At 67.8% G+C, this 43,179-nt stretch carries 36 protein-coding genes, 1 tRNA gene and 2 pseudogenes (1 of these 39 cut by a window edge); 18 read left to right on the forward strand and 21 right to left on the reverse strand.

The window, feature by feature from the left end; all coding sequences use genetic code 11:
* Both AC1RRR_RS24630 and AC1RRR_RS24635 read right to left on the reverse strand, forming a co-directional pair.
* A protein-coding gene (locus tag AC1RRR_RS24630; RefSeq protein WP_492817075.1) for an ABC-F family ATP-binding cassette domain-containing protein crosses the window boundary here: on the reverse strand, positions 1-637 show its start. 944 nt of this gene lie to the left of the window's left edge; 637 of the gene's 1,581 nt are visible here — the first part of the coding sequence; its start codon is at positions 635-637; its stop codon lies beyond the left edge, outside the window.
* Positions 594-707: a hypothetical protein gene (locus AC1RRR_RS24635; RefSeq protein ID WP_454714702.1), complete on the reverse strand. Its 114-nt coding sequence runs from the start codon at positions 705-707 to the stop codon at positions 594-596. The genes AC1RRR_RS24630 and AC1RRR_RS24635 overlap by 44 nt, the downstream gene beginning before the upstream one ends.
* 120 nt (positions 708-827) lie before the next feature.
* Here AC1RRR_RS24635 and AC1RRR_RS24640 point away from each other — a divergent pair, with 120 nt between their 5' ends.
* Positions 828-1,292: a DUF1203 domain-containing protein gene (locus AC1RRR_RS24640; RefSeq protein ID WP_492817077.1), complete on the forward strand. Its 465-nt coding sequence runs from the start codon at positions 828-830 to the stop codon at positions 1,290-1,292.
* 10 nt (positions 1,293-1,302) lie between these two features.
* Here the strand turns inward: AC1RRR_RS24640 and AC1RRR_RS24645 are convergent, their stop codons facing one another.
* The gene (locus AC1RRR_RS24645) at positions 1,303-1,467 is read right to left on the reverse strand and encodes a hypothetical protein (RefSeq protein ID WP_492817079.1); all 165 of its coding nucleotides are present in this window, start codon (positions 1,465-1,467) and stop codon (positions 1,303-1,305) included.
* A 177-nt stretch (positions 1,468-1,644) separates the two neighbouring features.
* Between AC1RRR_RS24645 and AC1RRR_RS24650 the strand changes: the two genes are divergently transcribed.
* Positions 1,645-2,322, forward strand: a complete 678-nt coding sequence (locus tag AC1RRR_RS24650) for a DUF1223 domain-containing protein (protein WP_492817081.1) — start codon at positions 1,645-1,647, stop codon at positions 2,320-2,322.
* On the opposite strand, the gene AC1RRR_RS24655 is transcribed toward AC1RRR_RS24650, so the two are convergent.
* Positions 2,319-2,975 carry a hypothetical protein gene (locus AC1RRR_RS24655; RefSeq protein WP_492817083.1) on the reverse strand — a complete coding sequence of 219 codons (657 nt, stop codon included), beginning with the start codon at positions 2,973-2,975 and terminating at the stop codon, positions 2,319-2,321. The two genes, AC1RRR_RS24650 and AC1RRR_RS24655, sit on opposite strands and share 4 nt — an antisense overlap.
* 232 nt (positions 2,976-3,207) lie before the next feature.
* Here AC1RRR_RS24655 and uvrA point away from each other — a divergent pair, with 232 nt between their 5' ends.
* Positions 3,208-6,117 (forward strand): excinuclease ABC subunit UvrA, encoded by a 2,910-nt coding sequence (gene uvrA, locus AC1RRR_RS24660; protein WP_492817085.1) that lies wholly within the window; start codon positions 3,208-3,210, stop codon positions 6,115-6,117.
* Positions 6,118-6,156: 39 nt separating this feature from the next.
* On the opposite strand, the gene AC1RRR_RS24665 is transcribed toward uvrA, so the two are convergent.
* On the reverse strand, positions 6,157-7,074 hold the full coding sequence (locus AC1RRR_RS24665) for a hypothetical protein (protein ID WP_492817087.1): 918 nt from the start codon (positions 7,072-7,074) through the stop codon (positions 6,157-6,159).
* A gap of 163 nt (positions 7,075-7,237) precedes the next feature.
* Between AC1RRR_RS24665 and AC1RRR_RS24670 the strand changes: the two genes are divergently transcribed.
* On the forward strand, positions 7,238-7,852 hold the full coding sequence (locus AC1RRR_RS24670; protein ID WP_492817089.1) for a glutathione S-transferase family protein: 615 nt from the start codon (positions 7,238-7,240) through the stop codon (positions 7,850-7,852).
* A 94-nt stretch (positions 7,853-7,946) separates the two neighbouring features.
* On the opposite strand, the gene AC1RRR_RS24675 is transcribed toward AC1RRR_RS24670, so the two are convergent.
* The 3 genes from AC1RRR_RS24675 to AC1RRR_RS24685 all read right to left on the reverse strand — a co-directional run bounded on the left by AC1RRR_RS24675 (position 7,947) and on the right by AC1RRR_RS24685 (position 10,648).
* Complete coding sequence (locus tag AC1RRR_RS24675) at positions 7,947-8,834, reverse strand: hypothetical protein (protein WP_492817091.1); 888 nt, start codon at positions 8,832-8,834, stop codon at positions 7,947-7,949.
* Positions 8,835-9,593, reverse strand: coding sequence for a hypothetical protein (locus AC1RRR_RS24680; RefSeq protein WP_492817093.1), 759 nt, complete (start codon positions 9,591-9,593; stop codon positions 8,835-8,837).
* Positions 9,594-9,700: 107 nt separating this feature from the next.
* Positions 9,701-10,648 carry a hypothetical protein gene (locus AC1RRR_RS24685; RefSeq protein ID WP_492817095.1) on the reverse strand — a complete coding sequence of 316 codons (948 nt, stop codon included), beginning with the start codon at positions 10,646-10,648 and terminating at the stop codon, positions 9,701-9,703.
* Between the two features lie 110 nt (positions 10,649-10,758).
* Here AC1RRR_RS24685 and trmFO point away from each other — a divergent pair, with 110 nt between their 5' ends.
* The gene (gene trmFO, locus AC1RRR_RS24690) at positions 10,759-12,159 is read left to right on the forward strand and encodes a methylenetetrahydrofolate--tRNA-(uracil(54)-C(5))-methyltransferase (FADH(2)-oxidizing) TrmFO (RefSeq protein WP_492817097.1); all 1,401 of its coding nucleotides are present in this window, start codon (positions 10,759-10,761) and stop codon (positions 12,157-12,159) included.
* Between the two features lie 32 nt (positions 12,160-12,191).
* Here trmFO and AC1RRR_RS24695 read toward each other — a convergent pair.
* A pseudogene (locus tag AC1RRR_RS24695) lies at positions 12,192-12,281 on the reverse strand (hypothetical protein); the annotation flags it as partial.
* 320 nt (positions 12,282-12,601) lie between these two features.
* On the opposite strand from AC1RRR_RS24695, the gene AC1RRR_RS24700 reads away from it, so the two are divergent.
* The 8 genes from AC1RRR_RS24700 to AC1RRR_RS24735 all read left to right on the forward strand — a co-directional run bounded on the left by AC1RRR_RS24700 (position 12,602) and on the right by AC1RRR_RS24735 (position 23,116).
* Positions 12,602-15,991: a TonB-dependent receptor gene (locus AC1RRR_RS24700; RefSeq protein ID WP_492817099.1), complete on the forward strand. Its 3,390-nt coding sequence runs from the start codon at positions 12,602-12,604 to the stop codon at positions 15,989-15,991.
* Positions 15,992-16,104: 113 nt separating this feature from the next.
* Positions 16,105-17,178 carry a mechanosensitive ion channel family protein gene (locus tag AC1RRR_RS24705; RefSeq protein ID WP_492817101.1) on the forward strand — a complete coding sequence of 358 codons (1,074 nt, stop codon included), beginning with the start codon at positions 16,105-16,107 and terminating at the stop codon, positions 17,176-17,178.
* Positions 17,179-17,328: 150 nt separating this feature from the next.
* Positions 17,329-18,609 carry an allantoate amidohydrolase gene (locus AC1RRR_RS24710; protein WP_492817103.1) on the forward strand — a complete coding sequence of 427 codons (1,281 nt, stop codon included), beginning with the start codon at positions 17,329-17,331 and terminating at the stop codon, positions 18,607-18,609.
* Positions 18,606-19,826, forward strand: a complete 1,221-nt coding sequence (locus tag AC1RRR_RS24715) for a pyridoxal-phosphate-dependent aminotransferase family protein (protein WP_492817105.1) — start codon at positions 18,606-18,608, stop codon at positions 19,824-19,826. Before AC1RRR_RS24710 ends, AC1RRR_RS24715 begins: the two co-directional genes overlap by 4 nt.
* Positions 19,823-20,734 (forward strand): allantoinase PuuE, encoded by a 912-nt coding sequence (gene puuE / locus AC1RRR_RS24720; RefSeq protein WP_492817107.1) that lies wholly within the window; start codon positions 19,823-19,825, stop codon positions 20,732-20,734. Before AC1RRR_RS24715 ends, puuE begins: the two co-directional genes overlap by 4 nt.
* Positions 20,731-21,255, forward strand: a complete 525-nt coding sequence (gene uraD / locus AC1RRR_RS24725) for a 2-oxo-4-hydroxy-4-carboxy-5-ureidoimidazoline decarboxylase (protein WP_492817109.1) — start codon at positions 20,731-20,733, stop codon at positions 21,253-21,255. Before puuE ends, uraD begins: the two co-directional genes overlap by 4 nt.
* Positions 21,255-22,442, forward strand: coding sequence for a urate hydroxylase PuuD (locus tag AC1RRR_RS24730; protein ID WP_492817111.1), 1,188 nt, complete (start codon positions 21,255-21,257; stop codon positions 22,440-22,442). The genes uraD and AC1RRR_RS24730 overlap by 1 nt, the downstream gene beginning before the upstream one ends.
* Entirely contained in the window at positions 22,439-23,116 is a 678-nt protein-coding gene (locus AC1RRR_RS24735; protein ID WP_492817113.1) for a TetR/AcrR family transcriptional regulator, read from the forward strand. The genes AC1RRR_RS24730 and AC1RRR_RS24735 overlap by 4 nt, the downstream gene beginning before the upstream one ends.
* Here the strand turns inward: AC1RRR_RS24735 and AC1RRR_RS24740 are convergent.
* The 4 genes from AC1RRR_RS24740 to AC1RRR_RS24755 form a co-directional block, all read right to left on the reverse strand.
* A complete protein-coding gene (locus AC1RRR_RS24740) occupies positions 23,113-23,829 on the reverse strand; it encodes a YceI family protein (protein ID WP_492817115.1) in 717 nt (238 codons plus the stop codon). The two genes, AC1RRR_RS24735 and AC1RRR_RS24740, sit on opposite strands and share 4 nt — an antisense overlap.
* Positions 23,830-23,941: 112 nt before the next feature.
* A complete protein-coding gene (locus AC1RRR_RS24745) occupies positions 23,942-27,397 on the reverse strand; it encodes a calcium-binding protein (RefSeq protein WP_492817117.1) in 3,456 nt (1,151 codons plus the stop codon).
* Positions 27,398-27,649: 252 nt separating this feature from the next.
* A complete protein-coding gene (locus tag AC1RRR_RS24750; protein WP_492817119.1) occupies positions 27,650-28,582 on the reverse strand; it encodes a calcium-binding protein in 933 nt (310 codons plus the stop codon).
* 127 nt (positions 28,583-28,709) lie between these two features.
* Positions 28,710-29,654 (reverse strand): acetamidase/formamidase family protein, encoded by a 945-nt coding sequence (locus AC1RRR_RS24755; RefSeq protein ID WP_492817121.1) that lies wholly within the window; start codon positions 29,652-29,654, stop codon positions 28,710-28,712.
* A 223-nt stretch (positions 29,655-29,877) separates the two neighbouring features.
* Between AC1RRR_RS24755 and AC1RRR_RS24760 the strand changes: the two genes are divergently transcribed.
* Genes AC1RRR_RS24760 through AC1RRR_RS24775 form a run of 4 tightly spaced genes read left to right on the forward strand, consistent with a single transcriptional unit; the run spans position 29,878 to position 32,863 of the window.
* Positions 29,878-30,096 (forward strand): hypothetical protein, encoded by a 219-nt coding sequence (locus AC1RRR_RS24760; protein ID WP_492817123.1) that lies wholly within the window; start codon positions 29,878-29,880, stop codon positions 30,094-30,096.
* Positions 30,093-31,475 (forward strand): AtzE family amidohydrolase, encoded by a 1,383-nt coding sequence (locus AC1RRR_RS24765; RefSeq protein ID WP_492817125.1) that lies wholly within the window; start codon positions 30,093-30,095, stop codon positions 31,473-31,475. Before AC1RRR_RS24760 ends, AC1RRR_RS24765 begins: the two co-directional genes overlap by 4 nt.
* Entirely contained in the window at positions 31,472-31,888 is a 417-nt protein-coding gene (gene hpxZ, locus AC1RRR_RS24770; RefSeq protein WP_492817127.1) for an oxalurate catabolism protein HpxZ, read from the forward strand. The genes AC1RRR_RS24765 and hpxZ overlap by 4 nt, the downstream gene beginning before the upstream one ends.
* 9 nt (positions 31,889-31,897) lie before the next feature.
* Positions 31,898-32,863 carry a nucleoside hydrolase gene (locus AC1RRR_RS24775; RefSeq protein ID WP_492817129.1) on the forward strand — a complete coding sequence of 322 codons (966 nt, stop codon included), beginning with the start codon at positions 31,898-31,900 and terminating at the stop codon, positions 32,861-32,863.
* A gap of 126 nt (positions 32,864-32,989) precedes the next feature.
* Here the strand turns inward: AC1RRR_RS24775 and guaD are convergent, their stop codons facing one another.
* From guaD to uraH, 5 genes are read right to left on the reverse strand one after another with little or no spacing between them, the layout of a single operon-like run.
* Entirely contained in the window at positions 32,990-34,297 is a 1,308-nt protein-coding gene (guaD, locus tag AC1RRR_RS24780) for a guanine deaminase (RefSeq protein ID WP_492817131.1), read from the reverse strand.
* On the reverse strand, positions 34,284-35,297 hold the full coding sequence (xdhC, locus tag AC1RRR_RS24785; protein ID WP_492817133.1) for a xanthine dehydrogenase accessory protein XdhC: 1,014 nt from the start codon (positions 35,295-35,297) through the stop codon (positions 34,284-34,286). Before xdhC ends, guaD begins: the two co-directional genes overlap by 14 nt.
* Complete coding sequence (xdhB, locus tag AC1RRR_RS24790) at positions 35,290-37,626, reverse strand: xanthine dehydrogenase molybdopterin binding subunit (RefSeq protein WP_492817135.1); 2,337 nt, start codon at positions 37,624-37,626, stop codon at positions 35,290-35,292. The genes xdhC and xdhB overlap by 8 nt, the downstream gene beginning before the upstream one ends.
* Positions 37,619-39,055 (reverse strand): xanthine dehydrogenase small subunit, encoded by a 1,437-nt coding sequence (gene xdhA / locus AC1RRR_RS24795; RefSeq protein WP_492817137.1) that lies wholly within the window; start codon positions 39,053-39,055, stop codon positions 37,619-37,621. The genes xdhB and xdhA overlap by 8 nt, the downstream gene beginning before the upstream one ends.
* A complete protein-coding gene (uraH, locus tag AC1RRR_RS24800) occupies positions 39,055-39,402 on the reverse strand; it encodes a hydroxyisourate hydrolase (protein ID WP_492817139.1) in 348 nt (115 codons plus the stop codon). The genes xdhA and uraH overlap by 1 nt, the downstream gene beginning before the upstream one ends.
* Positions 39,403-39,738: 336 nt before the next feature.
* On the opposite strand from uraH, the gene AC1RRR_RS24805 reads away from it, so the two are divergent.
* On the forward strand, positions 39,739-42,027 hold the full coding sequence (locus tag AC1RRR_RS24805) for an NADP-dependent malic enzyme (RefSeq protein WP_492817141.1): 2,289 nt from the start codon (positions 39,739-39,741) through the stop codon (positions 42,025-42,027).
* A 270-nt stretch (positions 42,028-42,297) separates the two neighbouring features.
* Here the strand turns inward: AC1RRR_RS24805 and AC1RRR_RS24810 are convergent, their stop codons facing one another.
* The 3 genes and pseudogenes from AC1RRR_RS24810 to AC1RRR_RS24820 form a co-directional block, all read right to left on the reverse strand.
* Entirely contained in the window at positions 42,298-42,492 is a 195-nt protein-coding gene (locus tag AC1RRR_RS24810) for a cold-shock protein (protein WP_233206781.1), read from the reverse strand.
* A gap of 147 nt (positions 42,493-42,639) precedes the next feature.
* Positions 42,640-42,843 (reverse strand): annotated as a pseudogene (locus tag AC1RRR_RS24815) (cold-shock protein); the annotation flags it as partial.
* Between the two features lie 259 nt (positions 42,844-43,102).
* Positions 43,103-43,179 (reverse strand) — tRNA-Met (locus tag AC1RRR_RS24820).

Raw genomic sequence — 43,179 nt, forward strand, 5'->3', positions numbered from 1 at the left:
GCGCGCCCAGGGACGACAGCTCGACGATCCGGTCCATGCCGCGCAGCAAGGACCGGTCGTGGCTGACCACCACCGCCCCGCCCTTCCAGCGGGCCAGCACCTTGGCGACGATCCCGCGCGCCTCGGCGTCCAGGTTGTTGGTCGGCTCGTCCAGCAGCAGCACGTCGGGCCGCGCGATCAGCAGCCGCGCCAGCCCCGCCCGCGTCGCCTGCCCGCCCGACAGCGCCGCCGCCGGTCGCTCGACGTCGAGGCCCGAGAGGCCCACGTCGGCCAACGCCTGGTCCAGCCGCGCCGGCAGCTCCCAGTCGGCCTCGGAGAGGTCGGTCTCGTCGCCCTCCCCGCGCTCGATACGCGACAGGCGATCCCAGTCGGGGCCGACGCCCAACAGGTCAACCAGCCGCGCCTCGCCGGAGACATCTGGCGTCTGGTCCAGCGTCGCGACCACGCCCGTCCGCGCGACGGTCCCGGCCAGCGGTGGACGCGCGCCCGCAATCAGCGCCAGCAAGGTCGACTTGCCCGCGCCGTTGCGCCCGACGAGGCCGATACGCTCGGCCCCGATGGACAGGTTCAGATTTTCGAAAAGCAGCCGGCCATCAGGCGTGGCGGCGGAAACGGCATCCAGAGTGACGAAGGACATGCGAACCCACGGTCAGGGAAACGGGAAGGACGAAGCGGTCTTCCGTCTTGCTGATCATGGTTGCCTCCATCGGTTGGGAGCGCGGCTTCTACGCCCGTGAACGCGGTTCGGCAAGCAGAGCCGGACCGCAAGGATCGGGTGTCGCGTCCAGGCGGTCAGCGCGAGAACCACCTCAACAGAGGAGTTCCCCATGGCCTACGCCGTCACCAGCCTGCCCGCCGAACCGTTCGCCCCGCTCTTCGCGATGGACGAGGCGACCCTGGCCGCCCACGGCGCCCGCCGCGTGATCGCCGACGTGGCGCGGGGGTTTCCCTGCCGCGTCAGCCTGGACGACGCCGAGCCGGGCGAGACCCTGATCCTGGTCAATTACGAGCACCAGCCGGCCCCGACGCCGTTCCGCGCCAGCCACGCCATCTTCGTGCGCGAGCATGTCGAACCGGTCGCGACGATCAACGAAATGCCGCCCGCCCTGCGCCGCCGCCTGCTGGCGCTGCGAGCCTTCGACGCCGACGGCATGATGCTGGCCGCCGACATCGTCGAGGGCGCTCAGGCCGACAGCCTGATCGCGAAACTGTTCGAGGATGAGAAGATCGCCTACCTGCACGCCCACTACGCCAAGTGGGGCTGCTACGCGGCGAGAATAGATCGCGCCTAGGCCAGAACCCTTAGGTCGGCGCCATGTTGCGCAGGACCCAGACCAGCGAGCCGATGCCGCCGCAGAACACCATCATGTCGATGACGATCGAACGCGGCTTGGGTCCCTTCAGGGCGTCAAACGCGTCCTGCTTGGCTTCCTGCTTGCCGCTTTCGGCGGCGGCCTTCTTGGCCATGGCTCGGTCCTTCTGACGTCGAGCCCCCGCCCGACCGTGGCGGTTTAATCATGCGTGGACTGAAGAACCCGCTTCCAAACAGGGTTTAGGGAATCCGAACAGCCAAGGTCGGTCCGCCTGTAACCTTGGCCTCGGCCGTTTCGTATTCACCTCCAGTACTCATTCCGGAGGTTTCCCATGAAGCCCTTGCTGGCCGCCCTCGCCCTGCTGTCCGCCACGCCAGCAGCAGCCGTGGATCGCCCCGTCGTCATCGAGCTGTTCCAGAGCCAGGGCTGCTGGTCCTGCCCGCCGGCCAACGCCAATCTCAACGCCATCGCCGGTCGCCCGGACGTCCTGGCCCTGAGCTTCGGCGTCACCTACTGGGACCAGCTGGGCTGGAAGGACACCTTCGCCACCAAGGCCTATACCGACCGGCAGCGCGCCTATGCCAAGGCGCTGGACGTCCAGCTGGGTACGCCCGAGATGGTGATCGAGGGCCGCGACAGCGTGGTCGGCGCCGACGCCCGCGAGGTGGACGCCGCCCTGCGCCGCGCCCGTCCCGCCAGCGAGACCCGCATCGCCAGCGCTTCGGGCCGCATCCAGATCGCCGCCGGCCGCGCGCCCGCTCGTCCCGCCGACGTCTGGCTGGTGCGCTACGATCCGCGTGTCCAGCAGGTGTCGATCCGGCGCGGCGAGAACGGCGGCAAGACCCTGCCCCACCGCGACATCGTCCGCCAGCTGACCCGCCTGGGCGGCTGGAGCGGCGCGTCGGTCAGCTTCGCCGCGACGCCCTCGGCCGATCCGGCCTATCGCACGGCGGTGCTGGTCCAGGCCCCGAACGGCGGTCCGATCCTGGCGGCGGCGCGACTGGACTAGAAGCAGCCGCGCTCGCGGAGGCTGGGCGGCGGGCTGCCGGTCGCGACATTGCGCTCGGCGAAGCCCGGCGTGCGGCCCCGGCGGTAGTCGCGGCAGCGCTGCCGGCGTTGCTCGTCGTAACGCGGCGGCGGCTTCGGCTCCGGGACCTCCCACTTCCGCTCGTCGATCGGGCCGATGAAGGTGGGCGACGGGCGCTTTTCGGGCCGCTTGCCCCAGGCGTCGTAGCAGGCCTCCTTCTCCTCGGGCGTCATGTGTTCGCTGGTCTGGCCGAGACAGGCGCGCTTGGCCCGGCCCGTGCCCAAGCCGCCCTCGAGCAGCCGCCAGCGGTCGACGATCCTGGGGTCGACCTTCCACTCGTGATCCAAGGGCGGCGCAGGCGGCGCTTCGGGCGCGGCGACGGCCGACGGCGCCTCGCCTTCCGGGGCGGAGGGTTGAGCTTGCGTCGTCGGCGCCGCCGATCGCGCTCCAGCCGCCGCCGGGCGCCGAGGCGATGCCCGCTTCTCCGGCCTCTCCAGGTCCAGGACGATCACCCGCGGCTCTTCCAGCAGCGGCGGCGGTTCCTCGATCAGCACCAGCGCGCCCAGGATCAGGCCGTTGACCAGCACCCCGCCCGCCGTGGCGAGCCATCGCCTGGTCCACACGCCCCGCCGCATCCCCCGCCACCTCTAGTTAAGCTGGGGACGGACGACGCGCGCCAATGGCGCCGCTTTCGAGGCGCTCGCATGGCCCTGCGGCGCCATCGCTGCTGACAGTGGCTGTCAGCAGAAACGGCCCCTCGCGTGCGCGACATTTGTTCACACCTTGTTCTTGTGTTAATTCGCGCGTCGAGCCCTACATATAGCCGCTGCGCTGCGACCAATGTCGCGGCCCAACGTTCCGGAAAACATGGCTGAGCAACTGAACTTCATCCGCGTTCGCGGCGCCCGTGAGCACAATCTGAAGAACGTCAGCGTCGACATCCCACGCGGCGAGCTGGTCGTGCTGACCGGCCTGTCGGGATCGGGCAAGTCGTCCCTGGCCTTCGACACGATCTATGCCGAGGGCCAGCGCCGCTACGTGGAAAGCCTGTCGGCCTATGCCCGTCAGTTCCTGGAACTGATGAGCAAGCCCGACGTCGACCTGATCGAAGGCCTGTCGCCCGCGATCTCGATCGAGCAGAAGACCACGTCGCGCAACCCGCGCTCGACTGTCGGCACGGTGACCGAGATCCACGACTACATGCGCCTGCTGTGGGCGCGCGTCGGGGTGCCGTACTCGCCCGCCACCGGCCTGCCGATCGAAAGCCAGACCATCAGCCAGATGGTCGACAAGATCACCGCCCTCCCCGAAGGCACGCGTCTCTACCTGCTGGCCCCCGTCGTGCGCGACCGCAAGGGCGAGTACCGCAAGGAGATCGCCGAGTGGCAGAAGGCCGGCTTCCAGCGGCTGAAGATCGACGGCGAATACTATCCGATCGAGGACGCCCCGGCGCTCGACAAGAAGTTCAAGCACGACATCGACGTGGTCGTGGACCGCGTGGTGACCAAGCCCGACATGGAGCAGCGCCTGGCCGACTCCATCGAACAGGCCCTGCGCCTGGCCGATGGCCTGGCGGTCGCTGAATTCGCGAACATCGAGGAAGGCGAGAAGGAGCCGAAGCGCATCCTGTTCTCGGAACGCTTCGCCTGCCCGGTCAGCGGCTTCACCATCGCCGAGATCGAGCCGCGCCTGTTCTCGTTCAACAATCCGGCGGGCGCCTGCCCGGTCTGCGACGGCCTGGGCGCCAAGCTGGCCTTCGACGCCGACCTGGTGATCCCCGACAAGGACAAGAGCCTGCACAAGGGCGCCGTCGCCCCGTGGGCCAAGGGTCCCTCGCCGCTCTACACCCAGACCCTGCAGGCTCTGGCGCGCCACTACGGCTTCTCGATGGACGAGCCCTGGTACAAGCTGTCGGCCGACGCGCGTGACGTGGTGCTGCAAGGTTCCAAGGGAACCAAGATCAAGTTCACCTACGACGACAATGCGCGGAAGTACGAGGTCGAGAAGCCCTTCGAAGGCGTGCTGCCGAACCTGGAGCGCCGCTGGCGCGAGACGGACAGCTCGTGGGTGCGTGAAGAGCTGGGCCGCTACCAGTCCGACACCCCGTGCGAGACCTGCCACGGCAAGCGCCTGAAGCCGGAAGCCCTGGCCGTCAAGATCGACGCCATGGACATCGCCGAGGTCTCGATGCTGGCCATTCGTCCGGCCCGCGACTGGTTCGCCAGCCTGGAAGGCAAGCTCTCCGACAAGAAGATGGAGATCGCCCGGCGGATCCTGAAGGAGATCAATGATCGCCTGCGGTTCCTGGTCGATGTCGGCCTCGACTACCTGAACCTGTCGCGCGGCTCGGGCACCCTGTCGGGCGGCGAGAGCCAGCGCATCCGCCTGGCCAGCCAGATCGGCAGCGGCCTGACCGGCGTGCTGTACGTGCTGGACGAGCCGTCGATCGGCCTGCACCAGCGCGACAACACCCGCCTGCTGACCTCGCTGCAGGGCCTGCGGGACCTGGGCAATTCGGTGCTGGTGGTCGAGCACGACGAGGAGGCCATCCTCACCGCCGACTACGTGATCGACATGGGTCCGGCCGCCGGCGTCCATGGCGGCGAGATCGTCGCCGAGGGCAAGCCGGCCGATATCATGGCCAACCCCAAGAGCGTCACCGGCATGTACCTGACCGGCGCGCGCGAGATCGAGGTGCCCGAACAGCGCCGTCCGATCAGCAAGAAGAAGATGCTGCGGGTCATCGGCGCCACCGGCAACAACCTCAAGAACGTCACGGCCGAGATCCCGGTCGGAACCTTCACCTGCATCACCGGCGTGTCGGGCGGCGGCAAGTCGACCTTCACGATCGAGACGCTGTACAAGGCCGCCGCGCGCCGCCTGAACAACGCCAGCGACGCCCCTGCCCCGCACGAGCGGATCGAGGGCCTGGAGCAGTTTGACAAGGTCATCGACATCGACCAGAGCCCGATCGGCCGCACCCCGCGCTCGAACCCGGCGACCTATACCGGCGCCTTCGGTCCGATCCGCGACTGGTTCGCCGGCCTGCCGGAGAGCAAGGCGCGTGGCTACGGCCCGGGTCGCTTCAGCTTCAACGTCAAGGGCGGCCGCTGCGAGGCCTGTCAGGGCGACGGCGTCATCAAGATCGAGATGCACTTCCTGCCGGACGTCTACGTCACCTGCGATATCTGCAAGGGCAAGCGCTACAACCGCGAGACCCTGGACGTGCTGTTCAAGGGCAAGACGATCGCCGACGTCCTGGACATGACCGTCGAGGAGGCCGCCGACTTCTTCAAGGCCGTGCCGCCGATCCGCGACAAGATGGAGACCCTCAAGCGCGTGGGCCTCAGCTACATCAAGGTCGGCCAGCAGGCCACGACCCTGTCGGGCGGCGAGGCGCAGCGGGTGAAGCTGTCCAAGGAGCTGTCGCGCCGGGCCACTGGCCGGACGCTGTACATCCTGGACGAGCCGACCACCGGCCTCCACTTCGAGGACACCAAGAAGCTGCTCGAGGTGCTGCATGAGCTGGCCGACCAGGGCAACACCGTGGTGGTCATCGAGCATAACCTGGATGTGGTGAAGACCGCCGACTGGCTGATCGACTTCGGCCCCGAGGGCGGCGACGGCGGCGGCGAAATCGTCGCTACCGGCTCGCCCCAGGACGTGGCCAAGGTCGAGGCCAGCTGGACCGGTCGTTACCTCAAGGAGCTGCTGGACCGCCACGAGGAGCGCCGCAAGGCGCGGGTCGCGGAATTGAAGAAGGCCAAGCGGGCTTAAAGAAGAAGGCCCCGGAGAGTGATCTCCGGGGCCTTTCTCTTACCAGCCGCCGTTGCCGCTGTCGGTAGACACCCCGCTCTCGCGTTCCTTGAGCTCGCGGTAGATGCTCGGCGCCGGGCCGAACACGATCAGGGTGGTCAGCACCGAGATCAGTCCCGAGAACAGCGCCTGGACGATGCCGGCGGGCGTGAAATAGGCCTGCAGCGAGCTGGTGTCGGCGCGCATCATCTTGCCGGTGGCGGCAAAATCGCCCGAGGCGATCAGGCCGACGGCCGAGACGATCGTCCAGATCAGCAGCACCACGATCACGCTCATCACCCCCGCCAGCAGATAGGCGCCCAGCAGCGGCCAGAAGAGGCCCTCGGTCTTGGGCATGGCGCGAAACAGGATGACCTTGCCCGTATCGAAGGTGACCGACGAGGCGAACGACAGGCGCACGGCCAGCCAGACCATGGCGCAGAACGAACCGACCACGCACAGCAGGCCCAGGAACGCGCCGGTCGGGCCGCCCAGCGCGCTCAGGAAGCCGCCCAGGCCCGAGCCCAGGAACAGCACGCCGATTAGCACCAGGCAGAGCAGCAGCCACACGGCGGCCTGGCGCAGCTCGGCCGCGCCGATGCGCAGGTAAGCGAAGCGGTTGTCGTCATGACGCAGCACCACGCGGTTCAAGGTGGCGAAGATGATGCCGTTCAGCAGCAGGCTGTAGGGCAGCGACCACAGCGCCAGCGGCGCCAGGTTCGACATCAGGCGGGCCATCTCGCTGAGGTCCGGCGTGTTGTTCTCGGAGGTGTAGCTGATGAAGGCTTCCAGCTGCGGGCCGAAGAACATGATCGCCAGCACGTTGGAGACGATCGACAGCACCGTCATGGCGCCCGCCCAGATCCCGACGGTCTTCAGGTTCTCCCGCACCAGGCGGAAACCGGAGAAGGCCGCGTCGGAGGCGGAGAACTTTGACATATCGGGCTCTTGAGGCTGGCGTGCAGAGCGACAGCCCTAACAAGGTTCGCGCGCCTTCGACAGTGCCGAACGCGGCTTTATTCACCGGGGTTGCGGTGAGGGCGATCGCGCCTCTAACATCCGTTTGAAAAGCGGCCGCCAGCGCCGCTGAACGGAGGGAACCATGAAGCTCTATGGCGAGGCCATGCCGGCCCCCAATCCGCGCCGGGTACGGATCTTCCTGGCCGAGAAGGGCATCAACGTTCCCGAGATCCCGATCGGCATGCGCCAGGGCGGCCACAAGTCGCCCGAGCACCTGGCGCGCAACAGCCTGGGCCAGGTGCCGACCCTGGAACTGGACGACGGGACCACGATCAGCGAGACGGTCGCCATCTGCCGCTACTTCGAGGTGCTGCATCCCGATCCGCCGCTGTTCGGGGTCACGGCGCTGGAGCAAGCAAATGTCGAAATGTGGATCCGCCGGGCCGAGTTTCGCCTGATGGTGCCCGTCGGCATGTTCTGGCGCCACGCCCACCCGCTGACGGCGCGCCTGCTGAAGCAGAACGTCGAGTTCGGAGAGTCCAACCGTGAGGTCGTCGAACGCGCCCAGCTGTGGCTGGACAAGGAGCTGTCCGACGGCCGCCCCTACCTGACCGGCGAGACCTATACGATGGCCGACATCACCGGCCAGACGACCCTGGACTTCGCCGACTTCACCGGCCTGCACACGCCGGCCGAGGCCAAGCACGTCATCGCCTGGCGCGAGCGGATGGCTTCCCGTCCGAGCGCCGGAGCGTGATCCTCGTCCTTCGACAAGCTCAGGATGAGGATCAATGCTAAGGCCGAAATAGAAACCTCATCCTGAGCTTGTCGAAGGACGAGGTTTCGGGCCCTCAGTCGTGCAGGCCCGCGTCGATCTCGTCCTGGTTCAGGTGGGCGAAGGCGCGGGCCGGGGCGGCGACCAGGATCACGGTCTGCAGGGTCAGGAACACCGGGGCCAGCAGCAGGTTGGCCAGCAGCACCAGGATCAGGCGCGGGTGGCTGGCGACCACGTCGCCGCCGCTCAAGGGGTCGACGCCGCCGCCGACCACATTGCCGATGATGCTGGAGACCGTCGTCCCGATCAGCGAGACCAGCGCCGCCAGGACGATGGCCATGACATACATGCCCAGCAGGCGCAGGAACTGCCCGTGGGTCTGGACCCAGGCCTCGCGAATGTCGATGTGATGGTGCGAGAAGGCGTGCGGCCCCAGCAGCGACAGGCGCACGGCCACCCATAGGGACAGGCCGATCACGGCCAGGGCGCCCAGGGTGGCGAACCACCCGGCCGCCGCGCCCGACAGAAGCGAGGCGCCCAGCACCACCGCGCCGGACGGGATCACCGTCACGCCCAGGGCCGCGGCCCAGGTGATCAGCGAGACGATGAGGAGCTGCAGCTCCTCCTTGCCCAGGCGCAGATAGGCGAAGCGGCTGTTGTTGGGCTCGATCACCGAGCGGATGATCGCCGCCTGCAGCACCGAGGCCAGGGCCAGGGCCACGGCGATCAGCAGCACCATCACCCCGCCCAGGTGGGTGATCAGGTCGAGGATCTCGCGCGGATCAGCCGAGCCGGCGCGTCCGGCCAGGGCCGCGCGGCCCTCGTCGCCCAGCACGATCTTGGCGAATAGGCCCAGGATCGGCAGCATGACCAGCGAGAAGGTCGCCCAGGCCAGCACCGGCAGCGGCTTGCGCCGCATGGTGCGAAGGCCCTCAAGGGCGGCGTCGACGGGACGGACGGACATCTAGGCTTCCTGCGAGACCGCGTGGCGGCGGTAGAAGTGGGCCAGGGCGCCGGTCCAGGCCGGCATGGCGTAGAAATAGGTGCACAGGGCCAGCACCACAGCGGTGACGGGGCCTTGCGGCGCGACGCTCAGGGCGGCGCTGACGACCAGCACCGGCACGGCGACGGCCAGGCCGACGACCAGCAGGGTCGGCACGTGGCCGCGCGTCAGCGGAAAGGCGCTCAGCACCCGGACGCCCGACTGCTCGACCGTGGCCGGGGCCGACAGCGATAGGCGCAGGCCCAGCCAGACCAGGATCGCCAGGCTGCCCAGCGGCGCGATGACCAGGATCAGGCCCGCCGGACCGGCGCTGGCGAAGGCGCCCTGCCAGCCGGCGATGGTGCCGGGATCGAAGTCCGGGGCGGCGGTGCGGGCGACGCCCAGCGCGACGCCGCCGACGATGACCATCAGGATGCAGCCGATCAGGCCCACCAGGCCCAGGATCATCAGTTGAGCCGCCAGCAGCCGCCACTCGTCACGGCCCCAACGCAGACCCTTGAAACCGCCCGCGCGGTCGAAGGCGCGGCGGAACAGAGCCCCCTGGGCGATCACCCCGGCCAGCACGGTGGCGAAGAAACGCAGACCCGGCGGCAGCAGGCCGCCGGCCACGCTGACGATCGCCGCCAGCGCCAGGGCGCCCCAGCAGTCGCGGGTCGCGCCAGTCACGTCGGAAAAGCCCGCGCGCAAGGTCGCGCCGATGCTCGCCGATCCGTCCGCCATCCGATCAAGTCCCTCTTACGCTGGCCGCGCCACGAGTCGCCGCGAGCCCTGGCAATCTATGGCCTGACCGCGGTTCTGGCGATGGCGCCGCGCGGACGCAACCGGATTTAAGCCTCCGCCGGCGCCTCATCGCGCAGCGCCCGGTAGGACGCCGCCCAAGGCGCGCAGAACACGGCCACGACCACCGACGAGAACAGAACCCACAGGGCGCCGCCGGCGGCGATCGCCGGACCCAGCTTGCGGACGATCTCCATCGGCTGTTCGCGCACCAGCGCCTCTGCGGCGCCTGGCTCGAACAGCCAGCTCATCTGGCCGCCCAGCGCGAAGACCCCGCCGAACACTACGCCCAGGAACAGCACCTCAATGCCGATCAGGAAGACGAACAGCAGCAGGGCGACGCCCAGCAGCTTGCCGACCTGGCCCTTGGTGAAGCTCCACGACTCGAACAGCCGAAACTGCTTGTCCACGAAGGTCATCGGCGCGGCCATCGACAGCTTCAGCGCCAGCCAGAAGAACAGGCCCAGCACCAGCAGGCCAACGACGAGGCCGGTCCCGACCATCGCGCTAGCCGAATTGCCGCCGGCGCCCACGCCAACGATCGCCACGATGACCATGGCCAGCAGGGCCACGACGAAGAAGCCGATATAGGCCAGCACGTACTCGACCAGGAAAAGCAAGGTGACCCAGCCCTCACGCGCGCCCAGCCGCAGATAGCCGAACCGCGAGTCCCGCGGCTCCAGCACGGCGCGGAACACCGCGCAGCAGATCACCGCATTCACCGCCGTCGACCAGATCCAGCACACCAGCTGGAACAGCATCATCCCCGACTGCAGCCGCATGAAGCGGGCGAAGGTCTCGGGATCGCTTTGCCCGCCCTGCTGAGCGGCGATCTGCATCAGCACCGCGAAGTCGGGCCGCATGGCCAGCAACAGCAGGTACAGCGGCGCGGCGGTCGCGACCAGCATCGCCAGGCCCCAGCCCAACACCGCCAACGGCTTGCGCCCGATGATCCCGAAACCGGCCGTGGCCGCGTCGCCAACGGAAAACCTCGCCATGCTCCCTCCCATGCTCGCCCTCCTCGCCACCTGGGCGCGAAACACCAGTCCCCTATCGTGAGCCTACACGCAGGTTTCCCCGAGCGACAGCCGGGGTTATAGGCTCGCCCATGACCACGAATTCTACCCTTCAGCCCGTCCACGTCATTGGCGGGGGCCTGGCCGGCTCCGAAGCCGCCTGGCAGATCGCCCAGAGCGGCGTGCCCGTCATCCTGCACGAGATGCGACGCGAGGGCGTCACCACCGACGCCCACAATACCGATGGCCTGGCCGAGATGGTCTGCTCCAACTCGTTCCGTTCGGACGACTGGCAGTTCAACGCCGTGGGCCTGCTGCACGCCGAGATGCGCAAGCTGGACAGCCTGATCATGTCCTGCGCCGACCAGCACCAGGTGCCGGCCGGCGGCGCCCTGGCCGTCGACCGCGACAATTTCTCGGCCGAAGTCACCCGCCGCCTGGAAGCCCACCCGCTGGTCACCATCGTCCGCGAGGAGATCGCCGGCCTGCCGCCGCAAGAGTGGGACAACGTCATCGTCGCCACCGGCCCCCTCACCTCGCAGGCCCTGGCCGAAGCGATCCTGGAGCTGTCGGGCGAAGGCCAGCTGAGCTTCTTCGACGCCATCGCGCCGATCATCCACTTCGAGTCCATCAACATGGACGTCGCCTGGCGCCAGTCGCGCTACGACAAGGAAGGCCCTGGCGGCGACGCGACCGCCTACATCAACCTGCCCATGAACAAAGAGCAGTATGAGGCCTTCATCGACGCCCTGATCGACGGCCCCAAGTCCGAGTTCAAGGAGTGGGAAAACGTCCCCTATTTCGACGGCTGCCTGCCGATCGAGGTGATGGCCGAGCGCGGTCGCGAGACCCTGCGCCACGGCCCGATGAAGCCGGTCGGCCTGACCAATCCGCGCGACCCGACGGTGAAGTCCTACGCCATCGTCCAGCTGCGCCAGGACAACGCCCTGGGCACGCTGTGGAACATGGTCGGCTTCCAGACCAAGCTGAAGCATGGCGTCCAGGCCGAGACCTTCCGGATGATCCCGGGGCTGGAGAACGCCCAGTTCGCCCGCCTGGGCGGCCTGCACCGCAACACCTTCATCAACTCGCCCAAGCTGCTGGACAAGTCGCTGCGCATGAAGGTCGCCCCGCGCCTGCGCTTCGCCGGCCAGGTCACGGGCGTCGAAGGTTATGTCGAGAGCGCCGCCATGGGCCTGCTGACCGGCCGCTTCGCCGCCGCCGACCGCAAGGGCGCCCCGATCGACGCCCCGCCGCCGACCACCGCCCTGGGCGCGTTGGTCGAACACATCACCGGCGGCCACCTGGAAGCCGGCAACGGCCCCGGCAGCTTCCAGCCGATGAACATCAACTACGGCCTCCTGCCGCCGCTCGAAGCGCCCAAGGTCGACGAGGACGGCAAGAAGATCCCGCTCAAGGAACGCGGCCGCGCGAAGAAGCGGCTGATGAGCATCCGGGCGCTGAAGGATCTGGAGGCCTGGGCGGGCCTTTAAGCCCTCTCTTCCGTGTCATCCCGGAAGCGCTATCCGGGACCAAGGGGCCGGCGCAGTGTGGTTGCCCCTGGGTCCCGGCTCTCCGCTGCGCTACGGCCGGGATGACACGCGATTTTCGCGATATCCGCAGCAACACAACCCCTTAAGGGCGCCGCTCCCCACGGCGCCAAAAACCGCCTCATTTGAATTCCGGGTATCGCGCGCCGCCGCGAACTTCCGTTAGAAGTTTCAACCCGTTGATCGCCTAACAACCGGTTATTTCCACCGATCCGAACGGGGCCGGATTACGGCGCTCGTTTTTCGACGAAACTGACAAAGTTTCAAATGACACCGGTTTCTCTTGCGTATGACACCGGTCGCAGTTAGCGGTACCAGCGATTTTTGGGACCAGCCGCGCAAAAACAAGAGCTGGGCCCTTTTCCAACTTTTCCGGGAGGGAACCGTGCAAACTCATTCCAAGCATAGCCGCGCCTGTGCGCTTCTGGCTCAGACCTCGCTGGGCGCGCTGACGCTCGCCGCCGCCCTGAGCTTCTCCAGCGCCGCCCTGGCCCAAGAGCAGGCCGCCCAGCCCGCGCCGGCCCCGGCCGCTGAGCCGGCCGCCGCCGAGCCCGACACCGTCGAGGCTGTCGTCGTCACCGGCTATCGCGCCGCCGTGCAGAGCGCGCTGAACATGAAGCGCAATTCCAGCGTGATGGTCGACGCCATCAACGCCGACGACATCGCCGACTTCCCGGACGCCAACCTCGCCGAGTCCCTGCAGCGCCTGCCGGGCGTCTCGATCGACCGCGAGAACGGCGAAGGCCGCACCATCACCGTCCGCGGCCTGGGCAGCGACTTCACCCGCGTGCGCCTGAACGGCCTGGAAGCCCTGTCGACGGCCGGTCCGTCGAACTCGGGCGACAGCGCCAACCGCTCGCGCGGCTTCGACTTCAACACCTTCGCCTCGGAACTGTTCAGCGCTCTGAAGGTCCAGAAGACCGCCTCGGCCGAGACCGACGAAGGCTCGCTGGGCGCCACGGTCGACCTGGAAACGGGCAAGCCGCTGAACTTCAAGGGCAAGCGCCTGGCCCTGTCGGTGCAGGACGCCTACTACAAGAACGGCGGCACCCACTCGCCGCGCTTCGCCGGCCTGGTCTCGGACCGCTGGGACACCAACTGGGGCCAGTTCGGAGCCCTGTTCTCGGTGGCTTACAACAAGCGCAACCAGATCATCGACAGCTACCAGCGCCAGGCTGGCCAGTCTGACTACACCTATCGTCAGGCCACCTTCCTGGGCACGGGTTCGACCACCGCCACGCCGCGCCGTCAGGGCTTCGCCGCCCCGACCGGCACCTCGTGCAACAACGGCGTGATCCCGGGCGTCAACATCACCAACGCCGCCGTCTGCTCGGCCCTGACCGGCTCGAACCCGACCGCCTACAACCTGGTCAACAACCCGGCCAGCGCCACGGTCGTCGGCTCGGGCATCACCGCCCCCGGCGCCCTGACCCGCATCCCGGCCCTGGCCACGCTGAACCAGCAGGACCTGGACCAGAAGCGCACCGGCCTGACCGGCGCCCTGCAATGGCGTCCGACCAGCCGCACCACGATCTCGCTGGACTGGGTCTATTCGGAGCTGGAGCAGTCGTCGGTCAACTATCAGGTCCAGACCGTCGGCCTGAACCGCAACAACACCAACGCCGCCCTGAACACCATCACCGCCGGCGACACCGCCGCGGCCAAGCGCGCCCTGTACGCCAGCTGCACGGCCCGCGCCGCCAGCGCGATCCAGGACGCCATCGACTGCGGCCAGTCCATGAACGGCGGCGGCCTCGTCGCCGGCATGACCAACAGCTACAACCCGTACAACCTGGATCCGTACGACTACTACAACAACCCGGGTTCGGTGGGTTACGTGGCCGATCCGACCGGCACGGCCATGCTGACGCAGTTCATCGGCCGCCCGTCGGTCCGCCTGATCGACGCCGCGCTCTCACCCACGGGCGCGAACGCCGACTACCTGAAGCTGGGCAATGTCGACCTGCGCTCGGCCGCCGACGCGTCGTTCTTCACGACCTACTTCCGTCAGTCGTCGCTGAAGCTGGAACACGAGTTCAACGACAACCTGTCGATGGTCGCCGTCTACGGTAAGTCCTCGTCGAACAACAAGACGCAGGGCCTGCTGGCCGACTTCATCCGTCTGGACAGCGGCCAGGGCGTGGCCGGCAACGACTACGTCACCTATGACGCCCGCGGCGGCGGCGACATGCCGGTGCTGAACCTGGGCTTCGACGCCACCCAAGCCAATGCCTGGGACTTCGTGAAGGGCTACTCGGCCCTGCGCAACTACCAGCGCTACACCCGCAACGACTACGAGACGATGCGCGTGGACTTCAAGTACGACCTGGACAGCGACACCAGCGTCAAGTTCGGCATCAGCCAGCGCAAGTACGGCTTCTCGACCTCGGAATATCGCCGCCTGACCGGCGAGACCCTGAACCCCAGCCTGAAGGAAGCCGGCTCGAACGTCGCGGCCGTCAGCAAGGTCATCAACTGGGGCACCGGCCTGAAGGTGCCGGAAGGCACCACGACCGCGTTCCTGGCTCCCGACCTGCAGAAGATGACCGACCTGTTCGGCTTCAACTGCAACTGCATCAACAAGTACGGCGACTGGCGTCTGTCGTACCTGGCCAGCGCGGCCAACCGCTATTCGGTCGACGAGAAGGACACCAGCGCCTACGTCCAGTTCGACTTCAACACCCAGCTGTTCGGTCGCGAGCTGCGCGGCAATGTCGGCACGCGCTACGCCCTCACCGAGGTCAATTCGGACGGCCTGACCAACAGCTCGCGTCCGATCTCGGGCTCGAACAAGTACCACGACATCCTGCCGTCGATGAACGTGTCGTACGAGCTGCATGAGAACCTGCTGCTGCGCTTCGGCGCCGCCAAGGTCATGGCCCGTCCGCTGCTGGCCAACCTGGCGCCGAACGTCACCGCCATCAGCGTGCCGACCAACGGCGCCACGGTCGGCGGCTCGCTGACGGTCGGCAACCCGAAGCTGGATCCGTTCCGCGCCACCAACCTGGACCTGTCGCTGGAATGGTACTTCGCCCCGGGCGCCCTGGTCTCGGTCGCGGTGTTCAACAAGGACATCTCGAGCTTCCCGCAGACCCTGGTGTCGTCGGCCACGCTCAGCTCGATCATGGACGCCGACGCCATCGCGGCCCTGCGTGCGGCCCAGACCAACGCTCAAGCCGTCGCCTACATCGACAACAACAACCCGTTCGACGTCCGCCAGTTCGGCAACGCGCCGGGCGGCTACATCCGCGGCATCGAGTTCAACTACCAGCAGAACCTCACGTTCCTGCCCTGGTACTTCAAGAACCTGGGCGTCCAGTTCAACGCCACGCACCTGGAGTCGGAACTCGACTACATCGTGAACCCGGCCAACGCCCGCCTGGGCACGCCGGCGATCACCGCCAAGGGTCCGTTCACGGGCGCCTCGCCGGACGCCTTCAACTTCACGGTCTTCTATGAAGTCGAGAAGTTCAGCGTTCGCCTGTCGTCGGCCTATCGCGCCAAGTACCGCACGCAGTACCCGATCGCGACCGGCACCTGCGACCCGGGCTTCTGCGACAGCCCGCTGGTCAACGACTTCCTGGGCAACAGCAGCACGTTCAACCTGGACGGCTCGGCGACCTACAAGTTCAACAAGTACCTGACCCTGTCGGTCGACGCCCTGAACCTGACGAACCAGGCCGAGAACCGCTGGGCCTACCAGAACGACCCGGTCGCCACGCGCTACGCCGCCGTGGGCCGCTCGATCTTCGCGGGCATCCGGTTCGTCTACTAGTTTCCTCCCAAAGCGTTATTTCCTCCCAACGCTTGACTTGGGCCGCGCCGGATCACCGGCGCGGCCCTTTCTTTTGGTCGGAGCCTTTCGCGGTTGCGAGACGTTCGGGCGGGATGACCCAACTTCAGACCTGGATCGCCGCCTTCGGCTGGGCGCCGCCGTGGCTGGTCAGCACGGTGCTGATCGCTGTGGCCGTCGTGGTCGCCTTGGCGGTTCACGCCGTCGTCGTGCGGATCGTCCGGCACGCCATCTCGCGCCACAGCGAATTCTGGCAGCCGCTGATCGCCCGCACGCGGCGGCCGACGCGGATGGCCTTCATCGTCGCGGCCTTGGGCCCTGCCGTCTCCGCCGCCCCCCTCACTGTCGCCCAGGCCGCGGGCGCCAAGCATGTGCTGCTGGTGCTGTTCATCCTGCTGCTGGGCTGGATGGCCATGACCGCGCTCGACATCGGCGCGGCCCTCTATCTCCGAGGCTTCAAGGTCGACGTCGAGGACAACCTGCTGGCCCGCAAGCACGTGACCCAGGTGCGGATCCTGCGGCGGGCCGTGGCCATCCTGGTCGGCATCTTCACCCTGGCCCTGGCGCTGATGACCATCCCCGGCGTGCGGCAGTGGGGCGTCAGCCTGCTGGCCGCCGGCGGCGCGGCGTCGCTGATCGTCGGCCTGGCCCTACAGCCGCTTCTGACCAACCTGATCGCCGGCATCCAGATCGCCGTCACCCAGCCGATCCGCATCGACGACGCCGTGATCGTCGAGAAGGAATGGGGGAACATCGAGGAGATCAACGCCACCTACGTCGTCGTGCGCCTGTGGGACTGGCGACGGATGGTGCTGCCGCTCAGCTACTTCATCCAGACCCCGTTCCAGAACTGGACCCGCGAGAGCGCCGCCCTGATCGGCACGGCCATGCTGTATGTCGATCCCGCCGCGCCCGTCGACCGCCTGCGTTCGAAGCTGGAAGAGATCGCCAAGGCCTCGCCCCTGTGGGATGGCAAGGTGGTCAATCTGGCCGTCACCGACCTGACCGCCGAGGTCATGGAAGTCCGCTGCCTGGTCAGCGCCCGCAACGCGCCCAAGACCTTCGACCTGCGTTGCGAAGTGCGCGAAAAGATGATGGCCTTCCTGCGCGATGAGCTGCCGGACGCCTTCCCCAAGCGCCGCCTGGCCCTGGCGGCCGGCGAGGCCTGAGCCGCTCCGCCCTTCCGCAAGTAAGCGAATTATGACTTAACAGGAGGCGCCGCCGTCTCGACATGGCGCGCGCGCGGGCGCCTGGCGGGATCCTTTCCCTTCGGCGCTTGTCGCGGATGAATGGCGGGCGCAGCCTGCTAGGGTCTTGGGATGGAAGCGGACGTGACCGTGGGTTTCGACATCGGCGCCCAAACCTTGGGAGTAAGAGCTAAGGCTCGCTGCGACGCGCTCGGCCTGCCGCCTTACAGCGAGGTCGAGGGCCAGCTGACGCGTCGGTTCCTGACCCCCGCGCATGAGGCCGCCCTGACCACCCTGTCCGGCTGGATGCTGGAAGCCGGCATGAGCGTGCGCCGCGACGCCGCCGCCAACCTGATCGGCCGTTACGAGGGCGAGCTGCCCGGCGAGAAGGCGCTGATCATCGGCTCGCACATCGACAGCGTCCGCAACGGCGGGCGGTATGATGGGCCGCTGGGGATCATGCTGGGCGTCGACGTGGTCGAGACGCTGAACCGCGCCGGCCGCCGCCTGCCCTTCGCGATCGAGGTCGTGGCGTTCGGCGACGAGGAAGGCTCGCGCTTCCCTGCCTCGATGAGCTGCAGCCGGGCGATCGCCGGGACGCTGGACCCGAGCGCGTTGGAGATGAAGGACGCTGACGGTGTGTCGGTCGCGGAAGTCTTGAAGGCGTTCGGCGGCGATCCGGACAACATCGCCAGCGCCGCTCGCAAGCCCGAAGCCGTGCTGGCCTTCCTGGAAGCCCATATCGAACAGGGCCCGGTTCTGGAGGCCGAGGGCCTGGCCCTGGGCGTCGTCACCGCCATTGCCGCGCAGAAGCGGTTGATGGTGCGGATCGAGGGCACGGCGGGTCACGCCGGCACGACGCCGATGAACCTGCGCAAGGACCCCGGCCCCGCCGCCGCCGAGGCGATCCTGGCCCTGGAGCGGATCTGCCGCGCCGGGACCGATGGTCTGGTCGGCACGGTCGGCCGCATGACCGCCCTGCCCGGCGCGTTCAACGTCATCCCCGGCGCCATCGAGTTCTCGATGGATATCCGCGCCGAAACCTCGGCCGTCCGCGACGAGGCGGTGCTCACCATCGGCGCCGAGATCCACGCCATCGCCGCCAAGCGCGGTCTTCGGGCCGAGGTCAACCTGATGCAGGCCCTGGCCGAGAGCCCCTGCGATCCGTCCCTCATGAGCCTGCTGGAAGATGCAGTCGGCGATCTCGGTCTGCCCGTCCGCCGCCTGCCCTCGGGCGCGGGCCACGACGCCATGGTGATGGCCGACCTGTGCCCCACCGCCATGCTGTTCATCCGCTGCGAGGGCGGAATCAGCCACAACCCGGCCGAAGCCGTCACCGAGGCCGACTGCGCCCTGGCGGCCCAGGCCATGCTCCTTTTCATCGACAAGCTAGAACGACGCGAACGCGCATGACCGAGACTTTCAAAGAACTGGACCACCCCGCCCGCCTGCTGATGGGGCCCGGCCCGATCAACGTGCACCCGCGCGTGCTGCGGGCCATGTCGGTGCAGCTGCTGGGCCAGTTCGATCCCGAGTTCACCGGCTACATGAACGAGGTCATGAGCCTCTATCGCGGGGTGTTCGAGACCCAGAACCAATGGACGTTCCTGATCGACGGCACCTCTCGCGCCGGGATCGAGGCGGCGCTGGTTTCGACGCTGTCGCCGGGCGACGACGTGGTGGTGATCAACGCGGGGCGCTTTGGCCTGCTGCTGGCCGAGATCGCCGAGCGCTGCGACGCCAAGGTCACCTTCGTCGAGGGCGAGTGGGGCAAGGTGGTCGATCCACAGGCCGTCGAGGACGCCGTCGCCCGCGTGAAGCCGCGCCTGGTCGCCTGCGTGCACGGCGACACCTCGACCACCATCGCCCAGCCGATCGAAGTCATCGGCGAGATCTGCCGCCGCCACGACGCGCTGCTCTATGTCGACGCCACCGCGACGCTGGGCGGCATGAGCGTCCCCGCCGACAAATGGCAGGCCGACATCGTCACCGCCGGCTTGCAGAAGTGCATGGGCGGCCCCTCGGGCTCGGCCCCGATCACGATCAGCGACCGCGCCGCCGACCACATCTTCGGCCGCCGCCATGTCGAGAAGGGCCTGGCGACGCCCGGGACGAGCGGCAACGGCCGGCGCATCGCCTCCAACTACTTCGATCTGGCGATGATCATGGACTACTGGTCCGACAAGCGCCTGAACCACCACACCGAGGCCGCGAGCATGCTGTTCGCGGCTCGCGAGTGCGCTCGCATCGTGCTGGAAGAAGGCCTCGAAACCCGCTTCGTCCGCCACCGCCAGGCGGGTGCGGCGATGGTCGCTGGGATCGAAGCGCTGGGACTCGAAGTCTATGGCGACCAGGCCCACAAGATGACCAACGTCACCGGCGTGATCGCCCCGAGCGGCGTCGACTACGACCGCGTCAAAGCCCGCATGCGCACCGAGTTCGAGATCGAGATCGGCGCGGCTTTCGGGCCCCTGGCCGGCAAGATCTGGCGCATCGGCACCATGGGCGTGAACGCCCGTAAGCACGCGGTTCTCCAGACCCTCGCGGGCCTGGAAGCGGTGCTGCGCTGGGAAGGCTTCAAGGCCCCCGCCGGCGCCGGCGTCGACGCGGCGGCGAAGGTGCTTGGATGAGCTATCCGAGAGACCTGATCGGCTACGGCGAACACCCGCCCCAGGCCAACTGGCCAAACGGCGCGCGCGTGGCTGTGCAGTTCGTGCTGAACTACGAGGAAGGCGCCGAGCGGTCGATCCTGCATGGCGACCCTGTCTCCGAGTTCTTTCTGTCGGAAATGGTCGGCGCTCAGCCCATCCAGGGCATGCGCAACATGTCGATGGAGAGCCTGTACGAATACGGCTCGCGCGCCGGCTTCTGGCGGATCCGGCGACTGTTCGAGGAGTACCAACTGCCGCTGACCGTGTTCGGCGTCGCCCAGGCCATGGAGCGCCATCCCGACGCGGTCGAGGCGATGATGACGTCTGGCTGGGAGATCGCCACCCACGGCTATCGCTGGATCGACTACCAGCACTTCACGCCCGAGCAGGAACTGGAGCACATCCAGCAGGCCATCGAGATCCAGACGCGTCTGACCGGCGAGCGCCCCCTAGGCTGGTACCAGGGCCGCACCAGCCCCAACACCGCCCGCCTGGTCGCCGAGGAAGGCGGCTTTCTCTACGACGCCGACAGCTATGCCGACGATCTTCCGTACTGGGACGACCAGCATGGCCGCGCCCAGCTGATCGTGCCCTACACGCTGGAAGCCAACGACATGCGCTTCACGGCGGCGCAGGGGTTCAACACCGGCGAGCAGTTCTTCACCTATCTGCGCGACGCCTTCGACGCCCTGTACCTGGAGGGCGAGACCGCGCCGAAGATGATGAGCGTCGGCCTGCACTGCCGCGTGGTCGGCAAGCCCGGCCGCATCGGCGCCCTGCGGCGGTTCCTGGAACACATCACCCGCCACGACCGCGTCTGGGTGGCCAAGCGCATCGACATCGCCCGCCACTGGATCGCGACCCATCCGTACGGAGGCCAAGCATGAGCGGCGCCCCGCCCCTGACGCTGTCGCGCTTGAACAGCATGAACCAGACAGGCTTCACCACCGCGCTTGGGTTCGCCTTCGAGCTGTCCCCCTGGGTCGTCGAGCGCGCCTGGAGCGAGCGGCCGTTCGCCAGCGTCGAGGCCCTGCACGACACGATGATGGCCGTGCTCGACGCCGCGCCCCTCGCCGACAAGCTGGCCCTGATCCGCGCCCACCCGGAACTGGCGGGCAAGGCCGCGATCGCCAAGCAGCTGACGGCCGAGAGCACGTCCGAGCAAGCCAGCGCCGGCCTCGATCGCCTGACGCCCGAGGAGTTCACCCGCTTCCACGAGCTGAACGCCGCCTACGGCCAGCGCTTCGGCTTTCCGTTCATCATCGCCGTGCGGCTGAACGACAAGGCCTCGATCCTGGCCGCCATGCAGGCGCGCCTGGTCCACGACGAGGCGGCTGAGATCGCCGAGGCGATCAAGCAGATCGGCCTGATCTCGAAACTTAGGCTGCTGGACGCGGTGACCGCCTGATGGACTACGATTTCGCCGCCTGGACCGGCATGGCGCTGCGCTGGCTACACGTGGTGGCCGGCGTGGCCTGGATCGGCGCGTCCTTCTACTTCGTCTGGCTCGACAACAATCTGCGCGATCCCAACCCGCCCAAGGACGGCGTGAAGGGCGAGCTGTGGGCCGTGCACGGCGGCGGCTTCTACCATTCGCAGAAGTACATGGTGGCCCCGGCCCACATGCCCGAGCACCTGCACTGGTTCAAATGGGAGGCCTACACCACCTGGCTGTCGGGCTTCGCCCTGCTGACCGTGCTCTACTATGTCGGCGCGCCGGTCTATCTGATCGACCCGGCCAAGCATGCGTTCACGCAGCCCCAGGCGATCGCCACCGGCCTGGCCTTCATCTTCGGCGGCCTGGCGGTTTACGAGGCCCTGTGCCGCTCGCCGTTGGGCAAGAACGGCAAGCTGTTCGGCGTGGTCTGGTTCGCCACCCTGACGGCGGCGACTTGGGCGCTGACCCAGATCTTCTCCGACCGCGGCGCCTTCATTCACGTGGGCGCGATCATCGGCACCTGCATGGTCGGGAACGTCTTCCTGATCATCATCCCCAACCAGCGCAAGATCGTCGCCGACATGCTGGCCGGCCGGCCCGTCGACCCGCGCCTGGGGGCCATGGGCAAGCAGCGGTCGGTGCACAACACCCACATGACCCTGCCGGTCATCTTCATCATGATCAGCAACCACTATCCGGCCGTCTCGGGACACCCGAAGGCCTGGCTGCTGCTGGCCCTGATCAGCGCCGGCGCGATCTCGATCCGCTACTTCTTCATCCAGCGCCACTTCGGCAAGATCCGGCACGAGTTCCTGTTCTACGGGGCCATGCTGATCTTCGGCGCGACGGCCATCGCCAGCATCAAGCCCAAGCCGGCGATGGAGATCACGGCCCAGGTCCCTTTCACCACCGCCGAATCGATCATCCAGAAGCACTGCGTCACGTGCCATGCCGCGACGCCCACTCACCCGGGCTTCTCGGCGCCCCCGCTGGGCGCGAGCTTCGACAACCCTGAGCATATCCGCACCTATGCCCCGAAAATCCGTGAACGGGCGGTTCTTTCCACCTCCATGCCCCTTGGCAACGAGACCGGCATGACCGTAGAGGAGCGGGCCCAGCTGGGCGCCTGGATCAATCAGGGAGCCAAGATCCCGTGACCGACGCCGTCCTGGACGCGAACAAGACCGACGACTCGGGGAACGCGCCGCGTAAGCGCAACGCCGAACGCACAAGGAAGGCGATCCTCGCCGCGGCCCTCAAGGAGTTCGCCCAGGCGGGTTTCGCGGGGGCCCGGATCGAGAAGATCGTCAAGGCCGCCAAGTGCAACATCCGGATGCTGTACCACTACTTCGGGGACAAGAAGGGCCTGTACATGGCCGTCCTCGAAAGCGCCTACATGGACCTGCGGGCGCGTGAGGCCGAGCTGAAGATCGACTTCGACAAGCCGCTGGAAGGCTTCCTCGAGCTGCAGCGCTTCACCTTCGACTATTTCGAGAAGAACCCCCGCTTCGAGGGCCTGCTGCGCAACGAGAACCTGCAGCACGGCAAGTTCGCCGCCCAGTCGCGCGTGGTGACCGAGACCGCCTTCCCGCTGCGCCACACCATGGAGCGGTTGATCGAGAGCGGCCAGAAGCAGGGCGTGTTCGGGCCCAACCTGGACCCGGTGCAGATCTACGTGACCATCGCGGCCATGAGCCGCTTCCACCTGGCCAACGGCTATTCTCTGTCGGCGACCTTGGACACCGACATGACCGCGCCCGAGTGGCGCAGGGCGCGGCTGGACCACGCCCTGGCCTTGCTCGAAGCCTACCTCACGCGCGGGGCGCGTTAGGTCGCGGGCGGGGTCGCAGGCGCCGGAGCGGTCGCCAGGGCCGGACCGCTGAATTCGCTTTCGATGATGACCTGGACCTCGTCGCTGACGCCCATGGTCGTGCCAGGCGCCGGCACGCCGTAGGCGATGCCGAAGTCAGAACGCTTGAACGTGCCCTTGGCCGAGAAGCCGACGCGGGCGTGCGGGTCCATCGGATGGCCGACATAGCCGCCGTTGTAGGTGACATCGAGGGTCACCGGCTTGGTGACGCCGTGCAGGGTCAGGTCGCCCGTCACCTTGCCGGTGTCGGGCCCGGTGGTCTCGACCTTGGTCGACTTGAAGGTGATGGCCGGATAGGTCGCCGTGTTCAGCCACTGCGCGCCGGTCAGCTCGGCCAGGAAGCCCTCTGGCGGGGCCGGCAGGGTCAGCGACTTGGGATCGATCGTCGCCTCCAGCGCGCTGACGCCGGCGTTGTTCTGGTCGAACTTCAGCTTGGCGTCGAAATTGGCGAAGGCGGCGGTGTAGTTCGAAAAGCCCAGGTGGCTGACGCGGAACACCAGCGTCGAATGGGCCTTGTCCAGCGTGTAGTCGCCGGCGGGGATATCGGCCTTGGGCGGCTTGGGCGTGGTGGCGGTCGGCGCGGCGGCGGCGGGCGCCTCGGCCTTCTTCTCGGCGGTCTGGGGCGAACAGGCGGCCAGCGCCAAGAGCGCCACGACGGGCAGAACAGACTTCATACGCTTCCCTCCAACGGAGCCGGTCTCACGCGCCGGCGTTCTGGCGGAAGCGAACGCGCCCCCACACTGACCGTAGGTCAACGTGGGGACGCGGCAGAGGTTGCGGAACCCCCTACGAGAGGAAGTTCTGCTCGCTGATCATGCTGAGGTCGACGCCCACCAGCTTCACGACGTTCTCCGGACCGGCGCTGTTGGCGGTCGTGACGGCGACGAACACATAGACGTCGGTGCCGACCTGAACGCTGGTGAAGTGCCGCGCGGTCGTGCCCGACCAGACCTTGGCGATCTCCTGGGCCTCGGAATAGGTGTTGACGGCGAACTCGCGATAGGTCGAAGCGAACGGCGCCGCGCCGAAGGCCAGCTTGTCGATGGACTGGAAGTCCATGATCGCATCGACGCCTTTGCCCACGTCGTTCGTGGCGTAAGACTCCCAGAACCCGAACTTGAAGATGTCCGCGCCGGCGCCGCCGTACAGGATGTCGACGCCCGAACCGCCATCGAGCGTGTCGGCGCCGTCGCCGCCGATCAGCAGGTCGTTGCCGTCCCCGCCAGACAGCTGGTCGTCATTCGCGCCGCCGTACAGCGTGTCGGCGCCAAGGCCGCCCGACAGGATGTCGGCGCCGCCGTTGCCGTAGAGCGTGTCGGAAGTCGCCCCGCCCGTGAGCGTATCGTTGGCGGCGCCACCGATCGTCACGACCGTGGCCTCGACCGGCTTGAGGCCCAACATGTTGACCAGGACAGCGCCCGTATCGCCGAAGATCAGCATCCGGTCGCCGCTGTCGCTCAGCGAGACATGATTGCCGTAGGCGCTGGAATGATCCGTCGGCTGGCCCGCATCGATGTCCACGCCCAGGGCGTAGGTCTGCTCGAGCCCCCAGGTCGAGGTCGAGAACTGGTACACGCGGTCCTGCGTCGCTTCGACGACGAACAGGTGCCGGCCGTCGGTGCTGAAGTCCATCCCGTAGACCGCCGAGACCTCGGGGTGCGACGACAGCAGGTCCAGCCGGAAGTCCAGGACCTTGTCATAGATCACGATCTGGCCGTCGACGGCCTGGGCGATGATCGAACCGTCCCCGTTGATGGCCTGGACGCCGACGTTCCCGTTCGAATAGCCGGACGAGTAGTGCATGCGGGTCGTGAAGCCGCCGCCCAACGTGAAGATGTTGATATCGGCGCTGCTGATGCCCGCGGGCGCGATCAGCACCTGGTCGCGGTCGAAGCTGCTGGACAGCGCGCCGCTCTGGAAGAAGCTCGCACCGGTCACCATGAAGCCGCCCGTGGTCGGGTTCAGCGTCGTCAGGCCGGTAAAGCCCGAGCCGGCATAGTCCTGGGTGAGGACGATCGTGCCGTCGCTCATGAACGCGGCGTCCGCGAAACCGCGATCCGCGCCGGTCACCGTGGTCGAATAGTCCCTCACGGTGTGGGTCTCGAGGTCCACGACGTGGACCTTGGCGGTGGCGCGGTCCTCCGTCCAGATCGAACCCTTGACCAAGTTTTCCACCTGGTGCTCGGCCGCGACCAGATAGCGGCCGTCCGCCGAGACGGACAGACCGCCCAGGTCCGCGCCCACCTTCAGACGGAAGCTGAGCTGCCCCGTCGTGGTGTCGATCACCGAGACGTAGCCGTCCTTGTCCGAGACATAGGCCGTGCGGCCGTCGTCCGAGAGGACGGCGTCGCGCAGGTCGCCGGTGGCCGAGGCGATGATGGTCTTGGGCTTCAGCACCTCGTCCAGCGTCACCGTCGCGGTCGACGGCGACAGCGTCACCGTCTTGTCGGAGAACTTCAGGGTTTCGATGTTGAGCAGGGTGTCGACGCCGTCGATGCCGGCGACCGTCCAGGTCCCGTTGGCGTTGCGGGTCCAGGTGTAATCCTTGGACGAGCCCATGGCGTAGATCGCGGTGTCGGCGCCAGCGCCGCCATCGAGGATATCGTCGCCATAACCGCCTTCGAGGCTGTTCGCGCCCGCGTCGCCGATCAGAACATCGCCGAAGCTGGAGCCCTTGAGGCCTTCAAAGCCCTTCAGGATGTCGAAGCCCTGGGAGCGCGTGTCCTGGGCCGCGCCCTGCTTGGTCAGATCGACCCGGACCCCGCCGACCGCGCGGTCGTAGGACGCGATGTCGAAGCCCGCGCCGCCGTCTAGCAGGTCATCCCCGAGGAGGCCGTTCAGGACGTTGTTCTTGGCGTCGCCGATGATCGTGTCGCTCAAGCCCGTCCCGATGACGTTCTCGACGCCCTGGATCTCAACATAGCCCTGCAGGCCCGTGCCCTGGCGACCGGTGAGGTTCAGGTCGATCGTTGCGCCCTGATCGGCGCCGAGGCCATTCATCAGCCACACCGTGTCCACGCCCTCGCCGCCGCGCACGACGACGTCGCTCATCGTGTTGGACAGCATGAACATGTCGTCGCCGTCGCCGCCCTCCAGGGTGGCCGAACCGATGTTGGAGAAGGTCAGGGTGTCGTTGCCGGCGCCGCCGACCAGCAGCTCGCCATTGCTGGTCGCGCTGGTCACCAGGCGATCGTCGCCGTCGCCGCCGTCCAGGGTGTCGTTGCCGCCCACGCCCAGCAGGACGTCGTCGCCGCCAGCGCCGAACAGATAGTTCTCCGCGGCGTTGCCCAGGAAGACGTCGTTGAATTCCGAGCCCATCACGGCCTCGATCGAAACCAGCTTGTCGCCGGACTCGGCCCAGCCCTTGACGCCGGATTGGTCGAACAGCTGGAGATCGATCCAGACGCCCTTTTCGCTGAAGCCGTAGTCGACCGTGTCGAAACCGTCGCCGCCGTTGATGATGTCGTCGCCAAGACCACCCGACAGGTGGTCGTCGCCCGCGCCGCCGTACAGCTGGTCGTTGCCGTCCGAGCCCCACAGGTAGTTGTCCTTGGCGTCGCCGGTCAGGACGTCGTCGAACTTGCTCCCGTACAGCAGCTCGACGCCGGTGATGGTGTCGGTCCCCGCTCCGCCGGTGTTCTGGGCCGTGGTCTTGTTCAGATCGACGGTGACGCCGGCCGTGGCGTTCTCGTACGAGCTCCAGTCGTCGCCGGCACCGCCCTTGATGATGTCGTCGCCCGCGCCGCCGACCATGTAGTCGTCGCCGTCGCCGCCATCCAGGACGTCGTTGCCGGCGTCGCCCCACAGGGTGTCGTTGCCCTTGCCGCCGCTGATCGTGTCGTTGCCGGCGTCGCCCACCAGCATGTTGTCGCCGGCGTTGCCCGTCAGGGTGTCGTTGAAGGCCGAGCCGTAGACGTTCTCGATCGAGGTCAGCTTGTCGGTCCCGCCGCCGACGGTGTTCTGCGTGCCGGTGATGTTCAGGTCGACCTTCACCCCGGCCGTGGCGTCCTCGTAGGCCGCCCAGTCGTTGCCGTCGCCGCCGTCGAGGGTGTCATTGCCCGCGCCGCCCAGCAGGTAGTCGTCGCCGGCCCCGCCTTGCAGGGTGTCGTTGCCGTCGTGTCCGGCCAGGACGTCATCGCCCGCCAGGCCCTTCAGCGTGTCGTTGCCGCCGAAGCCGTAAATCGTGTCGCTGTCCGCGCCGCCCGTCAGGGTGTCGGCGTTTTGCGTGCCTTGCAGATCCATCTTTTTACGTCCCCAACCTGAACACAACCGAAGCGTGACCTAGGGACTGCAAAGCTGGCGCCGAACCGCATTCAGCCTTTTGGGGAGAATTAAGGACGAAACCCGTCGCCCTGGGCGCGAACTGTGCCGCTTCGGCACATGCAGGCCTTACACTACAAGGCTTTCACCCACAGGTTGGCGCATTCCGGGAATGGACGTGGCGCGCGATATCCGACCTTTCGGTCCATCGCGACGCCACGCGCACAGGTGGAGTTACAGCCCCAGGATCGAACCGGCGTCGATCGAAGAGAGGTTGGCGCCGGTCAGGATGATCATCTGATCGTAGTCCCCGCCCTCCTCGCCGGTGTCGGCGAACAGATAGATGTCGGAGAACACCTGCATCGCCACATAACGAACGTCGCTGCCGGCGAACACGGCGCCGACGGCCAGGAAGTCGATCGTGTCCAGCTCGATATAGTTGGCGCTGGTTCCGGCCGGCCCATCCGTGAACACGATGTGGTCGTCGGTCGAGAAGTCGGAGATGCTGTCCGACGCGCCATAAACGCTGTCGCCCGGATTGAACACGAAGAGATCCGCGCCGGCGCCGCCGTTCAGCCCATCCTGGCCGGCGCCGCCCACGATATAGTCGTCGCCGTCATTGCCGCTGAGCCCGTCGTTCCCGTCGCCGCCGTACAGAGAGTCGTCGCCGTCCTGGGCGTACATGATGTTGGCGTTCGCATCGCCGATCAGGGTGTCGCCAGCGGCTGTGCCGTTGACGTTCTCTACGTTGGTCACGGTCAGCACGACGCCCGGCGCGACAGTCTGGGTGGTCTTGCTCAGGTCGACGAACACGCCGCCGGTGAAACCTGAGAACGCCAGCAGGTCGCTCCCGGCGCCGCCATCAAGGGTGCGGGTCGTGACGTAGTCGCCGACGGTCAGGGCGTCGTCGCCGGCGCCGCCCAGCATGGTGTCGTTGGAATTGCCGCTCTGGATGGAGTCGTTGCCGTCGCCGCCGATCATCAGCGAGCCGGTCGTCGCCACGCCGAAGAAGCCGCCGCTATAGAGGAAGTCGTTTCCGTCGCCGCCGTCCATGACGTCGGCGCCGCCCTGGCCAATCAGCCAGTCGTTACCCGCACCGCCCTCCAGCGTGTCGCTGCCAGCGTCGCCGACCAGGATATCGTCGCCTGCGGTTCCCACCAGATACATGCCTAGACCTCCAGCCCCCGGATGGGGCGGAGGCATTGGCGATCAACCCAAGATCGACCTCAAGTGAATTTTTCACGCCCAGGACGATAATTATAAAAAGCAACCCTGAGTTAACTCAGCGCTCGGATCAGAACAGCAGGCCCTTGGCCAGCAGGGCGTGGACGCCTTTCTCACCGTTGACGGTCTGGGTGACGCGGAAGTCCACGGCCAGGGAGCAGAACTGGTAGGCCTGGACGCGAGTCAGGCTCGAGCGCGCCGTGATGAAGTCGATCGTCCCGCGCAAGGCCTGCTTCATGGCCAGGTCCAGGTCTTCATTGAAGCCCATCAGGATGTAGTGCGTCGGCGTCTCGGCGCGGGGCCAAACGAAGCTGGAGGCCTTGTGCAGGATGAAGGTGAAGGTCCCGGTCAGGCCCATCTCCAGCGCGTTGACGCAGACCTCGCCGTCGCCCTGGCGGCCATGGCCGTCGCCGACCGAGAAGTTCGCGCCGGGAACCCAGACCGGCAGGTACAGGGTCGCGCCGGCGGTGAGCTCTTTGTTGTCCATGTTGCCGCCGTGCTCGCGCGGTTCGCGGCTGGAGAGGCGGCCGTACCTGGCCGGCGGGGCCACGCCCATGGTGCCGAAGAACGGAGCCAGCGGCAGTTCGGGACCCCACTCCGGCTTGCAGACGCCGCGCGCCTTGTCGACGGCGATGTGGCTGACATAACGGTCGGGGAAGTCCTCGGGCAGCGTGCCGGCCAGCGGACGCACGGCGCAGTAGCCCCAGTCGTTGTTAGGCTCGACCGCCTCGATGCGGACCTCCAGCATGTCGCCCGGCTCGGCGCCGGCGATGGCCACTGGGCCCGTGAGGATGTGCGGACCGATGCGGGCCGGGTTGCTATCGTGGATCGCCTGCAGCGCGGCCGGTACGGCGTAGGGCGAGCCCGGCGGCGGCATCACCTCGGTCCCGCCTGAGACGCACTCGAAGGTGACGCTGTCGCCGGGGTTCACCGTCAGCACGGGATCGAACGCCGCGTCGAACATGCCGAAGCGGACGGTGTCGGGGCTGGAGACCAGTCGGTGATGCGCCATCAAGTAAGCCTTTCCTTACATGCGCATCTCGCGCCGAAGCGGGCGCTGACCCAAGGCGTGGCGGACCATCCGGTGTACGATCGCCCTTCCCTGCCCGATGCGCGGGCGATCGGGCCGCTGAATGATGCCGCCTTGAGCGCTCGTGCGTTCTGAGCCAAGCGGGACTGGCGCGTTTAGCGAACCCGGGTGTATGAAGTTTTTTCTTACTTATGCTGTTGGGGACCGCATGGGCTTGGACGCAGAGACGCAAGGCTTTCTGGACCTGAAGGACGTCGAGATCGGTCCCTGGACCGCCGCGCGCGCCGCCGAGCGGGACCTGGCCATCCCGTCGCCCATCCTGCCCGGCGTGATCGACAACATCGCCCTGCTGCGCACCCAGACCAGCCTGTTCGTCTCGGCGCTTGGCGAGGCCGCCGGCGAGCCTCCGGAGGCGTTCGAACCGTGAGCTTCTGCAGCGTCGTCGAGATCGCCGGCGAGGTCCGCGCCGGCCGCGTCACCGCCCGGTCCGTGACCGAGGCCACCCTCTCGCGCATCCAGCGCCTGAACGGGGGCGTCAACGCTTTCACCGCCGTGACCGCCGACCGCGCCCTGGCTCAGGCGGATGCAGTCGACGCCGGCCGTGTCACGGGTCCGCTGGCGGGCGTGCCGTTCGCGGTGAAGAACCTGTTCGACATCGAAGGCCTGCCGACCATCGCCGGCTCCAAGATCCGCCGCGACGCCGCGCCGCCTTCGCATGACGCAACGCTGATTCAGCGTCTGACCGCCGCCGGCGCCATCCTGGTCGGCGCGCTGAACATGGACGAGTTCGCCTACGGCTTCGTCACCGAGAACGCCCACGACGGGCCGGTCTACAATCCGCACGACCCGACACGGATCGCCGGCGGCTCTTCGGGCGGTTCGGCGGCGGCCGTGGCGGCAGGGCTCGTGCCCCTGACCCTGGGCTCGGACACCAACGGCTCGATCCGCATCCCGGCCGGCCTATGCGGCGTCTTCGGCCTGAAGCCCACCTATGGCCGCCTGTCGCGCCAGGGCGTGTTCCCGTTCGTCGAGAGCCTGGACCATGTCGGCCCCTTCGCGCGGTCGGTCGAGGACCTGGCCCTGGCCTATGACGTCATGCAGGGCGCCGATCCCGCCGGCGACCACATCTGCGTGCGTGCGGCCGAGCCGCTGTCGGCCCGTCTCGACGAGCTGGCCGAACGGCCGCTACGCGTCGGCGTCCTGGGCGGCTGGTTCCAGCAAGGCGCGTTCCCGGAAGTGCTGGAGGCCCTGGGCCGCGTCGCCGTGGCGCTGAAGGCCGACGACCTGGTCCAGCTGCCCGGCGCGGCCGCCGCCCGCGCCGCCGCCTTCAGCCTGACCGCCTTCGAGGGCGGGCAGCTGCACCACGATGACCTGGCCGCCCGCGCCATGGACTACGACCCCGCCGTCCGCGACCGCCTATTGGCCGGCGCCCTGCTGCCGGCGGGCGTGCACCAAGCGGCCCAGCGGTATCGCACCGTCTTCCGCGACCAGGTGCGCGAGGCCTTCCAGCGCTACGACGTCCTGCTGGCCCCGGCCTCGGTCTGCCCCGCCCCGCCGATCGGCCAAGCGACCATGGACGTGGACGGCGTTCCCGTCTCGGTGCGCAAGAACCTGGGCGCCTACACCCAGCCGATCAGCTATGTCGGCCTGCCGGTCGTGGCCGCGCCGGTGAACCGTCCGGGCCAGCTGCCGATCGGCGTGCAGATCATCGCTCCGGCCTGGCGCGAGGACCTGGCCTTCGCCGCCGCCCTGCGCTTGCAACGCGACGGCGTCGTGGCGGCCCACGCTCCGAAAGGCGCCCTATGATCGTCAACGATCCCGCCGTGCTGGCGCAGGTCACCGCCCTGGTCGACGCCTATGAGGCGGCGCTGATGAGCAACGACGTCGAGGCGCTGGACGGTGCGTTCTGGAACTCGCCCCATACCGTGCGGCTGGGCGTGGCCGAGAACCTGTGGAGCTTCGATGAGATCGCCGCGTTCCGCGTCGGCCGCGCCGGCGGCTCGCCGCCCCGCACGCGGTTGCGGACCGAGATCACCACCTTCGGCGCCGACTTCGCCGTGGCCAATGTCGAATTCCGCCGCGACGACAGCGGCAAGATCGGCCGCCAGAGCCAGACCTGGATCCGCACCGAGGCCGGCTGGAAGGTCGCCTCGGCCCACGTGTCCCTGATGCAGGGCGGGGCCGACCAGCGCCTCGCCTCCGACGACGAAAAGCGCTAGAGCCTCCAGATGACGACCAAGATCATTTTCGACACCGACCCCGGCATCGACGACGCGATGGCCCTGCTGTTCATCGAGGCGAGCCCCGCCCTCGACCTGATCGCGGTGACGACCATCTTCGGCAATTCCGACATCGAGACCACGACGCGCAACGCGCTGTACCTGAAGGACCGCTTCGGCCTGAAGGCGCCGGTCTACAAGGGGACCGACAAGCCGCTGACCCGCCCGCGCAACCCGTCGCCGACCTTCGTGCACGGCATCAACGGCCTGGGTGACGTCGAGCTGACGGGCCTGGTCCCCGCCCAACCGGAAGCCAAGCCGGCCCACCAGGCGATCATCGACCTGGCCCGCCAGTATCCGGGCGAGGTGGTGCTGTGCGCCGTGGGCCCGCTGACCAACCTCGCTTTGGCGCTGCAGGCCGATCCGGAAGTGGCGACCTTGCTGAAGTCCGTGGTGATCATGGGCGGCGCGTTCGGCGTGGCCGGCAAGCCGGGTAACGTGACGCCCGTGGCCGAGGCCAATATCTGGAACGACCCGGAAGCGGCGGACCAGGTGTTCACCGCGCCGTGGGCGCTCACCGCCGTCAGCCTCGACGTGACCACGCAGGTGGTGATGTCGCCCGAGTTCATGGAAGCGCTGGCCGCCGATGGTTCCGACGCCGGCGGGTTCTTGAACGAGATTTCCAAGCCCTATGCGGCGTTCTACGGCGGCCGAGATGGGATCGTCGGCTGCTGCGTGCATGACGCGGCGGCGGTGGCGCTCGTGATCGATCCGACGTTGTTTGAGGTGCGGCGTGGCGCGGTGCGGGTGGTGACCGAGGGGATTACCTTGGGCCAGACCTGCCAGAGCCCTGAAGGGGAGCTGTTCGGGCCGAGCGCTTGGGATGACCAGCCGATCCAGGCGGCGACTATCGCTGTCGACGGCGATCGGCTGCTGAAGCTGTACGCCGACACGATGAAGGCGGCGCACGGGTAAGGCCCCTCCACCGCCGTTCGGCGGTCCCCCTCCCCCAAAGGGGGAGGAGAGATCACGACCGCTTCAGGCGGGGCGGCAGGTTTTCCTCCGCCCCGCTTGGGGGCGGACAGACCTCGCGCAGCGAGGTCAGGTGGGGGCCTGTGCTGAGTCCCGCCGCCACCGCTCCACCCCCGCCAGATACGTCCGCGCCACCACCCGGTCATCCCCCAGCACCGTCAGCGCGAACAGCTTGTTCTCCAGGCTCTTCGTCTCCGCCAGCCGCCTTGCCAGCAGCGGCGTCGCGGCCAAGTCCAGCACCACGAAGTCGGCCTCTTTCCCCGGCTCCAGGTTGCCGATCTCCTTGTCCAGATCCAGCGCCCGCGCCCCGCCCAGCGTGGCCAGGTACAGCGCATGGAACGGATCCAGCGCGTCGCCGCGCAGCTGCCCCACCTTGTAGGCCTCGCCCAGGGTGTGGAGGATCGAGAAGCTGGTGCCGGCCCCGACGTCGGTGCCGATGCCGACCTTCACGCCGTGCGAGCAGGCCTCTTCCAGCGGGAACAGGCCCGAGCCCAAAAAGAGGTTCGAGGTCGGGCAGAACGCCACCGCCCCGCCCTTGGTCGCCAGGCGCTGGAAGGCCTCGCCCTTCAGGTGGACGCAGTGGGCGAAGACCGAACGCTGGCGCAGCAGGCCGAAGCGGTCATAGACGTCCAGATAGTCCTTGGCCTTGGGGAACAGCTTGGCCGTTTCCTTGATCTCGTGGACGTTCTCCGACAGGTGGGTCTGCATCCAGACGTCGGGATGCAGGGCCAAGAGGTCGCCGGCCATCTTCAGCTGGGCGTCGCTGCAGCTGATCGCGAAACGCGGGGTGACGGCGTAGCCGAGCCGGCCCTTGCCGTGCCAGTCGGCGATCAGCTGCTCCATGTCGGCCAGGCTGCTCCCGACCGTGTCGGTCAGGCCGTCGGGCGCATTGCGGTCCATCAGCGACTTGCCGGCGATCAGCCGCATGTCGCGATCGAAGGCCTCGGCAAACAGGGCGTCGACCGAGACCTTGTGCACCGAGCCGAACACCAGGGCCGTCGTCGTGCCGTTGCGCAGCAGCTCGTCGAGGAAGAACGCCGCCGTCTCCGTCGCGTGCTTGGGATCGGCGAAGGCCGCCTCGGCCGGGAAGGTGTGCTGCTCCAGCCAATCCAGCAACTGCTTGCCGTGGGCGGCGATGATGTCGACCTGCGGGAAGTGGATGTGGGTGTCGATGAAGCCGGGCGTGATCAGGTGGCCGGACAGGTCGTGCAGCTCGGCGTCGCCCAGCCACGGCGACAGCTCGGCATACTCGCCGCAGCCGGCGATGCGGCCGTCCTCGACCAGCAGGAGGCCGTCCTTGTGGAAGGCGACCGCGCCTTCCTCGTTCTTGGTCGGATCGTCCAGCAGGTGGAGGATCGACGCCCTATAAGCTTGCACTGGTCTTCTCGTCGTTACGGGCTCGCGCCGCTTCCTGGCGCATCAAAAGATCGGCGGCGACCGACACCGCGATCACCTCCGGCGCCTTGCTCTTCAAATGTGGCAAGCCGATGGGACAGGTCAGGCGGGTCAGCACGACTTCCGAGAAACCATCGTCGCGTAACCGGCGCATGAACCTGGCGCGTTTGGTGCCCGAGCCGATGACCCCGAAATAGCTGAAACCGCCGCCGGCCAGCCCAGCCGCGACCAGGGCGTAGTCGAGGGCGTGGTCGTGGGTCAGGACGAGGCCATAGGCGTCGGGGCTCGCAGCCCTAGCCTTGGCGGCCATCTCGTCTGCGTCCAGCACGGTGACGCCGGGGATGTCGGCGGTCTCCGGACGGGTGTCGTACCAGGCCAGGCGGAACGGCAGCGGCTCGAAGGCCTTGGCGATGGCCTGCCCCACATGGCCGGCGCCGAACAGCAGCAGCGGCGGACGCGGCGCGTCGGCGCGCTCGACCATCACGTCACCCAGCTCGGGCCGCGCGCCGCGCGCAGTGGCGGCGGCAACACCGAACGAGACGGCCGGCCCTTCGGCGTCGGTGGACAGGATCGGCGCGACCACCTTGGTCAGCAGGCCGGGATCGAAGCGGGTGCGGACCTCGAACGGCTGGGCCGCGTCCATCCGTTTGGCGGCCTCGGTCAGCCAGTCGCGGCTGTTGTCGTTCAGGCGCTCGAGAAAGAGGCGCACCCGGCCGCCGCAGCACTGGGCCAGCAGCGGCCCCAGCGGATAGTCCTGGATCGCGAAGTGGGCCTGGCCGCCGTCCAGCATCCGCCGCGCTTGGTCGGCGACGCGGTATTCCAGATTGCCGCCGCCGATCGTGCCCGACTGCCCGCCGCGCCAGACCACCATCTTGGTCCCGGCCTCGCGCGGGGCCGAGCCCTCGGTCGCCAGCACGGTGACCAGGGCGGCCTCGTCGTGGGCGTCCAGGCGAGCCAGGGCGGCGCGGGCCCAGTTACGCATGGCTGCGTCTCCGCACGTCCTCGCACGCCATCAGGATCGCTTCCGGCGTCGCGGGCGCATCCAGCTGCGGGAAGACCTTGTGGTCGCCCACGCTGGCCACGGCGTGGTTGATGGCGCTGTGCACCGAGATCGCCAGCATCAGCGGCGGCTCGCCGACCGCCTTGGAGCGATGGACTGTGGCCTCGACATTGCGGCCGGCCTTCCACAGGCGAACATCCAGATGCGCCGGCCGGTCGCCGCAGGTCGGGATCTTGTAGGTCGACGGCGCGTGGGTCCGCAGGCGCCCTTGCGAGTCGTAGACCAGTTCCTCGGTCGTCAGCCATCCCATGCCCTGGACGAAACCGCCCTCGATCTGGCCCAGATCGATGGCCGGATTCAGCGACTTGCCGACGTCGTGCAGGATGTCGGCGCGGGTGACCTTCATCTCGCCGGTCAGGGTGTCGATCAGCACCTCGCTGCAGGCCGCGCCATAGGCGAAGTAGTAGAACGGCCGGCCGGTGTGGGTGGCGCGGTCGTAGTGGATCTTCGGCGTGGCGTAGTAGCCGGTCGAGGACAGCGAAATCCGCGCCAGATAGGCCTGGCGGATGAACCAGCCGAACTCGAAGGTCTCGCCGCAGACCCGCACGCCGTCGGGCGTGAAGGCGATGTCGTGCTCGGGGCAGTTCCACTTCTTGGCCGCGAATTCGACCAGCCGCGCCTTGATGGTCTCGGCCGCATTGAGGGCCGCCATGCCGTTCAGGTCCGCGCCCGACGAGGCGGCGGTTGCCGAGGTGTTGGGCACCTTGTCGGTGACGGTCGAGGTGATCTTCACTCGACCGATCTCGACCTGGAAGGCGTTGGCCACGATCTGGGCGATCTTGACGTTCAGCCCCTGCCCCATCTCGGTGCCGCCATGGTTCAGCATGATCGAGCCGTCGGCATAAAGATGGATCAGCGCGCCGGCCTGGTTCAGGAAGGTCGTCGTGAACGAGATGCCGAACTTCACCGGCGTCAGGGCGATGCCCTTCTTCAGCACCGGGCTGGTGCGGTTGAACGCCTCGATCTCGCGACGGCGGGCCGCGTAGGCGCACGAGGCGGCCAGCTCGTCGATCAGCTGCGGCGCGACATTGTCCTCCACCACCTGGTGGTAGGGCGTCAGGTTGCGGCCCTCGCCGCCATAGAGGTTGCGGCGACGCACCTCCAGCGGATCGATCCCGGTGGCGGCGGCCACGGCGTCCATCACCCGCTCGATGGCGATCATGCCCTGCGGTCCGCCAAAGCCTCGGAACGCGGTGTTCGACACCGTGTGGGTCCGATAGCGATGCGAGACGATCTCGATGGCCGGCAGGAAATAAGTGTTGTCGACGTGGAACATCGCCCGGTCGTTGATGGCCATCGACAGGTCGGTCGTCGCCCCGCAGCGCGAAGCTAGTTCCAGGAACAGGCCGGTCAGCCGGCCCTCGTCGTCGAAGCCGACATCGTAGGCGGCCTCGAAGTCATGCCGCTTGCCGGTCATGACCATGTCCTCGTCGCGGTCGGGACGCGCCTTGGCCGGGCGGCCGGTCTTCACGGCGACCAGGGCGGCGGCGGCGGCGAAAAGCGAGGCTTGTGTCTCTTTACCGCCAAAGCCCCCGCCCATGCGGCGCACCTCGACGGTGACGCTGTGGTCGGGCCGCCCCAGCACGCGAGCGATCAGGTGCTGCACCTCGGTGGGATGCTGGGTCGAGGACCAGACGTGGACGTCGCCATCCTCGCGCGGGGTGGCCAGGGCGATCTGGCCTTCGAGATAGAAGTGGTCCTGGCCGCCGATCGTGAACTTGCCTTGGACGCGGCCGGGAGAGGTCGCCAGCGCGGCCTGGGCGTCGCCCCGCGCCATGCGCTGGGACGCCTCGATCTTCAGGTCCAGGGCGCGGGCGGCGGCGATATCGATAGCGGCAGGCAGGTCCTCGTACTCGACCACGGCCTTGGCTGTCGCGGCGCGGGCGGCGGCCAGCGACGTGGCGGCTACGGCGAACAGGCTCTGGCCGACGCAATAGACCTCACCGGCGGCGAACAGCTTGTCGTCATGGATGACGGGGCTGACGTCGTTCTCGCCGGGGATGTCCTCGGCGCTCAGCACCAGCACCACGCCGGGCGCGGTGCGGACGGCCGACAGGTCCATCTTGGTGATCTTGGCATGCGCCTTGGTGCTCATGCCGAAGGCCACGTGCAACAGGCCGGCCGGCTCGGGCATGTCGTCGATATAGACCGCCGAGCCCGCCACGTGCCGCGCGGCGCTGTCATGCGGCAGCGGCGCGGACACGCCTTGGAAGGCGCTCTGGACGGGGGCGGTGGCTGCGGAGTCAGCCATGGGCGCTCTCCGGAACGACGCGGGTTTCGACGTCCTGGCTCTCCAGGAACACCTTGCGCAGCATATTCCTCGCCGCCAGCGACCGGTAGGCCGCCGAGGCGCGCATGTCGCTCATCGGCGTGTAGTCGGTGTCGAGCGCGGCCATCGCGACATCGATCGTCGCCTCGCTCCACGGCTGGCCGACCAGCGCCGCCTCGCAGGCCTTGGCCCGCTTAGGCGTGCCGGCCAGGCCGCCGAAAGCAATGCGAGCGTCGGTCACGCCCCCCCCCTCGACCGCCACCGAGAACGCCCCGCACACCGCCGAGATGTCCTGGTCGAAGCGCTTGGACAGCTTGAAGACCTTGAAGATCCGGGCGGTGTCCAGCTTCGGCGCGATCACCGCCTCGACGAACTCACCAGGCCGACGGTCCTGTTTCTGATAGTCGAGAAAGAAAGCTTCCAGCGGCATCTCACGCCGCTCGTCGCCCCGACGCAGGACCAAGGTCGCGCCTGCCGCGATCAAGGCCGGCGGCATGTCGCCGATCGGCGAACCGTTGGCGATGTTTCCGCCGATCGTGCCGCTGTTGCGCACCTGGGTAGACCCCAGCCGCCGCATCATCTGGCCCAGGTCCGGATAGAGTTTGGCCACTGCCTCGATCGCATCGACATACCGAACGCCGGCGCCGATCCGCAGACCGTCAGCGGTCTCCTCAAGCACCTTCAGCTCTGCGACCTCGGACACGCTGATCAACGTCGGCAGCGGCTTGCGAAGCTTGGTGACCCACAGGCCGACATCGGTCGCCCCGGCCACGATCGTCGCGTCCGGATACTCCAGATAGGCCTGGGCCAGTTCGTCCACCGAGCGCGGCGACAGCCACGTCCGGGTGACGCCGTGAATCTCGTCCTCGAAGCTGAGGCTCAGCATCGTCTCGTCGCGCACCGCGCTGAGATCGATCGTCGGTGCCGCCTCGGCCTCGACACCCTTAGCCACCTCTATGATCGGGCCATAGCCGGTGCAGCGGCACAGGTTCCCGGCCAACACTTCGCCGACCGGCGCGGCCGCGCCCTTTGCCGCGATAGCCCGGCCGTACAGCGACATGACAATGCCCGGCGTGCAGAAGCCGCACTGCGAGCCATGCTTCTCGACCATGGCCTGCTGGACAGGGTGCAGCGTGCCACCCTTGCCCAAATTCTCGACCGTCAGCAGCGCCTTGCCATGCAACATCGGCAGGAACTGGATGCAGCTATTGACCGCCCGCCAGGCCACGCCCTCCCCATCCGCCTCGCCGACCAGCACGGTGCACGACCCGCAGTCGCCCTCCGCGCAGCCCTCCTTGGTCCCCGTCCGCCGCATCGGGCCGCGCAGGTGCTCCAGCAAGGTCGTCGTCGGGTTGGCCCCTTTGACCTCCTGCACCTGGCCGTCCAGCAGGAAGCGGATCGTCTCGCCCATCAGCTGCCCCGATAGGTCGAATAGCCGTACGGCGAGACCAGCAGCGGCACGTGCCAGTGCTGCTCTACGTTCGAGACGGCGAAATCGATGACCACCACGTCCAGGAACGGCGGGTCGGTGACCGCCAGACCGGACGCCTGGAAGTGCTCGCCGATCGCGAACTCCAGGCGGTATCCGCCGACCTCCAGGGCCTCGCCGGCGATAAGCCGCGCACGGCCGTCGGCGTCCGTGCGGAATTCCGCCAGCAGATGGACGTTACCGCCCTCGCGTCGCGACACTCGCACCGCGACGTCGGCCGCCGGCTTGCCGGACGCCTGGTCGAGGATATGTGTCGTCAGTCCGCTCATGCTCCGCCCTCTGATCTCATCGCAGAGTCGATCTCGGTCGCTCCGGGCGCCTTTGTCCAGCGCCTTGCCCCACACGGATCGCGCCGGAAGGCCTAGCGCCGAACAAGGGGGCGTAAGGCGCCCGAAGCGGAGGCAATATATAATAGATTTATTACTTGTGAGAGCCGTAAATCACCGTTCGCGCGGGCGTCGATTGGTACCGGTACCAAGAAAAAACGCCCGACAGGCGGCGAAGGGTTGGAATTGCCGCGCCAACCCCGCTAGCAAAGGCTTTGACGCTTCGCACCAGACGAAGCCTTCCAAACGCGCCGCGCAGGCCGCCCAGAGGAACGATCGATGGACGAGGATTTCCGTAAAGCCGCCCTGGACTACCACCGTCTTCCGCGGCCCGGGAAACTGGCGATCGAAGCCACCAAGCGCATGGCCACCCAGCGCGACCTCGGCCTGGCCTACTCCCCCGGCGTCGCCGCGCCCTGCGAAGCCATCGCCGCCGATCCCGACACCGCCCGCGACTACACCGCGCGCGGCAACCTGGTGGCCGTGATCTCGAACGGCACCGCCGTGCTGGGCCTGGGCAATATCGGTCCGCTGGCCAGCAAGCCGGTCATGGAGGGCAAGGCCGTCCTCTTCAAGAAGTTCGCCGGCATCGACGTGTTCGACATCGAAGTCGACGCCGAGGATCCCGATCGTTTCATCGAAGTGGTCGCGGCCCTGGAGCCGACTTTCGGCGGCGTCAATCTGGAGGACATCAAGGCTCCCGAGTGTTTCATCATCGAGCGCACCCTGCGCGAGCGGATGAACATCCCGGTCTTCCACGACGACCAGCACGGCACCGCCATCGTCTGCGCCGCCGCCGTCCGCAACGCCCTGCTCGTCCAGGGCAAGACGCTGAAGGACGTCAAGCTGGTGACCTCGGGCGCCGGCGCGGCCGCCCTCGCCTGCGTCGACCTGCTGGTCTCGATGGGTCTGCCGGTCGAGAACGTCACCCTGACCGACATCAAGGGCGTCGTGTACGCCGGTCGCGACGACGACATGCTCGACAACATGGCCCGCTACGCGCGCCAGACCGACGCCCGCACCCTGGGCGAGGTGATCGCCGGCGCCGACATCTTCCTGGGCCTGTCGGCTCCACGGGTCTTCAAGCCGGAATGGCTGCCGCTGCTGGCTCCGAACCCGCTGATCCTGGCCATGGCCAATCCCGAGCCGGAGATCCTGCCCGAGCTGGTCCAGGCCTCCCGTCCCGACGCCATCATGGCCACCGGCCGCAGCGACTACGCCAACCAGGTCAACAACGTCCTCTGCTTCCCGTTCATCTTCCGGGGTGCCCTGGACGTCGGCGCGTCCGAGATCAATGAGGCCATGAAGGTCGCGGCCGTCGAGGCCATCGCCGAGCTGGCCCGCGCCGAGGCTTCGGAAGTGGTCGCCAGCGCCTATGGCGGCGTCGCGCCGATGTTCGGCCCGCAGTACATCATCCCCAAGCCCTTCGACCCGCGCCTGATCCTGCAGATCGCGCCAGCCGTGGCCAAGGCGGCCATGGACTCAGGCGTCGCCACCCGGCCGATCGCCGACTTCGACGCCTACCGCCAGGAGCTGGAGCTGTTCGTCTACCGCTCGGGCCAGCTGATGCGGCCGGTGTTCGAGCGGGCCCGCAAGGCGCCGGTCAAGGTCGCCTATGCCGAGGGCGAGGACGAACGCGTGCTGCGCGCCGTCCAGACCGTCGTCGATGAAGGCCTGGCCCTGCCGGTGCTGATCGGCCGCCGCGAGGTCATCAAGGCCCGCATCGCCGAGATGGGCCTGCGCCTGGACATCGGCGGCAAGGTCGAGATCGTCGATCCGCAGGCCGACAAGGACCTCTTCGCCCCGCTGGTGAAGGAATATCAGGGCCTGGTCGGCCGTCGTGGCGTGCCGCCGATCGCCGCCCAGCGCCGCGTCGAGGGCCGCCGCACGGTGGCCGCCTCGATGCTGCTGTCGTCGGGCTATGTCGAGGCCGCCCTGGTCGGCGGCAGCGGCGACTGGTGGCAGCACATGACCTATGTGCTGCCGATCATCCCGCGCCGCGAGAACGTCAGCCGCGTCTACGCCATGTCGTCGCTGATCCTGGACAACGGCACGCTGTTCTTCTGCGACACCCACGTCAATGTCGACCCGACCGCCGAGCAGATCGCCGAGTGCACCCAACTGGCCGCCGAGGCCGTCCGGCGCTTTGGCCTGACGCCCAAGGCCGCCCTGCTCTCGCACTCCTCGTTCGGGGCCAGCAACTCGCCGACCGCTCGCAAGATGCGCGAGGCCCTGGCCATCCTGCGTGAGCAGGCGCCGGATCTCGAGGTCGATGGCGAGATGCACGCCGACGCCGCCCTCAGCCAACACCTGCGCGAGCGCATGGTCGCCGACAGCCCGCTGAAGGGCTCGGCCAACCTGCTGGTCATGCCGACCCTGGACGCGGCCAATATCGGCCTGACCCTGCTCAGCGCCGCCACCGAGAGCCTGCTGGTCGGTCCGGTGCTGCTGGGCATGAGCAAGCCGGTGCACGCCCTGATCCCCAGCGTCACGGCGCGCGGCATCGTCAACCTGACGGCCCTGGCGGTGAACCAGGCGGCCTCGGAACGGGCCCGTACGGAGGCCTAAGGCCTCCCCTCGCAGGCCCGGCCTGAACGCAAAAAGCCCCGCGACGCGCAAGCGTCAGCGGGGCTTTTCTTTGGCGTCTGGAGGGCTTCCGAGCAGCTTAGAAAGCCTGCTCCCGGAATGCCAAGAGGCCCCGTCCGATGCCTCAGCGTCGGCGGGGCCTCTCAAAAGTCTCTGAAAAGGCCGTCCCTCCGGGGCGGCCCTTTCCCCGAGCGCGGAGCGCTCAAACCTTAAGAGTGAGCCTGCCTGAGAAGGCAGGCTCAGGGCGCAGCCTTAGAGGATGCGCAGGTTGCCGGCCGAGGTCTTGCCCGAACGACGGTCCTGCTCAAGCTCGTAACCGACTTGCTGGCCTTCGTTCAGGCCACGCAGACCAGCGCGCTCGACGGCCGAGATGTGCACGAAGATGTCGCCGCCGCCGTTGTCCGGCTGGATGAAGCCGAAGCCCTTGGTGGTGTTGAACCACTTCACGACGCCGGTGCCGCTCTCGCCGGTGCCGGCCGAGAAGCTGCCGCCGCCACCGCCGGCGCCGCCGCGCGGACCGTCGAAGCTGCGCGGAGGACGCGCGCCACCGGGGCCGCCACGACCGCCACCGGCCGGAACAGCGCCTTGACCCGTCACGCGCAGGTTGCCGGCCGAAGTCTTGCCCGAGCGGCGATCTTCTTCCAGCTCGTAGTTGACTTGATCACCCTCGTTCAGGCCCGCCAGGCCCGAGCGTTCAACCGCGGCGATGTGGACGAACACGTCCTGGCCGCCGTCCTCGGGCTGAATGAAACCAAAGCCCTTGGCCGGGTTGAACCACTTAACGACACCGTTCGCCATATTATCCTCAAACACCTCATTCGACGGGCTGATAGTCGGCCCGCGTCTTCCGGACGGAAGTCATGACGCAAAACCGCGCCCTGCGCTATGGGCTTTGAACGGAGAATGTCGACCGGGAGGCGGCGAAAAGCAGAAAAATTCGCGTTTGGGGCAGCGAGCGTTGCGCGAATGCCACTCTAAATTGCACGTACAGATACAAAAAAGCCCCGACCGCAATCGGACGGGGTGCGTATAAGCGCTAGGCGCCAACTTTAGACCTTGGGTGCGGGGACAGGATTTGAACCTGTGACCTTCAGGTTATGAGCCTGACGAGCTACCGGGCTGCTCCACCCCGCG

The sequence above is a fragment of the Caulobacter sp. GW821-FHT12D05 genome (assembly GCF_058807295.1).

Excerpts from the sequence above, each read along its gene's own strand:
- AC1RRR_RS24635 (WP_454714702.1), bottom strand. The coding sequence starts at position 707 with ATGGAGGCAACCATGATCAGCAAGACGGAAGACCGCTTCGTCCTTCCC.
- AC1RRR_RS24640 (WP_492817077.1), top strand. The coding sequence starts at position 828 with ATGGCCTACGCCGTCACCAGCCTGCCCGCCGAACCGTTCGCCCCGCTC.
- AC1RRR_RS24645 (WP_492817079.1), bottom strand. The coding sequence starts at position 1,467 with ATGGCCAAGAAGGCCGCCGCCGAAAGCGGCAAGCAGGAAGCCAAGCAG.
- AC1RRR_RS24650 (WP_492817081.1), top strand. The coding sequence starts at position 1,645 with ATGAAGCCCTTGCTGGCCGCCCTCGCCCTGCTGTCCGCCACGCCAGCA.
- AC1RRR_RS24655 (WP_492817083.1), bottom strand. The coding sequence starts at position 2,975 with ATGCGGCGGGGCGTGTGGACCAGGCGATGGCTCGCCACGGCGGGCGGG.
- uvrA (WP_492817085.1), top strand. The coding sequence starts at position 3,208 with ATGGCTGAGCAACTGAACTTCATCCGCGTTCGCGGCGCCCGTGAGCAC.
- AC1RRR_RS24665 (WP_492817087.1), bottom strand. The coding sequence starts at position 7,074 with ATGTCAAAGTTCTCCGCCTCCGACGCGGCCTTCTCCGGTTTCCGCCTG.
- AC1RRR_RS24670 (WP_492817089.1), top strand. The coding sequence starts at position 7,238 with ATGAAGCTCTATGGCGAGGCCATGCCGGCCCCCAATCCGCGCCGGGTA.
- AC1RRR_RS24675 (WP_492817091.1), bottom strand. The coding sequence starts at position 8,834 with ATGTCCGTCCGTCCCGTCGACGCCGCCCTTGAGGGCCTTCGCACCATG.
- AC1RRR_RS24680 (WP_492817093.1), bottom strand. The coding sequence starts at position 9,593 with ATGGCGGACGGATCGGCGAGCATCGGCGCGACCTTGCGCGCGGGCTTT.
- AC1RRR_RS24685 (WP_492817095.1), bottom strand. The coding sequence starts at position 10,648 with ATGGCGAGGTTTTCCGTTGGCGACGCGGCCACGGCCGGTTTCGGGATC.
- trmFO (WP_492817097.1), top strand. The coding sequence starts at position 10,759 with ATGACCACGAATTCTACCCTTCAGCCCGTCCACGTCATTGGCGGGGGC.
- AC1RRR_RS24705 (WP_492817101.1), top strand. The coding sequence starts at position 16,105 with ATGACCCAACTTCAGACCTGGATCGCCGCCTTCGGCTGGGCGCCGCCG.
- AC1RRR_RS24710 (WP_492817103.1), top strand. The coding sequence starts at position 17,329 with ATGGAAGCGGACGTGACCGTGGGTTTCGACATCGGCGCCCAAACCTTG.
- AC1RRR_RS24715 (WP_492817105.1), top strand. The coding sequence starts at position 18,606 with ATGACCGAGACTTTCAAAGAACTGGACCACCCCGCCCGCCTGCTGATG.
- puuE (WP_492817107.1), top strand. The coding sequence starts at position 19,823 with ATGAGCTATCCGAGAGACCTGATCGGCTACGGCGAACACCCGCCCCAG.
- uraD (WP_492817109.1), top strand. The coding sequence starts at position 20,731 with ATGAGCGGCGCCCCGCCCCTGACGCTGTCGCGCTTGAACAGCATGAAC.
- AC1RRR_RS24730 (WP_492817111.1), top strand. The coding sequence starts at position 21,255 with ATGGACTACGATTTCGCCGCCTGGACCGGCATGGCGCTGCGCTGGCTA.
- AC1RRR_RS24740 (WP_492817115.1), bottom strand. The coding sequence starts at position 23,829 with ATGAAGTCTGTTCTGCCCGTCGTGGCGCTCTTGGCGCTGGCCGCCTGT.
- AC1RRR_RS24745 (WP_492817117.1), bottom strand. The coding sequence starts at position 27,397 with ATGGATCTGCAAGGCACGCAAAACGCCGACACCCTGACGGGCGGCGCG.
- AC1RRR_RS24750 (WP_492817119.1), bottom strand. The coding sequence starts at position 28,582 with ATGTATCTGGTGGGAACCGCAGGCGACGATATCCTGGTCGGCGACGCT.
- AC1RRR_RS24760 (WP_492817123.1), top strand. The coding sequence starts at position 29,878 with ATGGGCTTGGACGCAGAGACGCAAGGCTTTCTGGACCTGAAGGACGTC.
- hpxZ (WP_492817127.1), top strand. The coding sequence starts at position 31,472 with ATGATCGTCAACGATCCCGCCGTGCTGGCGCAGGTCACCGCCCTGGTC.
- AC1RRR_RS24775 (WP_492817129.1), top strand. The coding sequence starts at position 31,898 with ATGACGACCAAGATCATTTTCGACACCGACCCCGGCATCGACGACGCG.
- xdhC (WP_492817133.1), bottom strand. The coding sequence starts at position 35,297 with ATGCGTAACTGGGCCCGCGCCGCCCTGGCTCGCCTGGACGCCCACGAC.
- xdhB (WP_492817135.1), bottom strand. The coding sequence starts at position 37,626 with ATGGCTGACTCCGCAGCCACCGCCCCCGTCCAGAGCGCCTTCCAAGGC.
- xdhA (WP_492817137.1), bottom strand. The coding sequence starts at position 39,055 with ATGGGCGAGACGATCCGCTTCCTGCTGGACGGCCAGGTGCAGGAGGTC.
- uraH (WP_492817139.1), bottom strand. The coding sequence starts at position 39,402 with ATGAGCGGACTGACGACACATATCCTCGACCAGGCGTCCGGCAAGCCG.
- AC1RRR_RS24805 (WP_492817141.1), top strand. The coding sequence starts at position 39,739 with ATGGACGAGGATTTCCGTAAAGCCGCCCTGGACTACCACCGTCTTCCG.